We start from the raw sequence: 57,671 nt of genomic DNA on the forward strand, positions 1-57,671 counted from the left end.
ATTAATTATCAATAATTTTTAATTTCAAATAATAAACTCTAGTGAAAATCAAGCAATACAAAAGAATCATTTGATAATTACTGTCAATAAGCTTAAGATTCTCTATGACCGTATAAATCTAGATAACGTTTTTTCTACCTCAGTAAATCTCACTGGAGGCAAATATTTTAATCTGTATAAATAGATATTTCTATCTATGTCAAGCTATGAAGACAAAAGTATAAAAAATGTTGTCTTTCTCAAAATATTTGTTATATTAGTTTACATAAGGCAATAAACCTTAAAAATTAAGTTTGGAGTCCTAACCATGACAAATGCAACCACAACAAAAGTCACTACTCCCATAATTGAAGATCGCAACGCTTGGCGCTGGGGTTTTACCCCGCAAGCAGAAATCTGGAACGGTCGCTTGGCAATGATTGGCTTTTCAGCAGCCGTTTTGGTTGAGCTTTTTTCTGGTCAAGGTTTCCTACATTTTTGGGGCATCCTATAAGTTTTAATATTTAAGATGACCTATAAATAAAAAAACCTGGAGTGCTAATTCACTACCAGGCTTTTTATTTTTTGTCATTTGTCAGTTGCCATTTATCATTTGTTTAAGGATAATGACCAATGACTGATTGACTACCGAATATATTCCTTGAGAACGCTGTTGCGATTTGGATGACGCAATTTGCGAAGTGCTTTTGCCTCAATTTGACGAATCCGTTCGCGGGTGACGTTAAAAATCTGGCCGATTTCCTCAAGGGTTTTCATGCGACCATCATCCAAGCCGTAACGTAGTCTGAGAACATCGCGTTCACGTGGGCTGAGACTGTCGAGGACTTTTTCAAGGTCTTCGCGCAGAAGATTTTTGGAAACTTGGTCTTCTGGTGTCTCACCATCAGATTCAATAAAATCGCCCAATCGAGAATCTTCTTCTTTACCAATAGGCGTTTCTAATGAAATTGGTAACTGAGCAGATTTTGCAATGAACCGCAACTTCTCAATGGTCATTTCCATGCGAGTGGCGATTTCTTCTTCAGTAGGTTTGCGACCCATCTCTTGAGATAGTAACTTGGTGGTTTTCTTAATCCGAGAAATGGTTTCGTAAAGGTGAACTGGAAGACGAATTGTGCGGGATTGGTCTGCGATCGCACGGGTAATTGCTTGACGAATCCACCATGTAGCATAAGTGGAGAACTTATAACCTTTTTCGTGGTCAAACTTTTCAGCGGCACGAATCAAACCGAGACTGCCTTCCTGAATTAAGTCCTGGAACGACAAACCACGATTCATGTATTTCTTAGCAATTGAAACTACAAGACGGAGGTTAGATTGCACCATCTTGTCTTTCGCCCGACGACCAACATGGAGGCGATAACGAAAGGCTGGTAGTGGCAGTTGTACTGCTTCTGCCCATTCACTATCTCGAGGATCGCGATCTAACTGTTCACAAAGTCTTTCGCGTACCCTCTCTAATTCCAGTAAATCGGCTATTTTCCGCGCCAATTCAATTTCTTCGTCTGCCCGCAACAGACGAATTCTACCAATTTCTTGCAAGTAAAGCCGAATTGAATCTTCTGTGTAATGCTTTTTCTTGCTTTGTGTCCGACGACGCGATTTAGCGGCTTTTCCAGACTTTGCGTCGTCCTCATCAGACTGAGGCTCTAAAAATTCCTCGTCACCTTCATCGATGATCAGCAAGTCCTCTTCATCGTCTATTAAGAGTTCTTCTAACTCGAGCTCAGGCTGATTTATTATTTCTAGGTCAGGCTGATATATGCTTTCGAGTACGTTGTTAGCCTGGTTCATGCCGCGTTCCTCATGCTCCTTGCAGAATCAATTACTCAAGATGTGTTTACTGCTCTTTTAAACGAGCCAATTGTCAACCAAAAATAAGCTTATGGCAGATTTGCCAGAGATATTTTCGGACGTTTTACTCCTTTGGTAGGAGGGTTTTTACTTTAGTTTCAGCAATTACTAAAAGTGACTTGCTCACTTTCGTAAATGTTATATGTGTTGCTATCACATATTGCTTTCAACTAGCTGGTCAAATAAGAACTTGCCTTTTTCAAAAAATTTGCCACTCTATACAAATGAGTTCAGACTGTTGGCAGATTTTCCTATAAAGACTCTTCCGATTGTAGCCTGTTTCACAGAAATTGCACTCTTTTTGTGTATTAATCATGAATTCATTAAGCAACTGTTAGCCACTTTCACCAAAAAGACATTAAAAACGGGATTAATACCCTGAAATTTTTTTTCCACTTTTCGGAATTGCAGTGACGTTCTTATGACATTACGAAGTAAGTACGTTTGCTTTTGCCGAATTTCATGTATTTTACACAACATTAATTACTGAGGAAGAGTGCATTTTATGTTAACTCAGACTATTGATCTTAACCTACCCATTTTTACATTTCCTTCATAAATTACGCATTCCTTAGACTCAAGTGGGTCTTGACCTTGGGTAAATACAACAACGGTGGTAGTGCTTGCCTGAAAGCAGTTAACCTTCTGCGTACTAACTACCTTAACTGAGGAGTTAAGGCGGTGAGAGAATCGACCCGATTGGAGATCAATTTAGGTTTCACTAATTCGGCCTTATTCACACGTTAGCGCACTGTGGCGATTTCAGCCCTATGAAAGTTGACAAACTCTTCTTATTATATACAAGGATATTTTAATCAATTCAAAAACATTTTGTCCTGCGAATTCGCCAATATAGTCCTATCTTAGGCAAAAGTACATTAGATACATACGATACAATCGCGATCGCCATGACTATACATGAAGATATTAACAAGTTTTCAGACTTCTGGTGTGTACTTCCCACAGCCATCATACAGAACCCAGAAGATTACTTGATGATTTTAGTTACAAAGCTTTTTTACGTAACTTAATTGTAAATTTAAATACTTTTATTTCGGTGAGTTTCTGTCATCTTATGATGAGAAATCCTCAAAATACTTATTAATTGCTGTTTGATAGACGATATCCAGTTATTTTCTGGGGTCATAACAAACGTGTTTCTAGTTTAGGCGAAATTAATCAGTGAGTCAGAGCAAAGAGTATTGTCTAGACTCAGGCTTCTAACGAAGTTGGTAATTTTGCTAGCGCTAAAACATTAATTTTTTGGAAAAATTGACAATATGCAAGCTATGTGTATTTATCTAACGGAGATTTAGAATTTTTGTAGTTATGTAGTGCCAAAATACTACTAATTGTGTGATAACTTAACCTAAATTTTTTTTAATTGTTAGCGTCTAGTTTAAAGTTAGGGTGGCTTTCAAACCTACACCTAACGAAAAAGAGTTATTTCGGTAAAGCAGAGCAAGGGGCATCACTTCAATGCGACAGATCCCCGAATTCTCAAAGAAGTCGGGGATCTTGTTTTTGACGAATGATTTAGGAATGCTGGTATTAGATATCTAGATCGGTGAAGTTGAGCTTAGAACCATAGGTTTCGATGAATTCTCGTCTGGGTGCGACCCGATCGCCCATTAAAATTGTGAAGATGCGATCGGCTTCGGCGGCATCCTCAATTTCGACTTGCTTCATTTTACGAGTTTCTGGGTTCATAGTGGTGTCCCAGAGTTGTTGGGGCATCATTTCACCCAAACCTTTGAAGCGTTGGATGGTATAGTTGGCGTTAGCCGGAAATTTGGCGATCGCTTGATTTTTTTCGCGATCGCTATAGCAATACTCATGATTACGTCCCCGTTCTACTTTAAATAGTGGGGGACAAGCAATATAAATAAAGCCTTGTTCGATGAGTGCCCGTTGATATCGATAGAAGAATGTTAACAGCAAAGTCCGAATGTGCGCTCCATCTACGTCAGCGTCAGTCATAATGACTATGCGGTGATAGCGCAGTTGAGTGGAATCGAATTCATCACCTTTGACACCTAAACCGAGTGCTGTAATTAACGATTGAACTTCGTTATTTTTATAGATTTTAGCGTCATCAGTTTTTTCAATGTTAAGAATTTTACCACGTAGAGGCAAGATTGCTTGAGTGCGGCGATCGCGTCCTTGTTTGGCACTCCCACCTGCTGAATCCCCTTCCACGATGAATATCTCAGATTCGCTAGGGTCACGAGAACTACAATCAGCCAATTTACCAGGTAATGGCGAAGATTCTAGTACTGATTTGCGCCGAACTAATTCCCGCGCATGACGCGCTGCTTCTGCGGCTTTGAAAGCTTGGATAGCTTTATCTAAAATTGAGTCGGCTATAGCAGGATGAAACTCTAGATACTCAGTGAGGACTTCTCCTACCAAAGAATCAACAATTCCCCGTACTTCAGTATTACCGAGTTTGGTTTTGGTTTGTCCTTCAAATTCTGGATCTGGTACTTTAACGGAAATTACCGCAGTCAAACCTTCTCGGACGTGTTCGCCACTGAGGTTAGTTTCATTCTCTTTAATTTTATTGCGCTTACGTGCGATCGCATTTAATGTCCGAGTTAGAACCGCCTTTAACCCTTCTAAGTGCGTACCACCATCCACCGTGCGAATATTATTAGCAAAACCTAGTACATTATCCGTATAAGCATCAGTACACCATTGCAATGAAACTTCAACCTGTACATTATTGCGTTCCCCCTGTACATAGATAATTTCTTCATGTAGAGGTTGCTTTTCGCGGTTCATGTACGCGATATATTCTTTAATGCCACCCTTGTAATTGTAGGTTTCTACCTTGGGTGCGTCACTTTTTAGTAGTTCCAGACGGTGGTCAGTAAAGGTAATTTTGACACCCGCATTCAAATACGCTAATTCCCGTAGGCGACCTGATAAAGTAATGTAATCAAACTCAATGCTAGTTGTAAAGATTTGGGTATCTGGCTTAAAAGTAACAGAAGTTCCGGTTCTAGCTTCTTTGTAAGCCTTTGTTTGCAGTTCGCTAACTGGGATACCGCGTTCATAGCGTTGGAGATGAACCTTTTTATCTCGCCAAACTGTAACTTCTACAACCTCAGATAGGGCATTAACAACAGAAATACCAACCCCGTGTAATCCTCCAGAAACCTTATAGCCACCGCCGCCAAACTTACCACCAGCGTGTAGTACCGTCATCACGGTTTCCAAAGCTGATTTTCCGGTGCGCGAGTGAGTATCAACGGGAATACCGCGACCATCATCTGTTACAGTCACAGAACCATCAGCGTTGATATCCACCTCTATATGAGTGCAATGACCCGCCAAAGCCTCATCGATTGAATTGTCCACCACCTCGTAAACTAAATGGTGGAGTCCTCGCGGCCCAGTGGTACCGATGTACATTCCTGGTCTTTTGCGGACGGCTTCCAGACCTTCCAGAACTTGAATCTGATCGGCACTGTAACTGCTCGTCATGTAAACTCTCCTGATGCGTGGGGTTAAACTCGCCTAAAAGTAAATAAAAGCAAAAACACTCCAAAATTGTAACACAAAAGCCTTGCTAGCGTCTGTAGGGCATTTTCAAGAGAAGTTTATACTAGGGTTGCACTACCGTGCGATAGGGGCAAAGGAGCAAAGAAAGAAAACTAATGACCAATGACTAATGACTAATGACTAAATTAATTGTGATTTGTGGGGCGACGGCAACGGGTAAGTCGAGTTTGGCTTTGGCTTTGGCGATGCGGTTTGGTTCTGTAATTCTCAGTGCCGATTCTCGTCAAGTTTACCGTGAGTTTGATATTGGGACGGCGAAACCAACTGCGGCTGAACAAAAATCAGTGCCGCACTATCTAATAGATATCTGCGATCCAACAGACACGATGACGGTAGCAGACTATCAGGAACAAACACAAGCCTTAATTGCATCTGTTGATGTTACACCACTTTTGCTAGTTGGTGGTACTGGGTTATATATCCGTTCCATTGTCCAAGGGATGAAAATTCCTAGAGTTGCACCACAAATTGAATTGCGATCGCAGCTTGAATCTCTAGGTCAACCACAACTCTACGCTATGTTACAACAAGTTGATCCAGCTGCGGCACAAAAAATTCATGGCAATGATTCAGTACGGACTTTACGAGCATTAGAGGTATTTTATGTAACCGGATATCCAATTTCAGAACAGCAAGGGGAGAATCCACCGAATTATCCGATTTTGCAAATTGGTTTAGATTGCGATGTTGATAAGTTAGGCGCTCGTATTCAACAGCGAACTAAGCAAATGATAGCAAATGGTTTGGTTAAAGAGGTGGAGAATCTTTGTCAAAAATATGGCGCTGATTTGTCTTTGTTGAATACTTTGGGCTATCAAGAAATTAAGCAATATTTGGCTGGGGACATTTCCTTGGATGAAGCGAAAGAATTAATAGTTTTGCATACGCGACAATTTGCCAAGCGACAACGTACTTGGTTTCGAGCATATCCGCAAATTCAATGGTTTGATGCCGATGATTCTGATTTATTAGAGAAGGTTTGGCTGCGTATAAATGAGTTTATAACTTGTACAAGCTCATAATAATTTTTGGCTTATGCAAACAAAGACGCAAAAAAACTTTGCGTCTTTACAACCATTGTCTTATAGAGTGTCGGGATCTACCCCCATAGCCCGTAGCCTATCTGCTAGTAATTGGGTGCGTTGTCCTGCTTGTTCGGCGCGTTCATCTCCAGTCGATAAAATATTACCATCTTGGTAGCACCAGCGTAACCAAGTATCTTGTCTATCTTCAAATTTACCTTCCCATAGAGTTATACCTAAACCAACTTGTTCTAACCAAGTTTCTGAAGTTTCAAAGTAGCGTGTTCCCCTTAGTTCATAAACATGCAGGATTTTTTCTGATAATTGCTGATTTGGGTCATATACGATGTAATAACTAGCCCGCATGTGTTCATAAATTTTCAGTTTTTTGCCCAGTTCATCACCTTCTTTATTAGAGACAATTTCGAGGACAACTTCGGGAGGTTTGCCAAAACGCCAAACCATATAACAACGATTTTGTTTTTCCCACCATTTTTCAGGAACTTGCACATCTAAGCTGAGAAAAACATCAGGTACAATGGGAGGCTGAAGGTCTGTGTAATAAATACCCACATTAGCTTCAGCTAAAAAAGTCTGGTTTTGTAGAGAACTGTAAAGAGAACTCACTAAAAGGCGTTGATGTTTAGCAGATGCAAAATTGTCCACAGGTGTATCATCTTCAGTGATTAGCTGGTTGGCATCTGGCACATAGTAATCATCATCATTGATTAGAACTTCCTGAACCATGATTTTATCCAGTACTTAAGAGCGTTATTTCTAGGTTAATTGATTAAGGATGAAAGGGTGCGATTACAGATCGTCTACTTGTATTCACAACCTCGTTTCGATTGAATATATGTCAAAATCCACTTTATATCTTAATATAACACCAGAGAAATTATCAGGTAAAAAAGCTTAATGAATAACAACTTAGAACTATTTCAGATAGACAACAAGTGGGGCTACAAAGACCAGAAAAGACTGGAAGTTATAGAACCCAAGTTTGATTATGCTCGTAACTTTTCCGAAGGGCTAGCAGCAGTCAAAATTAATGACAAGTGGGGTTACATCAACCAGACAGGGGGTGAAGTTATCCAATTCTGGTTTGATAAAGCAGATAGCTTTTCTGAAGGGCTAGCACGGGTCAAAGTTGGTTCCAAGTGGGACTATATCGACAAGAACAAGAAGATGGTTATTCCTCTCCAGTTTGATTGGGCTGGAAACTTTGCTGATAGAGTAGCACCTATCCAAGTTGGTGATAAATCTGGCTACATTGACCATTCAGGGGAAATTGTCATTCCCTTGCAGTTTGACAGGGCTTATAGCTTTTCTGATGGGCTGGCAGCAGTCAAAATTAATGACAAATGGGGCTACATCGACAAGAAAGGACGGGTAGTCACCGAACCCCATTTTGATGAAGCAGATAATTTTTCCGAAGGAGTGGCACGGATTAAAGTTGGTTCCAAGTGGGGCTATATCGACAAGAAAGGGCAAGTGTTTATCCAGCCACAGTTTAATGAAGCTGACAGCTTTTCCAATGGTATGGCAAGGGTCAAGGTTGATGAGGATGAACGCTATATTGATGTGATGGGAGATTTTATGTGGTAAGCCTATAAAGGGTGATTTGATGATGGCATCGTTTAACAGTTTCATTCCTCACTTTCACCTAACCAAAATTCATCAGGTAAAGGGTCATTAAAATCATCACTTATCCAAATCTTACCTTGATTTAAACCTAGTACCCGTTTCTGAGGTGGTTGTTGGGGTTGAGCATATTTTTGTACTAAAAACTCTACAAAATCTAGCACCTCTTGTTGCTGTTCGGGTGCTAGGGTTTGCAGCTTTGCAATTAATTTTGAGGTGGAATCTAAAACTTGGTAAGTCATTTCACCCTCTCCTGTTAAATGTGTTACTTTATATTACTTTAATCCCACAATTCACAGAATATCGGATTTTACCATCATTCAACGCACTTGTTAAGAGACATCGCACCTTCCGTACTCAAATTATGCGATCGCTTTTACTCACCCTTGACTGCTATTCTTGCAACAATAGTAATTACAGCTATATTAACCAGCCTGCAACATCTACCTTGAACTTTAAGAAATTATGCTTGCTCAAGATAAAAAACAACGCAACTGGAAACCCATTCTCAAAGCATTTGAGGCTGCCCTTGGCAAAAATGGTGTGGTGCAACGCCGCGAAGAACTCATTACCTATGAATGCGATGGTTTAACTGGCTATCGCCAAAGTCCCGCTGTGGTGGTGTTACCCAGAACTACAGAACAAGTTGCCCAAGTGGTGAAGATATGCAATCAATATTCTATACCCTTCATCGCCCGCGGCTCTGGCACTGGTCTATCTGGTGGTGCTTTACCAGTGAAAGACTCTGTTTTAATTGTCACTTCGTTAATGCGGCAAATCATCAGTATTGACTTGGAAAATCAACGGACAGTTGTACAACCAGGGGTGATTAATAGTTGGGTAACACAAGCCGTTAGTGGTGCTGGATTTTACTACGCACCTGACCCTTCTAGTCAAATTATCTGCTCTATTGGGGGCAACATTGCCGAAAATTCTGGTGGCGTGCATTGTCTCAAATATGGCGTCACCACTAACCATGTTTTGGGATTAAAAATTGTTACGCCGGAAGGGGAAATTATTGATTTAGGCGGAGAAATCCCAGAAATGCCTGGTTATGATTTAACCGGTGTTTTTGTTGGTTCTGAAGGCACTTTAGGGATTGCTACAGAAATTACTTTGCGAATTCTCAAAAGTGCAGAATCAATTTGTGTGCTGTTGGCAGATTTTACTAGCATTGAAGCTGCTGGGGCAACTGTTTCTGACATCATCAGCGCTGGAATTATTCCTGGTGGTATGGAAATGATGGATAACTTCAGCATCAATGCAGTTGAAGATGTTGTTGCAACTAATTGTTATCCTCGCGATGCTACTGCTATTTTACTAATAGAAATTGACGGTTTAGAAGTAGAAGTTGCAGGTAATAAGCAGCGAGTTACTGAAATTTGTAAAAAGAATGGGGCGCGGAATGTCACTTCTGCTACTGACCCAGAAACCCGATTGAAATTATGGAAAGGACGCAAAGCAGCTTTTGCGGCGGCTGGGCATTTAAGCCCTGATTATTATGTACAAGATGGTGTAATTCCTCGGACTCAGTTGCCTTATGTTTTACATGAGATTGAGGCATTAAGTAAACAATACGGTTATCGTGTTGCTAATGTGTTTCATGCTGGCGATGGCAATCTTCATCCGCTAATTCTTTATGATAATTCTGTGTCTGGGGCATTAGAACAAGTAGAAGAAATGGGTGGGAAAATTCTTAAACTTTGCGTCAAAGTTGGTGGTAGTATTTCTGGTGAACATGGCATCGGTGAAGAGAAAAAGTGCTATATGCCACAGATGTTTAGCCAAGTTGATTTAGAAACTATGCAATGGGTACGGCAAGTTTTTAATCCTAAAGGGTTAGCAAATCCTGAAAAGATATTCCCCACACCACGAACTTGTGGTGAAGCTGCAAATGCATCGGCACTCAAACAATTTCAAGGTGTGGAAAGATTTTAATTTTCTGCAAAGGTTTATTTACAGAATCACTGACAGTTGCTCATTGAAATCTTTGAAAAACTCAAGTTTACTTCTGTAACGTGAATTTACTTGATTTCGATGATGCAGCCTACTAATACGCTTGGGTTAAGGATAATTGGTCTTTGAAGACGCGATTTATCGCGTCTCTACATTAACGTGAGTTCGATGAACCTCTCCCTCCCAACCTCCCTTTCCGTTTCGGAGAGGGAGGAGCAACGAAAAATTCAGCTTTTTCCTCCCCTCTCCGTGTCGGAGAGGGGTTGGGGGAGAGGTCAAATAAGACTTGTCGAACTCACGTTACATTAAAGTTTTATTGCTCATTCTGAACTGTATTGTTCAGCCTACAATTACTACCTCACTCTGGCTAAGGTGGCAATTGTCGTTACGCGTAATTAATAAAGATTTTACCAAAGTTCCTAATGTATTTCTTGAAGATTTGACTAGGGATGGGTATTTTGAAAAGATAGAGATTCAGTTATAAACGAAAGAATTTTAATCAAAATATAAAATTTATTTAAACAAAAAAATTAATTAATATACTAGAATTATTGTAGTTTTTAAAATTTAATGGATTGATATGCATTTACCTATCATTATTAGTGCAACACTATTGCTATCTCTGGGTATGAACCTACCAGTCATGTCCGAAACTACCGTAGAGAAAGCACAAGGTCAAAAGAATAATAACTTGAATTCAAGACAATTAAGATTTAATCGCCGTTTGTGGGAACAGGCAAATATTTCTAACTATCGCTATACGTTTAGCAACGGTTGCTTTTGTATCCCAGATGCTAGAGGCCCAGTAGTGATTGAAGTACGTAATGGTCAGACAACTTCAATCATTTCTGTAGCTACAGGTAAAGCAGTTAATCCGCAATTTTTTCAACAATACAAAACAATTCCCAAGCTTTTTAATTACTGATGCCACATTAAAATTTAACTTTTTACAGAGGGCTTGAAATCATACACCCATTTGTGAAAATCATCATTAAGACTCATTTGCCGCTCTTGCGTCTGCCCTGTAGATGACGCTAAGTTAGTGTCGTAGTACCGCATCTCGCCTAAGGCACTACGAGCTTGGATGATTTTCGTGCGCTCGATGCGACACTGTTCATAGCTAGTCAGAGCTGCTTGGAGATTCGCTGAATCAGCAAAACACTCTCGCAGTTGGTATGCATCTTCAAAAGTGGTATTGGCTCCTTGTCCCATAGCAGGTGCCATTGGATGGGCGGCATCGCCTAAGAGTGTGACTCTGCCTTGACTCCAGCGACTTAACGGTGAGCGATCGCAAATCGGCCCTTCCCAAATTTGCTCGGCTGGTGTCGCTTCTACCACCGCTCGAAAGGATTCATCCCAGTCCGCTAATTCATGGAGAATACGAGACTTCACCTCATCGGCACTGTGAGAAAGGGAGTATTCAGGCGAGAATTTTCGACTAATCCAACTGGTATAGCCGCCACCCACATTAAGAAGATACATAAACTGTTTATTGCCTTTGACAAAAACTAGTTCATAGTCATTAAATAGCTCGTGGCGATACTTGATGACGGCACGCCAACACATACTACCGATATAATTAGGCTTACCTTCGCCAAATAAAATTTCTCGGACGACAGAGTTGACGCCATCAGCCCCAATCAGCAAATCTGCATATACTGATTTTTCACCGTCAAAATGAATTTCCACACCGTTTTCATCTTGCTCAAAACCGATGCAGCGATGATTGAGGTGAATGATGTCAGATGGTAATCTTGATGCTAAGACTCGCTGTAGACGATACCACCAAATAGTCAACAATGGTTGTCCGTATTGCTCTAAATATTTAGTTGCGTTAGTTCGGATTGTTTCTCCTTGAATATTCTTTAAAACCGTGTGGTGAACTTCGCATCCTGAACTTTTGAGGGCTTCGACAATTCCCGGCGCGATTGCATCTAGGCAACTCAAGCCATTGGGGGCAAGTCCGAGTCCAGTTCCCGCCGGACGAAATTCTTGAGCTTTTTCGTATAATTGAACGTCTATCCCTTGGCTTCTCAGTGCTATAGCAGCAGCTAAACCACCTGGCCCAGCACCGACAATAGCAACTTTCGCTACTATGGGTTTGGATAATTTATCAGTTAAATTTGTGTTCATATATTACATTAGAAGTCAGAATATCCCATAAATACATCCGCTTCATCCAGCCTCAAGACAGTTGCTTTGCAACCTCATTTTGAGCTAGATCCACAGTCGTTATTTTGACTCTTGGGTACTTTTTTAGTCAATCTTCCTTAAGAATCAACTCGAAATTGGTGTTCTAATGAGTTGTCAACGAATGGTAAACTTGAACCATCAGCAGGAGTCTCAACCTTTGGTCTAGCTCATGGATTAAGCCGTTAGATTCGCCATTATTTAAAGGTGTACGTGCAATAGAGGAATATTACCAAAAATAACTCTAAATTTCCTGGAACACGATAGCCACTAAAGCAGTACTGAGTAATAATTTTTGTTTTGAACTCAGCACTATTTATCTAAAAGGAATGATGTAATTATTATCTGCATAAAATATGGAAGAAAATTCCTTAGCTCCAATAACTTCAAACTCACTGACCCAGGAATTGAAAATATTGGGTTTAGAGGAAGTAGAATTATCTTTGAATATCAATAATGTTTCCTACACCCTGAAGCTAGAACCTCGTGTTACTTTACTGGATGCAATACGCGAAAAGCTGGGTTTGATGGGCACTAAAAAAGCTTGCGATCGCGGTGAATGTGGTGCATGTACTGTATTAGTTGATAATCGGCGAATCAACTCTTGTATGACTCTAGCAATAATGCACATCGGTAGTAGAATTACCACAATTGAGGGATTAGCACAAGATGGCAAACTCCATCCGATGCAAACAGCTTTTATTACCCATGATGCTTTTCAATGTGGCTACTGTACATCGGGTCAAATTGTCTCAGCCGTAGGGATGATATTGGAAGGATTACCAAAATCTGAGGAAGAAATTCGAGAAAAAATGAGTGGAAACCTTTGCCGTTGTGGTGCATATCCAAATATTATCGCGGCGATTCTGGATGTGCTAGAGGAAACAGAAAATGCAGCCATTTAGTTATGCTAAAGTTACCTCAAAAGAAGTAGCGATCGCAACAGTTGAGCAAGACAAAACTGCTGTATTTATTGCAGGTGGCACAGATTTACTCGGATTAATGAAAGATGGTGTCCAAACAGCGAATATATTAATTGATATTAATAGTTTGCCCCTAGCAGATATTCAATTTCAGCCTGATGGAATCCGCATTGGTGCAATCTCTCGCATGAGTGATGTGGCTTTTCATCCCCAAATTCAAGAATTTTATCCAGTAATTAGCCAAGCTTTATTACAAAGTGCTTCACCGCAACTACGAAACATGGCAACAGTGGGCGGTAATTTACTGCAACGAGTCCGCTGTGGTTACTTTCGCGATCCGGTTTTTCCTTGTAATAAACATACTCCCGGTATCGGTTGTTCGGCAATTACAGGTTACAATCGAATGCACGCTATTTTCGGGGCGAGTGAACATTGTATTGCCGTTCATCCCTCAGATTTAGCTGTAGCCTTAACGGCATTAGATGCGGTGATTTGTATCCAAGGGATAGAAAAAAATAGGCGAATTTCAATTCATGATTTTTATCTCTTACCAGGTGAGACGCCACAAAAAGAAACTCTATTACAGCCTGGAGAATTAATTGTTGCCATTGAAGTGGCTAATTCTGCCTATAAATCCCATTATTTAAAAGTTAGAGATCGTGCTTCCTACGAATTTGCTATCGTTTCGGTAGCTGTTGCCTTAGATATAGAACAAAATATCATCAAATCAGCACGCATCGCTTTTGGGGGAGTAGCACCTAAACCTTGGCGTGTATGGGAAGCTGAGGAGTTATTAAAAGGGAAAGCAATTAACGAAGCTATCTTTACAGCCGCAGCCGAAGCAGCCGTCAAAGAAGCGAAACCGCAAACACATAATGAATTCAAAATTGAATTAGTCAAACGCGCTTTGGTACGCGCACTCTCAGTTGTGGCAGAAAAATTATGAATAAAATTATCGGTAAACCACTCGATCGCGTTGATGGTAGGCTGAAAGTTACCGGAGAAGCACCTTACACAGCCGACGTGCCAATAGAGAATTTAACCTATGGAGTGATTTTTCAAAGTACGATCGCTAGCGGTAAAATTATCGAAATAGACACATCCGCCGCCGCAGTCGCCCCTGGTGTGATCGATGTCGTAACTTATCAACAAACCCCATCTTTGGTAAAAATACCCTTCTTTGGCCCTCAACAACCCCAAACAACGGAAAAAGACCATAATATCTACTACGATGGTCAACATTTGGGGATTGTAATTGCCGAAACTTTAGAACAAGCCCAAACTGCTGCCTCTAAGATAAAAATTATCTACACAGAAGCCATTCCGACGCTCACAATGGCACGTGCAGAGATATTTGAACCCGAATCAATATTTTTTGGCATCATGCCGGGTAAAATCACCAGAGGGGACGTTGAATTGGGGAAAGCCCAGGCAGATGTGCTGGTGGAGCAAGTATATACCACACCAATAGAACATCATAATCCCTTAGAACCTTCTGCAACGATCGCAATGTGGGAAAGGGATAATTTGACATTGTATGAAACCACTCAAGGCGTTTCTGCAACCCAAAGAGCGATCGCATCTGTTCTCAATATTCCTCAAGAAAATGTCCGCGTCATCTCCAAATATTTAGGCGGTGGATTTGGTTGTAAGGCGCTGCTGCGATCGCATACAATCTTAGCTGCGATCGCATCTCGTCAAGTAAAACGCCCTGTGAAAGTCGTGCTAACGCGATCACAAATGTACACAGCTTGCGGCCACAGATCGCAAACTCAGCAGCAACTAACATTAGGTGCAACCAGCGAAGGTAAACTAACCCTGATCAATCACATTGGCACATCCTTAACTTCCCTCTTTGATGACTTTGTAGAACCAGTGGGTGCAGCAACAACCATGATGTACGCCTGTCCCAACTTGGAGGTTAAATACCGTTTAGCACGCATCAACGCCGGTACACCAACCTTCATGCGTGGGCCAGGTGAAGCAACCGGAATGTTTGCCCTGGAATCGGCAATGGATGAACTGGCATACACCTTAAATATTGACCCAATAGAACTAAGATTGAGAAATCATGCAGATATCGATCCCTATAAAGAATTACCTTGGTCAAGTAAATCTCTGAAAGAATGTTATCAAAAAGGGGCAGAAATTTTTGGTTGGTTACAACGCAACCCAATTCCCCGTTCCATGCGAGATCGTCATTTTCTGATTGGTTGGGGAATGGCAAGTGCGACATTTCCCACCAATTCGGGAACGGCATCAGTCAAGGTAGAAATTTTTGCGACTGGAAAAGTGCGAGTCCAAAGTGGCACTCAAGATATCGGTAATGGTACTTATACCGTGATGACGCAGGTAGCTGCGGAAGTATTAGGCTTACCAGTGCAGTTTGAACTAGGTGATAGCGATCTTCCAAAAGCCCCAATTACAGGAAACTCAATGACAGTTGCTAGTGTTTCGCCGGCGGTGCATAAAGCTGCGATCGCTGCACGGGATAGAATAATTCAAATGGCGATCGCTGATTCTAATTCTCTGCTTTATGGATCTCAAGCAGAAGATATTACCGTTGAGTCAGGGCAAATATTCTTAAAACAAGATCCATCGAAGCAAGACAGCTATACCGATATTCTGCTTCGCCACGGATTAGAAAGTTTAGAAGTTACAGAGGAATCCTCAGTCAACCCAGAAAGCAAACAATATTCCAAACACTCATTTGGTGCGACATTTGTCGAAGTTGCAGTCGATGAGTTATTGGGAGAAATCAAAATCAGGCGTTGCGTAGGCGTTTATGGTGCTGGACGAATTCTCAACTTTAAGACAGCGCGGAGTCAAGTTATCGGCGGGATTACCTGGGGAATCGGGATGGCGCTGATGGAAAAAACTGTAATGGATGCTAATCAGGGCAGAATAGTTGGTGCTAACCTTTCAGATTACCTGATTCCGGTTCATGCAGATATTCCCAATATGGAAGTGCAATTTGTTGAAGAACACGATGCTTATGTGAATACACTAGGAACCAAAAGCTTAGGGGAACTTCCGATTGTTGGGGTAGCTGCTGCCATATCTAACGCAGTTTATCATGCCACAGGTAAGCGGATTCGTGACTTACCGATTACGCCAGATAAGCTGCTTTGAAAAAAATTATACCAATTTGAATAAAGAATGCGACAGATGGATTCACACAACACAGACACAAAAGGCAATTCTCAATCTAAAATCCAAAATCCAAAATGGTATTACTTCTTGAGTGCCAGAGTTAAACCATCTGCGATCGCAACTAAACTGAGACTAACTCGCTCATCTTGATGCAGCTTTTGATTAAAGGCACGAATTCTTTTAGTTCTATTATCCTGCACTTGGGGGTCAGCAACCCTACCTGACCAGAGGACATTATCGATGGCAATCAATCCCCCCGGACGCACTAATTGCAGCGATCGCTCATAATAACCATCATAGTTACTCTTATCTGCATCAATGAAAGCAAAATCAAAAGTTTCCGCTTCTTCAGTTGCCAGTAGCCGATCCAAAGTCTCCAACGCTGGGGCAATATGCAGTTGAATTTTATCCCTCACTCCAGCTTCCTGCCAATAGCGTCGAGCGATCGTTGTAAACTCCTCACTAATATCACAGGCTACCACCTTACCGTCTCTCGGTAACGCCAATGCCACCACCAAGGAACTATAACCTGTAAATACCCCAATATCCAAAGTTTTCTTCGCTCCCAACAACTGCACCAGTAACGCCAAAAACTGCCCCTGTTCGGGAGCAATTTGCATTCTCCCTATTGGAAACTCGGCTGTTTCCTGTCTTAATTGAGTTAAAATTTCCGGTTCTCGCAGAGAGACTGACAGCAAATAATCATACAGGTGTTGTTCGATTCCTAATGTTTTAGTTGTCATAAAATTGGGCATTGAGAATAGGAGACGAGTCTTTTTTACTCGTAAATGATTTTTTAAAAGCCAAAATTATATTTAAATGCAACTCAGTATGATAAACAAAGCGATGTCTACGACGGGCTGCCCCTACGCTCAGGATATTCTAAATCATGCCAAACCTTAAAGAAGATAATAACGCCCTGCGTGAGGTGTTGATCCAAGCAAAAACCATCGCTATTGTAGGTCACTCTGATAAACGCGATGCCTACGGCAAGGGCTTCGCCCAACGCACCAGTTATAAAATCGCCCAATTCTTGAGGCAAACAGGCTATACAGTCTATGCCATCAACCCTTTAATTAAAGAAATTGACGGTCAAGCCAGTTATGCTGCACTCCAGGAATTACCCGAACCCGTGGATATTATTAACGTGTTTCGCCGTTCTGAGTACTTGCCAGAAATTGTAGATGAAGCAATTTCTATTAATGCGAAAACTGTTTAGACACAACTGGGTATCTGGCATCAACTATCAGCACAAAAAGCTATAGATGCAGGACTCAATGTAGTTATGGATGCTTGTATCAAAATTGAATATTTGCGGCTGAGAGTGGGTTTATTAAGGAATGACTAGTACCGCGAGGCGAAATTAAAAATCCAAAATTAAAAATCCAAAATTAATACAGTGTAAGCATTTCATTAATTTTGAATGGGTGGTTTATTTCCGCCGTGTTGTACTATTTTTATGCGTACAGATAACTCTAACAATCATGTAGATTATAAATTATCATGCAAAAAGCGTAATTTACCGCCGTAGGCATCGCACAAACATTTTATGTGTAGAGATATTGCATACCAAGTCTTTGTTTGAGTTACTTGCTTAAACCCTTCTAAAATAAAAACTATTGTGGGTATTTTATTACTAAAGTTATTTTTATTGTGGGAGGTTATGATGAGCCGTCCAATCATTCTTGGCATTGTCGGCGACAGCGCGGCTGGTAAAACAACACTAACGCGAGGAATCGCTCAAGTACTCGGCCCAGAAAATGTCACGCTCATTTGTACAGATGATTATCACCGTTACGATCGCCAACAACGTGCAGAAATTGGTATTACTGCCCTCCACCCTGACTGCAATTACTTAGATGTTATGCAGCAACACCTATCGTTGCTACGTACAGGACAGCCAATTCTGAAGCCAGTTTACAGCCATAAAACTGGCACATTCGAGGCACCGCAGTATATCAAGCCCAGTAAATTTGTGATCATTGAGGGATTACTCGGTTATTCTACTCGTGCCGCCCGTGACTCTTACGACGTAAAAGTTTACCTTGCACCGCCTGAAGAACTACGCGCTAAATGGAAAATCAAGCGAGACACCCAAAAGCGCGGCTACACTGCTGAACAGGTGCTAGCGGAACTAGAAAAGCGTGAACCAGACTCAGCACAATTTATTCGTCCGCAGCGACAATGGTCTGATATAGTCATTAGTTTTTATCCACCCGCTGAGAATGATGATGAAATCAATGGACATCTAAATGTCCGTCTGGTATTACGTCCGACAATTCCCCACCCAGATTTTACCCAGATTATCAACTCTGGCTATGGTAATTCTGACTCAGCAATCCGCTTGGGGCTAGACAGAGATATGAGTAAACCTGTGGATGTTTTAGAAGTTGATGGTCATGCCACCTTAGAACAGGTGAATAAGTTAGAGCATATTATTTGTTCTGATATGCCCCATTTACGAAGTATTTGCGATCGCGAAAGTAATCCCGAACTGGGTAAAATTGCTGGTACAACTGGAGAAACACTGCAAAGTTATCCTCTAGCACTCACCCAGTTAATAATTACCTACCACATGCTGAAAGCAACTCAAATTTATCAGTAATCAGCGAAGATAAAGGGGTTTAATGGGTTTGTGTAGAGGCAAACCCGCTTGTTGTCAGACTTAGTTAACTTATTTTTAGTGTTTCCTTTGAAAGTTGCAAATGAAATTACCCACACAAACTTACCAAGTTTAAAGATTTTCTCAAATAAAGATGATTTTGAGAGCAAACGAGGGATAACTAAGGATAGTTCTATGTATGGTGCTATTTTCTTAGTTTAATATGACCTATTGCCTCAGAATTGCCGACCTACCTACAAATGAGCGTCCGCGTGAGCGATTAATGACGCATGGAGCCAAAATTTTAGCCACAGCGGAGTTAATTGCAATTCTTCTAGGCACCGGTCAAGGGCCGGGAAAACTATCTGCTGTCGGTTTGGGGCAATATATTCTGAGCGAATTAGGCAAACACCAACGCGATCCTTTAGCAGTTCTGCGAGAAGTTAGCCCCGCAGAGTTGATGCAAATTTCTGGTGTTGGCCCAGCAAAAGCGACAAGTATCTTAGCAGCAATTGAATTAGGTAAACGCGCCTTTCAATCTCGTCCAAACGATCGCACATTAATTGATAGCCCACTTGCTGCTGCTGCTACCCTCAGCCAAGATTTGATGTGGCAGACACAAGAACGTTTTGCAGTGGTGCTGTTAGATGTCAAGAATCGTTTGCTGGGTACGCAAGTAATTACCATTGGCACTGCAACTGAAACCCTCGCCTCTCCCCGTGATATTTTTCGAGAAGTTATTCGTCAAGGCGCAACACGGGCAATAGTTGCCCACAACCATCCTTCTGGAAACCTTGAACCCAGCCAGGAAGATATAGAATTGACGCGTCAGTTATTAGCAGGGGCGCAGCTTTTGGGCATTCCGGTACTAGATCATCTGATTTTGGGCAATGGAAATCATCAGAGTTTACGGGAAATAACAACCTTGTGGGATGAACATCCGCAGGGGGATTAAAATAATTCGTAATTTGTAATTAAAGACTCGTGAGAATTGCAATCCCTAGAAACAATAATCCCCAATACGATTCGGTTAAGGTTTTTTGAGGGTAAATTTTAATTACTCAATGCGGAACTAAGCGCGATCGCTCTTGATAACTCCCATAACAGAAGATTAGCCACTTTAGGCATCAGTTTCTTTTGCAAATATAGTGGTTTTCAATTGCATGGAATACAGGCCTAACCCCCAGCCCCTTCCCTTCAAGGGAAAGGGGAGTAAGATTCAAAGCCTCTCTCCTTTTAGGAGAGAGGTCAAAATGTATTGCATACAAACGAGAATTGCTATAAAACAAAAAACCGGATAAACACCCGGTTTCTGACAACATTAAAATCCTCAGTTTTTTAGGAGCATAGCAGCGCTATGCCCCTATTTATTAGCTGTAAATATTAAACTTTAGCAGCTGCTTTGGTAACAACGTTGAGTTCACCTTTAGCATACTTAGCAGCAAAATCTTCCAAAGAAATTTGCTTAATCTTGCTGGCATTGCCAGCAGTACCAAATTGCTGATAGCGTTCAGCACAAACCTTCTGCATGTATGTAATGGAAGGCTTGAGGAAGTGACGGGGGTCAAACTCCTCTGGTTTTTTAGCCAAAGCTTCACGGACAGCAGCAGTAATAGCCAAACGGTTGTCGGTGTCGATGTTTACTTTACGTACACCACTCTTAATACCTTTTTGGATTTCTTCTACAGGTACACCGTAGGTTTCAGGAATTGCACCACCATACTGGTTAATCAGTGCTAGCAAATCTTCAGGTACAGAAGAAGAACCGTGCATTACCAAGTGGGTGTTAGGCAGACGGCGGTGAATTTCTTCAATGCGGCTGATTGCCAAAATTTCACCTGTCGGCTTGCGGGTAAACTTGTAAGCACCGTGGCTAGTGCCAATGGCAACAGCCAAAGCATCTACTTGGGTTGCTTCTACGAAGTCAACAGCTTCATCGGGGTCGGTTAGCAGTTGAGAGTGGTCGAGTGTACCTTCAAACCCGTGACCATCTTCAGCTTCACCAGCACCAGTTTCTAGAGAACCCAAACAACCGAGTTCACCTTCAACGCTGACACCCAAAGCATGAGCTACATTTACAACTTCGCGGGTAACATTGACGTTGTATTCAAAGCTAGCGGGAGTTTTTGCATCAGCTTCTAAAGAACCATCCATCATCACGCTGGTGAAGTTGTTCTTAATCGCTGAGTAGCAGGTAGCAGGCGCATTCCCATGATCTTGGTGCATGACAATGGGAATGTGAGGATAGGTTTCTACTGCTGCCAAAATCAGATGGCGCAAGAAGTTTTCTCCAGCATAATTACGAGCGCCGCGTGAAGCTTGCAAAATTACGGGGCTATCTGTCTCGACAGCAGCCTTCAGGATTGCCTGAATCTGCTCCAAATTGTTAACGTTGAAAGCTGGGATGCCGTAACCGTTTTCAGCTGCGTGATCCAACAGCAGCCGCAGTGGTACAAGCGCCATAGATAGTCCTCCTAATGTGGTTGTCAGCTAATCGGTCTGAGAGAAGCGTAATCATTACGCTAAATCTTAAGAGTTTTTTCAACTTATAGGAAATTATAACTAGTGTCGTGTGTCTATGTTGAAAAAGTTTACGTCATAGTTAATATAAAAAAGTCCTATACTCGCTCCCTACTGCTGTACTATGTCCTATACACGCTCCCTACTGCTGTACATTTAGCTACCCTATAACTAGTAGCTTTGGTAGCCCAGTATCCCAAATGCTTTTTACTAAAATTATAAATGAGGAGCGATCGCCCCTTTATTTCATCCAATAAATTTCTATATGGGTCGCCCGGGATTCGAACCCGGAACTAATCGGTTAAAAGCCGAGTACTCTACCGTTGAGTTAGCGACCCTTTCGCTGCGTTTCGCAACTTTGCCATCATAGCACAAACATCTGTAGATTTGTAAAGGGATTTAGAAAAAATTTGCCGTTAACCTTATAGATGCTGTATGGCTAGCTCCTGGTGCTAACACAGTCAGGTTATCACCAGTATTGAGAGAGTTACGAGTCGCACTCCAAGGTTCTAAACAGTAGAATTCTTTGCCTTTGACTGTCCAAAATACCAGGTAGCTAGAGAAATCATCATAATCCAAGGTGAGTTTTAACTTCCGGCTGCGATCTATCGCGGTGGCCGATTGACTCGTTAACTGTCCAAAGGCAAAATCAATTTCATCACGGCTAAAGTCAAAATTGCCGTCAAAGGAGTGAATTTCCTTAGTTTGATTGTCTTGATACTGCTGAGAGGGAATTTCAAGCTCTAGCTGAGTTTTATCACCACACAGAAAGTACGGATGGAAACCAGCCGAAAAGGGCATTGGTGTGGATGACAAGTTTTTATACTGCTGGCGGACTTCTAGGGTATTACCTTGAAGTTCGTAGGTGAAAGCCAGTTGAAAATCAAAAGGATAAACAGCCTTGGTTTGCTTATTGCTATTCAGAACAACAGTGAGACTAGCTTGATCTTTAGTTTTTTGTTCTGTTGTTGACCACGGCAATTCACGAGCAAAACCATGTTGTTTGAGAGTATATTTTTGACCGTTATGAGTGTAAGTATTATCTGGTAGATTGCCACAAATAGGAAACAAAATTGGATTCCCACCTCTGACGCTCAACTCAGGATTAGTAAAGCGTTCAGTATCCAGGTAGAAAATTTCTTGCCCTTGAATACGCCAACGAGTTATGATACCACCGCGTTCGGGTACGACTTCCAACTGAGAACCAGCGGCTTCGTCAGAAAGAATATAGGTCTTGTACTGTTGCTGTTGAACTGCAATGCTAAACACAAATTTTAGTCCTGGGATTAGGGATTAGCGATTGGGGATTGGGGATTAACGATTGGGGATTAGGATTAAAATAACTCTTTCCCAGTTCCCAGTCCCCAGTCCCCAATTCCCAAAATTTATTCGTCTTCTGCAAACACGAAACGATATAACTCGCTGGGGTCTGGTTCAGGGCTGCTTTCGGCGAACTTAACTGCCTCGTCGATTACATCCTGAATTTTACGATCAACAGCTTTAATCTCTTGCTCATCCGCCAGACTTTGCTCCAGCAAATAAGCTGCCAACTTCTTAATAGGGTCACGGGCGAACCAAAATTCTTTCTCCGCTTTGCTTCGCATTTCATCTGGATCTGCCAAGGAATGACCTCGGAAGCGGTAGGTAAGTGCTTCAATTAATGTTGGGCCTTCACCTGCACGGGCACGGGCTACAGCTTCTTGAGCCACTGCTCTTACTGCTAGTACATCCATACCATCGACTTCCACGCCCACCATGTTAAACACACTGGCTTTTTTATAAATCTCTGGCTGGGAAGTGGCTCGTTCGTGAGACATACCAATGGCCCACTTATTATTTTCGACCACAAACAGAATTGGCAGTTTCCAGAGGGCTGCCATATTTAACGTCTCGAAAAACTGACCGTTGTTAGCTGCACCGTCGCCAAAAAAGCAAGCTGTAACTTGGTCAGCACTTTCATCTCCTAGCACTTCGCGGCGGTATTTGCTTTGAAAAGCCGCCCCAGCGGCTACAGGAATTCCCTCAGCCACAAAAGCGTAGCCACCAAGCAAGCGATGTTCGGCAGAAAACATGTGCATGGAACCACCGCGCCCTTTGCTGCAACCTGTGGCTTTGCCAAACAATTCTGCCATTACCTCTCTTGCTGGTACACCCGCACTTAGAGCATGTACGTGGTCGCGGTAAGTACTACAAACGTAATCTTCACCTGGTCGCATTGACTGGACAACACCACTGCAAACGGCTTCTTGACCGTTGTACAAATGGACAAAACCAAACATTTTGCCCCTGTAGTACATTTCAGCGCACTTGTCTTCAAACAAGCGTCCTAATACCATGTCCTCATACAACCGTAACCCTTCTTCCTTCGTAATGTGCGTAGTAGCAGGATTAAATGTGGGTAAAGTACGCTCTTGAACCATTATTTTTGAGTATCCCTGTTGTACAACTTAAAGTTACGGTCTTAAAATAAGTTGGTCTGATAACAACTCAGCTTTTAACAGGCTAGCGTTTGCAAGACTCAACAATCAAACTTTATTTATGCACCAAAAAAGGGTCTTAGGGAATAGCTGAAGTTTTAATTTTTGATTTTTAACTTTTCAGCCCATGCCCCGTAAGGATTTGACTCTAACGGCAATATTTACCGCTTTGGGTTTTTCTCTCTCACCGAAACAGTGCTGAGTAAAAAGATTCATAAGTATTACGTCTTACTCAGCACTCCTAAATATTCCCCTTCATAGACTAGCAATCAAGATAGGTTGCTTTCTGCATATCCATTAACAATTTAAAAAAAAGAAGCAAAAGTCCTTGTACCCAAATCGATAATTGTAATTAAAGGTTAATTATGATATGATTTGCTTCTCCTGTTATCAGGGTCAATCCTCAATAGTGGTATTTTTGTTACCCTCTACTGGGAAAGTCCCGAAAAAATCAATTATCAATAGATTCTTGCAACCACAACATTTATGCCGTGATTAAAAGCGGTAGTTGTGGTTTGTGGTATCGAAGGCTGATAATAGTTGTGTTAAACAAAAATACTAAGAAATAAGACAAAAAATTGAGGCTTTCTAGGCGAAAACAAAAAATTAGTACTAGAATGTGACTCAAAATTTCGGGAAGGTACAAAACAAGTTGTTGCAATATACACTTGTAGAGTAAATTCTACACGGCATTATTATGGCACGGTTTTACAGGCCTGGAACGCTCTAGGTGAATTATGTTGATCACGGTGCAGGGGAAGTAGGCTGTGCGAATTCCGCTAGATTACTACCGAATTTTAGGACTACCGTTAGCGGCAAGTGAAGAACAATTGCGGCAGGCATACAGCGATCGCATTGTACAATTGCCACGACGTGAGTATTCTCAGGCAGCAATTTCTTCTCGTAAACAACTCATAGAAGAAGCTTACGTGGTTTTATCAGATCCAAAACAACGCAGTACCTACGATCAGCTTTATCTTGCTCACGCCTATGACCCTGATAACCTTGCTGCTGCCGCAGTAGCACTGGAAAATCGCCCAGAAAGCACCAAACGGGGTAGTGACATCCAAAGTCTAGGTATCGAAATTACCCAAGACGAATTAGTTGGCGCTTTATTAATTTTGCAGGAGTTGGGGGAATACGAACTTGTATTAAAACTAGGTCGTCCGTACCTGGTAAATAAAAATGGTGCTACAAGTGCAAGAAAAAGCAATAATTTAGCAGACGAAGAAATACACGAAAGTGCTGAACATCCCGATGTTGTTCTCACTGTTGCACTTGCTTGTCTAGAATTAGGTCGCGAACAGTGGCAGCAAGGTCACTACGAAAATGCCGCCATATCCTTAGAAACTGGTCAAGAACTGTTAGTACGCGAAGGGTTATTTTCAAGTGTCCAGGCGGAAATTCAGGCGGATCTTTACAAATTGCGGCCATATCGAATTTTAGAGTTGTTGGCACTGCCTCAAGAGAAAACTGCCGAACGCAGCCAAGGTTTAGAATTATTACAAAATCTCTTAGAAGATCGTGGCGGAATTGATGGCACGAACAACGATGACTCTGGTTTAAATATAGATGACTTTCTGCGTTTTATCCAGCAGTTACGCAACCACTTAACAGTCGCAGAACAGCACAAGTTATTTGAAGCCCAAAGCAAACGTAATTCTGCTGTTGCCACTTATTTAGCTGTTTATGCCTTGATAGCACGGGGATTTGCTCAACGGCAACCGGCTTTAATTCGTCAAGCAAGACAAATGCTCATACGTCTGGGTAAGCGCCAAGATGTGCATTTAGAACAGTCGCTATGTGCTTTACTCTTAGGACAAACTGAAGAAGCAACCCGTGTTTTAGAACTTAGTCAAGAGTACGAAGCTTTAGCTTTTATTCGCGAAAAATCTCAAGACTCTCCAGATTTGTTACCAGGGCTGTGTCTATATGCAGAACAGTGGTTGCAACACGAAGTATTTCCCCATTTTCGAGATTTAGCAAACCAGCAAGCTTTTCTAAAAGATTACTTTGCTAACCAACAGGTACAAGCTTATTTAGAAGCACTGCCAACGGATGCAGAAACAACTAATGAATGGGCTGTAATTAACCCCCAATATTTTACCAAGCCGCAGACAAATAATTCGCCTTTCCCTAACAATTCAACTAGGAATTCAGGGAAATTTAATCACAACAGAACACCTGACCTAGATTTGCCAGAAACACCAACAAAAGAGATACCCGAATATTCAAATTTCTCACCACCTATATGGAATTCATCAGAGAGTGTAAAATCAGAGGTTCCTGCTGCTGAACGGACGAGCAGAGGCACTAATCAGCATTTGAATGGTTCAGCTAAAAGTGCTACATCTAATCATAATCAAAAGCGTCGCCGGAGAAAACCGACTCCATCTGCTAGCCGAGTACGTGTACCAGATAATCGCCCTCATTCGCGTCGTCCCCGGCGGCGGCGAACCTTTGCTAACACCATCGAAGGCAAAACACGCCTGGTATGGAGAGTATTTATTTCTTTGGTGAGTCTATTAGTTTTCTGGGTGTTAGCCACAACAACTTTTGGATGGTTAAAAAATCTGTTTTTTCCTACACGAAATGCACCTGTTTCACAGTTGTTTATACAAATAAATGAACCACCAACACTTATTCCCCCTCCAAATAGTAAACCACAACCAACAGATGGCCCTTTAACAGATGCAACGGCAGAAGAAGTTATTCAGAATTGGCTATCTACCAAAGCCGAAGCTTTAGGGCCGAATCATAAGATTAATAATTTAGAGAATATTTTAACTGGTTCAGCTTTGTCTCAATGGCGGCTGATTGCTCAACAAGATAAGACAGACAACCGCTACCGCAAGTACGATCATAGCCTGAAGGTGGAATCTGTAGATAAAATTGAGTTATTTGCAGATCGTGCCGCAGTGGTAGCTACGGTGAAGGAAGCGACACAGTTATATGAAAATGGTCAGTTTCAAAAGTCTTCTAGCGACAATCTGCGAGTTCGGTATGATTTGATTCGAGAACGAGGTAAATGGCATATTCAGAGTGCATCTGTTGTGAATCAGATAATTAGATAAATTGGAATTTTGAAGTTATCTCTATAACTTAGCTCTGCGCTGAACTGTTCCCTTAGAAGGCTTTAATAATTCAGTAATCTGACAAATCAACAATATAACAAGACAAATTTGTATAGGTTGAGAAAGCTAATTCCCAGAAATCGTCGTCCGATTATGCTGATTTCACTGAATTCTGTGGGAATACTTATAAATGGAAGCCTAAATATTCCTCGAAGAGCATTATGTTTGGAAAGATTACAGCAGCATTTAAGAAGTCTAGAAAATTTCTAAAAAGAAGCCTAGAAGAATACATTATATTTAGCTCAGGTGCTAAACAGTTGACTTTGACCAAAAAAATGGTTTTACTTCTCTGTCAACAAGCCGAATCTAGAGTTGACCAATTAAAAAGTCTAAAACCACACTCTGAAGAGGGACTTATTGCAACAATAGAATACAATAAGATTCAAGTACAATTACATTTTACTCCTGAGAAAATAACTCTTAATAAAGATTATCTTGAAGGGGAACTTCGCTTATTGAAACCTCCTGAATTTGATACTGAATCCATTGTTTATCGTTACCTCATTGCAGGTTGGAAAACATTTTTAGGAGGTAAACTTCCCAATGAAGCTTTACCAAAAGAGGTTAGAATTGAAAATGATAAGGTTTACTATACTCTTGCTCGAAATCAATTGCAGCTTTTAGATGACCTTTTCTATAGTCTTGAAAATGGTTCTGCTTTGATTACTAACCTTAAACAAGGAAATTTAACTATTGAAACTTCAGTAGCTTTAAGTTGGAATAATATCAAGCTTCAAAATCTACTTCAACTTCTGAATCTCAAAGTAAAAACAGAGAAATAGTTTTTATTTAAGGCTTTACTCTTTGTCAAAGGAACTTTCTAACACCCCTAATAAACTCTTCAACATCAAATAAGCAGAAGTCCCTCCTGGGTCTGGATGTCCAATACTCCGTTCACCCAGGTAGCTAGCCCGTCCCTTTTTCGCCTGCATTGGTATAGTTTTCTCCAACCCACTTTGGGCTGCTGCTACAGCCTCTTGCATAGCTTCTAGTGTCCCCTTACTTTCTCCTACAGCTTGCCTAAAAGCGGCTACAGCCGGAGATAGCACATCAATCATCGTTTTGTCTCCTAGTTGCGCTTTGCCGCGTTGTAGCACACCGTCTAAGCCTGCTTGGAGTAATCCTAAAATATCTTGTTCTGTTAATTCTTGCTTACCAACTACTGCTGTACTGGCTCGTAAAAACCAGGTGCCATAAAGAGGGCCACTAGCACCGCCAATGGAAGAGATTAAGGTCATACTCACAGCTTTGAGAATGCTGCTGATGTCTTTGTCTGTAAGAGTTGGTAACTGAGCGCTTACCTTTTTGAAACCGCGATCCATATTGATCCCGTGGTCAGCATCTCCGATCGCAGCATCTAATTCTGTCAAATATGATTTATTCTGCTCTATCTCGGTTGCATAAGCTTGCAACCATTGTAATATCTGCGTCTGACTCAACATATTAAAATAATTCGTAATTCATAATTAGTTAAATTCCCCAGCGCCAACTTGTTGTTTTTACTGGTGCGTCCCATAGCCGGATCATCTCATCATCTAATTTCAGCAGGGTAATGGAACAACCTTGCATTTCTAGAGATGTGATGTAAGGGCCTATCAAGTTTCGCACAATTTGCAATCCTTGCTGTTCGCAGATTTGGGCGAGTTTGCGGTAAACAAGATACAGTTCGGAAATCGGGGTTCCACCCATACTATTGACGAAAGCTAACAAGCGATCGCCTTTGGTAAATGGGAGATTTGTTAGTTCTATATCTATCCATTCTTCTTTGTCTTCATCCCACTCGCGGAGTATGCGGCTGTATGCTGCATCTTCAAGGAGCGATCGCGTCAAAATTTCGGTAATTTCGTCTACTGGTTTGATGGATGTACGCTCTGTTCCTGGCTCACCGTGAATACCGATACCTAATTCGATTTCGCGATCGCTCAATTCAAATGTCGGTGTTCCATTAGCGGGCACTGTACAGGATGTTAGAGCAATTCCCATACTCCGCCCATTCAGATTGACTCGGCGGCATAAATTTGCTATTTGTGGCAAATCATACCCAGCCTCAGCCGCCGCGCCACAAATTTTTTCCGCCAGGATTGTTGTTCCTACGCCCCGCCGTCCTTGGGTATAGAGGCTATCTTTCACTGCTACATCATCATCAATCAAAATATTTAGCACCCGAATGCCTTCACCACGGGCTAATTCTGTTGCGATATCAAAATTCATCACATCGCCACTGTAATTTTTGACGATATAAAGGATACCTGAACCTCCATCTACAAGCTTTGCTGCTTCTAGCATTTGGTCGGGAGTTGGTGAAGTGAAAACCTCCCCAGGACAAGCTGCATCCAGCATTCCTTTGCCGACGAAGCCAGCGTGCATTGGTTCATGTCCACTGCCACCACCAGAAATAATTGCTACTTTACCCTGTATTGGTGCATCGGCTCGATAGACAAAAGTCGGATCGTAGTTCAGTTTAATTAAATCGGAATGAGCCGCCGCCATACCTTCTAGACTTTCCCGCACAAAGTCTTCCGGCTTGTTGATCAGCTTTTTCATAATCCGTGTTTGGTTAAAAGGGTGCTAAAACCCAGGTTATAGCGCTTCTGGTTTGTATGCAATATAGTTTGACCTCTCTCCAAATCTCTCTCCTAAAAAGAGAGAAACTTTGACTTTTCCGGTCTTTCGCGTCGGGAAGGGGATTAGGTTTTTCTAGATGGCGTAAAAAGTCAGTTATTTTTTAATGTCAATCCAAAGATTCGATTAACTCAATACACTTGTGCATTTGCTGGCGTATTGGTTTCTCTATCGGTATGAAACCTTCGTCCATGACCTGGTAGCACCCATTCAAAAGAGTAATTAGCCAAATTACGCATTGATTTAATCTGTCCTGACCAAGAATACCAGCAGAAACCGTGGAATGCAGCCAGTTGATGCAAGCTTTCTGACCAAGCGAGATGATCGCCAGTGAACAGAAACTTATTTTTATAGAGTAGGACTGTTTGTCCTTTGATGTGATCGGGAACTGGGATAATTAATAAATCTGGAGTCAAGGCAAATGGTTCAGAACCAGTTAGCTGTATTTCTACATTGCGAGTATCCGCAGTAATATCATCAGTGTGGAGGATGCGATCGCACTGAAAATGCTCGGCAAATTTTTGATGATCTGCCATATCATCCTTATGAGTTAGGTACTTTCGTTATGCCTGACGTTAAATTTATAGATTTACACCAAGTATACACAGATGATCTTCTATGAGTTCCTGCCCTAAATGCATTGGGTATGGCAAAATGATATTTCCCATAGACCAAGCAGGTGAACATCTTAAATAGTAAGGTACTCGACATAGTGCTTTTAAAGCTTCTTCTGTCTGAAAATCTGGGTGTACAAAGAATGGCACTATCTCCACCATCTGTTGATGTTTGAATGGAATGTTAGCACCGTATTTATCCTCTTGGAAGCCAAGTTTATAAAGTTCGGGTATTGGCATTTCATCTTGTGCCTTCTGTGTTTTTGGTAGCCTTCCCACAGAGAAGTAATGTAGTAGTTCTGGTGCTGACTTATCGTAAAAACCGCTCAGATGTTGGAAATCTCGTGCTGGACAGTCTTCGTTCCAAGCTTCTCGATTGGTAATGTACTGTGGTGTTTCTTTACCAGTGCGAATCCGAATTACTGCTAATAAGTTCTGTAGTTGTTTGTTGTCACGCTTATACTCGCAACTGTTACCAGGAACGTGGCAGAAGTCGAGAACGTTGTGTTTTGCCAGAAGGTTCTCATTTTGCAACTGGGGCCAGATTTTGCCATCATTGTCTTCGCCGCGTCCATTACGCCACCCTTCAGCTTCAATTAGAACAATAGTTGGTCGGTCTAAATGTTTGGTTAGTACGCGTGCAACAAACTGTACTAATTGTGTACCGTTCAACTTGATTTTACTTTGAAGGCGCTTTTTATTTTCTTGGCGATCGCGACGTGCCTCAGCAAAAATTTTTCCGACAGCAATTCCCGCCTGCGTGTAAGGAATCCAATCATTAGCATCGGGAAGTAGTACATCTACCGCACCCGTTGCACGCAGACGAACCGCAAGAGCATAGTGAACATCACCTTGATATTGGGTAGTTTTGTGACGATAAAAGGCAATTACATCTAAGTCTTGGGCAATTTCTTTCGGTATCTTTGCTGAACCATAAACTTGAGAAGGTAGTCCGTATAGCGCCCCAATTTGACGCAATGTTCCATCGAGTACAGCATTCATCACACGCCCTTTTACTGGTTTGCTGTAAGATGGTGATTTGTCTTCATCATCTTCTGTATCATTTGATTTTGCTGTAACCGTCTGTATCATTTGCGAATTAATTCCTTCCCTGACACAAGCTTCACGAATAGCTCCTTTGATATTCTGTTGGGGGAGAACTCCCTTTGTTTTGATTCGGCCAATTTCGATAATTGCTAAACAGTGGGGATTAGTCTCAAAATTTATCAGAGGAATAGCAAGTTGCTTAAAAAAGCTACGCCACAACTCTCGCTTTTTTTGATGCTGCTCGCGTATCTGCTCATCAAATTTGCTACCATCTTTAGGTCTAAAACCATTTGTATTAAATTTCTCTAAAAGCTTGGCATTATCAATCAAAATTTTTGAAAATGTAATGTGTGCTGGAAAATCTTCATTTTCATTGAGAAGGAATACATCGCGTAATTTCTGGTAAACCACTTCATAAGTATCTTGTTTTCGATAAATGAGAAAAATATGCATTGGCTGACCCTGCAATGCTCGGCAAATAGTATCAGCAACAATTCGTTGATAAAATTCGCGTCCTTTACGAGGTCTAGAAATAAATTCGTAATCGCGCATAGCTAATGGTACTTTCTGACGAGATGGCGTAGGAATATCAGATTGCATTGGATTATCTGGTATCAAAACGCCGTTGAGCGGTTCCAGTACCCGTGCAATGATATCGCCTCGTTCTAGAAAACTAAATCCCGTTTTGATACTGTGTCCTCGTCTACGTTTCTCATGCTCGTACCTATACCCCTCAACATGAATTAGATAATATTCGTCTCTATCACCCCAGTTAGTTGAGTTGTTTAAATTACCCAATGTCGCAGGATTGTTAAGAATATTTTCTGGCTGTTCTAGAGCGCGTGCCTTGAAGGATGCAAGCAGTTCCGGCAGTTGCAATCTCCACAAATTCTCTGTTTCTTTGCCGTTGTTTTCAATGACCAGACGTACTAGGGTAGAATCTACCTCGTAATCGGATAAACGTGCCTTGTTCATACCCATGAGAACAGAGAAGTCACGGCCATAATTGCCATCTAATAAGGGTTCATGAGGATATCGCTGGCAACTTAAATGTAAGAAAATCCACGGCTCTAAATTGCCGTTGTTATTGAGCCGTCCTGCTTGCGTCTCAACATTAAAGTCTAGGCGATAAGCAAAATAACCTTCTCTTTCCTTGCCATTTTTATCCGTGTAATTTGCCTTAAACGGTTTACTAACTAGGTAAAGTCCAACCTTACTCGAACCACCTCCCTGTACTTTCCGCCATTGAATTTCCTGCTCTGTTTTTCCAGAGCGAATTATGCACTTCTTACCATGCAACATGGTTGCGAGAAGACTGGGAATAGCTTGAAATCCCAATCCTTTCTCTGCGTTGATATCGCGCACAAGTGTTTCCGGCTTAATACGTTGCCACTTCCAATCAGGCGGCATTACAGCTATTCTTTCGAGGAAGCGATCGCACACGCTATTCACTTCATCTGTTTTACCTTTATCACGATATTGCTTTGTCCACTCCTGCGCCCAAATTCTCACTAATGCATGTATTTGCTGGGGTGTGGGAGTCTTCAATGGGTTCTCTGGTGTTCCCACAGCTAATGCTTGATATAAAGAAAGCTGGCTTTCCTCGTCAAAACTATGAAACTCAAAACCGTATGTGAGCGTAGATGCACAGGCAAGCAGAGCATTATTTAACTGGCGATAAGGCCACCTAACCTCCCTGTTGTTGCCACGATACAAGACTTGTTTTATATCGTGGCAAAAGTCTGCAACCACCTGAACAAAAGGAAATGACAGTACAGCAATATCTAGATTGGCAAAGGCATCTGTCACCAAGTTCATCCGGGCAGGTAGCAAAATATTTGCTGGTGTAATTTTACTAGTCATACTCTTTATCTATCTCTTGCGTCTATTTCCCAGTTAAAGCCATCGATATCAGCCAAAGCATCTGCTATTGATTGGTATAAAGCTCGACTGATAACATCTTCACTAACATAGTCACAAAGCAAATCAATGATTGCTGCTAGCAAGCTGGTACGTGGTGTATCAGGCTGTTGCTCTTTGGCATAGTTTGGTGCCCAAGCAGCATCAACAAAATAAGCGTGAAAGGGAACACCTCCACGCAAAAGACGACCTACGGCTTGAACTATTACGCCCGCAGTAGTTGCGGCTAAATCTTGGCGCGGAAAGGCACGTAACTCTTCATTTGCACGCAGTGTTTTGTAGTAAGAACGATGTTCTACCGATCGCCAGTAACGTGCAGCCAACCGACGCACGGCTTCCGCACGTCCTAAAATTCCGTCTCCTTCCCAAGCAACGAAATTCGCATCTTCCATCCAATCCAAAGCACGACGGTTGATTTCTTGAGCGATCGCTTGAGTATCATGTGGATGAGGATAGGGACGGGTGAGAAAGTAAACCGCACCAAAAGCAGCTTTGCCATTTGCATTCAAAATGTTGAATCCGCGCCCCATAGCACTTATCGGTGCAGCCAGAATTTTGCCGCCAGTACGCGCGAAAGTTTCGATGTCAGCACGGTTGAAAGCGCCAACTTCCATCCTGGATTGATAGTCGATGTCATCATCAGTAATAGTTTCGGTGCGATCGCGCTGCAAATGGTAGACTTGCTCACGCATACCCCACCAACATTGACGGATTTCGTCTGCTACCCATCGTGCCTGGTCATAGGAGTTGACGAGTAACAGTAGGCGTTCCCTATCCTGCCAAAAATCTGGATTGCTCTCGCCAAGCTGTTTCAATTCCTCAAGCTCCTGTCCTAAATCACCGCTACCGTTGTTGCCAATCAACGCTTGTGCCATCTCTTTAAACATTCCCATTTTCTGGCGTTCAGGTGTTCCAGAAATACGGATAGGTTCACCTTTGCGGTTCGGTTGAGGCAGGAACTTGAAGTGGCTTTGAGCGATCGCTTCTGTGGCGCTCGGCTCTGGCATCAAAATACCCTGGGGATTGCCAACATGAAACTGTGTGGAATCTCGTAGATAAGATGTTCCTGATAGTGCCAGGATGTTAGGGCCGCGTTGACCATCCAAGTCTGTGAGCAAACGATGAAAGTTCAAAACGTAGTAACGACCAATATTCGTATAGGCAAACAAAGATAAAGCATTTTCGCTGCTGTTCTCAGACTGGTTGTGATTGTCATCCTTGCGGGAATAGTAAGTACCAAACTGCCGCCCTGTTGGTGGTAAGGGTAAAATATTTAACATTGCTGTGGGCATACGGCGATGTGGCGGCTCCTCATCTAGAATGGGTGGTCGATGATGCCATTCGTAAAAAACAATGCGTGTGTGTCGATCTAAAAGGGTGATGGTAAGCGCAAACTGTAAACGATAAGCTAGGGTTTCGAGGGTGTCTACTGGATCTGTTTGTTCGTCATTTTTTGAGGAGTTTCGCCGCTTTTTCTTAGCTGTCTGCTGTGAATTTTGACGTTTTTCTAGTTCTGCTCGCAGTTGCACTAATAGTTTTCCTGTATCGGGAAAAAAATCAACTATCCAGGCTTGGCAAGCACGATAAATACTGTCATCGGTAGCACTTTCGCCAATACTATTAATCTGTTGAATCAAAAGTGCCAGTCTATTAACTTTAGGATTGGATCAAGGCTGCCCAAGTAATGGATCGTCGTCGAGTAATGCGTCAAAATATTGCATTATGTCCTGTACACGTTGGTTATTAGCTTTAATTTCTTGCTCAGTAACATCAGGATGATCTAACTCTTCAAGCCCAGCAAGGCGACGAGCAAATTTGTAGAGGAGAGAATTAGGTGTGAAATAACCACGTTCTATCCATTTACGTAAAAACTCGTGTCCTAAATGTTTATCTAATAGGGTTAATGTTGCTGTGACTACACTTTGTACATGACGTTCTGCGGTTGTCCATCGCTGCATCAATGGTGGGCTGACACGGTTAAACCTCATGTAATCTTCAGTTTTCACCCCAATGTCATCAAAAACACCACCATTTGTCAATAAAACTTTCTCAGCATATACGTCATCAAACCACTTAATCACTGTGTCTACTTCATCGAATACGACAATATCGGAATGTTGATAAACGAGTTCCCCTATCTTGATCGGACGTAATTCTAGATGACGTGGCAAACCAGCCATTGCCATTGCACCTGGAGTGGTAATCCAAACACGGGCAGCAGGCATATCACGATATACCTGCTGTGATGGGCAGGTGGCAAAAAACGGACACAAGTGAGACACACCAGGGTAATTGTTTTGTTTTTTACGCTCACTTTCACTTTTTGGTGCTTCTTTCAAAGAGTGACATGGCTCGTTTCCAGGCTTGAGTGGCTTGCCGTGCAAACGGTCGAAGATGTCGCTAGACTGTAGCAATCCTTGTAAAGCACAAGCTGTCCCCAAAAAGCGATCGCCCCAGTGTGGTTGTCCGCGTTGCCAGTGTTCCTGAAAGTCTTTCGAGGCATAGAAACTTTTTAGGTGCGCGTCTCGTTTACTGCGCCCTAGTAACGGTACTGCAACAGGTTCATCGTTTTCTGGATCGTCACAGAACCACCAATTAATTTGATTTGCTAACCGAATTGCCGACTGTACATCACTGACAACCAATGTGATGCGGCGATCAAGGTGATTTCGCAAAACATCGACGGCAAGCAACGTTGACAGGGTAGACTTTCCAGAGGCAACCTGTCCCGCAAGATGTACAAAACCATCCAACTCTAGTGGTTCTGTATTCCGCTCACTAAGCGTACCGTCTTCCTGAATTTTATGAAAGTTGATTTTGCGAAAACGGCTTACCCAGTGTCCCTTTTGTGTTTCATGCCAACCATATCGGCGTGCGAGTAACTGTTCGCGGCGATCGAGGAACTCTGCATTTGATTCTAAATCTGGAATTCGCAATGAAAAAGGCTCACGAGAGCGTGGTCTGGGAAACCAAGATTGTTGTCGTGCTGTACTTAAATGTTCTGGTGTGAACTGTACTTGCATTGTGACTGTTTCTTTTTCTGTCTTAGCCTGGAATTGGTATCCGACTCCTGCCTCTGCGTGTTCAACCCTGCGTTGGCGAAAATCCAAATCCGCACTCAGAGAGTTTTCGTATACATTTTGGTTGACTTGATCCCTAAGATGTTTCGCAGCATGAATAATCTGAGAATCTAAATCCTGGATATCAAAATCATAGTTACGTCTATTTTGCGGAATATTGCGGACGTAGAAACGTAATGCCCCCAACCATGCAAAACGTGCAGAAAACGGAATAATTTGCCGAGCGTTAGCAACTGCACGCCGTTGCACCTCATCTAAGTTTTGTAAACATGGGTGTCGCAAAGGCGTACCACTGAGTATTGCCCAAACTGCTGTTACTGGTTCATCATCGATTTCTAAACGTTCCATCAAGGCAAAGCCAAGTTCTACCTGAAGTAATAATTGGGCTTGCTCTCGATTTAGCTCAGAGTTATCTTTCAATTCTTTTACACGCTCTGTAAAAATAGCAGGTGGCTCAAATAATGTCATTTGACTCATAATGCTATTTCCCTTTACTCAAATGCATTATCTTGGTGCTGACTCGTTCTTCAAAAACTGTATCACTGAAAAGATGGGTGCTTTTTGGCAATCCTGTTGCTTCTTCACGCAGAATTTCGATGTAATCTTGGCGCTGATGCAGACGATGGCTAGGAATAACATAAAAACTTTCGTCGTAGCGCAAATAGCCTTCTCCGAATATCGGCTTCAGTTGCAAAGCCAAATCATACGGATTTCGGTAGTCTTTGATATCTACAGCCCACACTGAGCCATCACCAAAACGTAATTGTAAGTCGTAACGGTCAATACCAGGCCACAGTTGAACTTCGCAAAGATGTTCTGGCTGTTGTTTATGCAGCTTTTTTAAAGCCTCAAACAGATGTATCTCTGGGATTCCAGGCAAACAGACACGCCAGTGAATACCAAACTTGAGGCGACGCAGACCTTGCTTCCAAGAAATGCGCCGGACATGGGACAAGTTTTTACGATGGTCATTGCAAACGCTTGGCTTAATGCCACGTAGATGTCCATGTTTTTTAATTAAAGGGCCGCAGCGATCGCAGCACCAATAAGATTCATTTTCCTTACAGTCTTCGTACAGTTCGCCGACATCATCAATAGAGACATAACGTGTTTGAGAAAAGGTGTTACGAAGCTGCTCTAGAGTAGTGTAAGAATTCGTAATCAAAAATTGACGCAGCAAAACATATTCCTGTTGAGCGCGTTCAGCATCCTTTTCGTTAGCTTGTTGCAGCTTGTCCAGCAACCTCAAAAACTGAAAGTTCTCCAATGCAATTTGTTGTACTTTCACAGAAGCGAACTCAGGAAGTTGCGCTCGTTTAAGCAACTGTTCGTAAAAATACTGGCTTGCTTCCTCACTTAGCGCTCTATCGTATATCAAGCCATATTCTGAGTCAAACTCCTTCGGGATTACCAGTGGGTACCATGTTTGCAAAGGTTTTTCTAAAAGAGCCAAAAAACCTTCTAAAGTACGTGGATAAGGAATAGCTGTCATCTTCAATGCCAGAGTATTGGAGGCACGGTGTAAGAAATCAGGGTATGGGTATTTAGGGAGTTGGTATTGAGTATCTGGACGGAAAAACTCTGCTAAACCAACAATCAACAAATCAAATATGATTATTTCACTGTTATCCAAGAAGTACCTCCTTTGTATAAAGCAACCTTTAGATATTTTGTTTCTTTAGTGAAACGTGTCATTTTAAAAATACATAACAACTATAGCTGATGTGAGACAATAAAGGAACACGTTTCATAAATGAAACAGTAAGTACGTATGGGATACAACTTAGACACAGCTTTATTGGGTGCAATGGTGAAGACGAAGCGAGGGAGCAAGGGTCTGCGAGACACAGCTAAAGAAATAGGTAATATTAGTTCTTCTACACTTTCACGAGTAGAAAATGGCAAAATGCCAGATATGGAAACGTTTTTATTACTTTGCAATTGGCTGCAAGCGTCACCATCTGAACTATTTAAGAAAACAGAAGAATCCGAAGCCTCTTTTGACTTCAATACATTAGAGACAATAGAAATTCAATTGCGAGCATCTAAAAAACTCGATCCAGCGATCGCCAATGCACTAGCAGAATTAGTCAAAGCAGCGTATCGCGATAATTCTCAACAAAGCGACAACCAACACCCGGATAAAAAAAAATTATGACACTAACAGAGAACTTACCAACTAAGTTTAGGCAAAGGTGTGAAGGGATTGCCACCGAGCAACGTAGTTTATTAAATTTACGGGCATTTGACCCATTACCAGCAGATGTGCTGGCGGCTCAACTGAATGCAAAAATTTTGATGCCTGAACAGATTCTCAGCTTAGACTCTTGTGTAGTAGTGGTATTGCTCGATAGCGACCAATGGTCAGCAGGAATTATTAATCAAAACCCACTCTGGATTGTTAACAATCCACGCCATACTCCCGCACGACGCGAGTCGAACCTAATGCACGAGTTTGGACACCTGCTATTAAGACATAAAATTGTCCACTTTGATCCAAATACTGGGCTTCCTCTGCGCCGACAGACCGATGAAGATGAAGCGACTTATTTAGGTGGGTGTTTCCAGATTCCCCGGCGGGGTCTACTCTGGGCTGTTCAATGTCAAATGACACAGACGGAAATAGCAGTACATTTTAATGCAAGTGAAGAAATGGTACAATTCCGTAGCAACGTCACTGGAGTAAATATTTAGATAAATGTTATATAAAAAATTTTGCGACTTCTGATGTAAACAACTAAAAAAGTTGTACCCTTTGCGCGGCTACAAGCATTATTATATCGTTAGCTACTGAGAAGTTTTGAAAAAATAAAGTTCTACAATTTCATCATGCTACCATCCAAAAACAAATAAAAATGTTGTACAATTTTGCAAACGACTTCCCTGTAAGGATTTGGGAATATTTGCTCCAAGATTTAGTGGCGATGCCTACGGCGGGCTGCGCCTACGCATTCCAAGTACAAAGCTGAATCAACAGCTTGAGTTTCGAGGGATGCGTCCTCTCATTTCCTGGTATCCAGGCAATTGTACTATATCCCTGACCAATGGTAATCGGTTTATTTCCCGCTATAGATGTGCCACTATGTTCGTAAGTTCTTTCTTGTAATTTAACTGCATCTGGTCGTGACCATGACAAAAATCACAGCCACACTTGACTATACAACTGCGTTAATAACTTGTCCAAGGACATTCTGACCGGATTTTTCTAAAATTTCACAAGCAACAGCAGCCTGAACAGAATCAACTACCCCAGGACGAACTACCAACAAAACGCCATCAGTCATTTGGCCCAAAGTGGCTGCATCAGCTGCAACATTTAATGAAGGAGCGTCAATAATTACAAAATCATAGTTATTAGCAAAACTTTGAATCAAAGAAGCCATCCGTTTGGAATCAAGCAGAGATGCCGGGCAGGGAGGTACTGCTCCAGTAGTCAGCACATATAAATTATTCATAACCATTTTGACAACGGTGCTGATTTGGGGTTTTTCCAGAATCAGATTACTCAGACCTTGATTATTAGTTAATTCCCAAATTTGATGTTGAACTGGGTGATGGAAATCTCCATCTACCAGTAAAACTTGATGCTCCATCTGTGCCATTACTATTGCTAAATTAGCTGCTACTGTTGATTTACCTTCTTTAGGCACAGAACTAGTCACAACAATAACTTTTAACTCTTTATCACCACATTTAAACTTTAAATTTGTCCGCAAGATCCGGTAAGCTTCACTAATTGAGGAGTGAGAAGTATCTTGCACAACAGATTTTGAGGTAGATAAGTCTCGCTTTTGATCCTTGAAATTAAATTTTCGAGGCTTGCTAAAGGCAGGAATTACGCCTAATAAAGTTAATCCGATTAATTCTTTTGCTTCATCAACAGTCTTAATAGATTTATCTCTTACCTCCAAAATATATATAGTTGCTAAAGCAGCTATAACAGCTAGTAAACCTGAACTCAAATACGAAAGCATATTAGAAGAAATCGGCTGGTCAGGAATTCGAGCTTCAGCTATCAAACTGGCATTACCGACGTTCTGATTTTCTGCAATTTGGCTCTCTTGCAATTTTTGCAACAAAAGTGAATATGTAGATTGTGATGCTTGTACTTTGCGTTCTAGCTGGCGCTGTTGTTGCTCTAATCTGGGCAAAGTTTTCAGTCTTTCTTTGTAAACTGCTTGTAATTTCGATAAAGTTGCAGCTTGGCTAACTAAACCCATACGAGTTGACTCCAATCCGATTAGGTTTGCAGTAAGTTGTTGTTCCAACGCTCCAATCTGGAAATTACCATTCAATTGTGCTTTATTTGCCCCTAAAACTTCTATTTTTCGCTGTTGTATTATCTTTTTTAAAGCTTCTAACTTATTTTGTAAGGTAATAATTTCAGGATGTGATTCCCGCAAAATAGTTCGCCTAGTTGCAAGTTGAGACTCTAACTGCTGGACTTCTTTGAAAATATCCTGCAACCCAGAAGATTGACTCAGGGAAGTCTGAACTAATGCCTGTTTTGAATCCATATTCAACTGCTTACGAATATCTTGAGACTGGGCATTGACATTGGCAATTTGAGATTGAACCTGGCTAGATTGCTTTTGTAAGTCTGTAATTAAATCTAGTGATTTAGTTGTTTCTTCTTGCAGGGAAACAACTTTATTCTTATCTTGAAACTTTGCTAGTTCACCTTCTGCTCTTCTGACAATTAATTCTGCATTTGGCAACTCTTTTTGAAGGAATTTGCGGGCTGCTGCTGCTTCTTTTCTTCGAGAAGACACGTTGTATTCTAAATAGATATTCATTACCGTATTAACTACATTAGCAGATTTTTTAGGATCTCTATCCTTGTAGGAAACTTCTAAAATATCAGATCCCTTAATATCTTTAACGGTTAATTTTTTTAGGAATTCTTTTGGTTTTAAAGCCTCCTTTTGATCGTTTGTCAAAACAAGCCTATCTATAGTTTTTTGCACAAGGGGTTCAGACTTAATAATTTCTGCTTCTGTATTTAGAGGATTAGTTTTCTGATCCTGTGTTACTGTTTCTAACTTCCCTATCCCCTCTCCTACTCCCGTCAAGGAGGAGATAGTATTTGTTCTTTGAAATAGTAGCTTTCCTTCTGCCTCATAAGCAGGTTTTTTTAAAGATGAAATCAGTACAAAAAACAGAAAAGTTGGGATAAGAACAGCTAAACTTGGTCTCCAACGACGCTTCAGTATTTGCCAATATTTATCAAATGTTAAAGACGATGTTTCGGATTCCATAAATTAATTTTTTTATTAGTAGAGATATATACAATCGAATACTAAAATGTTGCCAAAGCTTATCAGATTAAAGATGTCTTGCTAGATGAGTAGTTCGATTGCTATGGTAAACTGTGCCGATCGCATCAATTACCCGCTCCAAATCCTCATCTGTCAGGTTAGAACCAGATGGTAAGCAAAGACCTTGTGTAAATAACTCTTCTGCTACAAAGCCGCCAATACATTCACAATCAGCAAACACAGGCTGTAGATGCAAGGGCTTCCAAACTGGACGCGCTTCAATTTGTTGGTTAGCAAGTGCTAAACGTACTTGTTCTCGATCTACACCAAAGGCTTTTGGATCTATCGTTAGACAAGTCAACCAGCGAGTAGCATGTCCAAAATCTGCTTCTGGCATGAATTCTATTCCTGGCAGATTGCCTAAAGCTTGCTGATAAACCTCAAAGTTGCGTCGCCTAGCTGCTACGCGATCGCTCAAAACCCACAACTGACCTCGACCAATACCCGCTAAAACGTTGCTCAGACGATAGTTATAGCCAATTTCTGAGTGCTGGTAATGGGGAGCCGGATCGCGGGCTTGGGTTGCCAAAAACTTGGCTTTTGCTACCAGTTCTGGTTTGTCGGAAACTAACATTCCACCGCCTGAAGTGGTGATGATTTTATTGCCGTTAAAAGAATAAATCCCAATGCGTCCAAAGGTTCCAGGGGAACGCCCTTTGTAGGTAGCACCTAATGCTTCGGCTGCGTCTTCAATTAAAGGAACCTCATAGCGATCGCAAGCTTGCAAAATTGGTTCGATATCGGCACTTTGACCGTATAGATGCACCAGTACAACCGCTTTGGGTAGTTTGCCAATGCGATCGCGCGCTGCTAATGCAGCTACTAACAACTCAGGATTCATGTTCCAAGAAGTGCGATCGCTATCGATAAATACTGGTTTGGCTCCTAGATACGTAATTGGGTTGGCGCTAGCAGCAAACGTCAAAGTAGAGCAAAAAACATCATCCCCATACCCAATGCCAACTAATTGCAAAGCCAAATGTAGAGCTGCGGTACCAGAACTGACAGCAGCAGCATTACTAGCCCCAGTTCTTTCACAAAATTCTTGCTCGAAAGCGTCTATATGGGGCCCAACAGGGGCGATCCAGTTAGTTTCAAAGGCTTCTTTGACAAATTCAAGTTCGCGATCGCCCATATGAGGAGTTGAGAGAAGAATTGGTTTATCCATTTAATTAAATTCTCGTGATAGAGGAACGATAAGCAGGAAAAAAATTCAAATCCAGTAAATGTTGTGGTTCGACGTTTAAAAATCTTGCTTTTTTATCAACTAAATGAAAATAGCTTTGTTGAGAAATTATCCATTGCATCGTTAAAAAAGAATGACTTTGTTTTGAAAAACTAGCTTTAAAATTATAAATACTATTTTTTTGACTGCCAAGACCACCACCCAAGTGTAAAATTTTATTGCCACGCTCTCTTGCCCAAAATCTTATATAGTCAATTTCTAAAGAACTGGGTGATAGTTTAACGAATTCAGTTTTAGTACCACCGAAAAGAGCTTGAACAATGCCACAATACTCACTATATAAACCCATTGATGCTATTGTATCTTCAAACTCTACAATACATAGATATAAACTATTTCCCAACTTTTTGTTCAATTGTATGCAGTAATCATAATCAAATTCAAAATACGTTTTTAAAGCTCCAACTCGTTGCATTGTTTCTTCATAAATTTTTATAAATTCCTCAATATAATAATTATTAAAATTGATTACTCTACTAGTTAAACCAAATCTTTTGCATTTATTAATTTTATTTCGTCTATCTGCTTTGGTTTGATTCCATATTTGTGCATCAGTTAGTGATAAATCCACAGAAATAGTTTGTCCATGTACTTGAAAAATATTTTCTTTAAATAGTTCTGGCAACTTATGGTTAATAAATGGATGCAAACGAAAAAAAGCTGAACATACATGCTTTGATTTCAAAATTTGCTGCATTTCAGCCATTGCAAAAGCAACAAATTCTGGTGCATGAGTCACAGCATCACTTATTAATATTCCTGAATAACCATATGGTGAAATAATATCAAAAATGTCCGTTTCAAATGAGGTATTAGGTATGATATCATTACAATTTCGTAATATATAAGGGGCAAAGAGTAAATTATCACCTTGCTGGATTAAAATTGCTTCTGGAAATCCTTTAGACCGTTTTGCTTCTAGCTCAAAATATCCAGGTAGATGATAAATGTCATGAGGGATTTTTGCCAGCACTTTCCACCACAAATCATTATCTGTTCCGATAATTTTCATATATCTTCTATCACATACCAATCATAATTACACTTGATACTGTATAAAAGTCCTGTTTGATTTTGGAACATTCAACCTGACTATAAGCTTGCTATCAAAAGGTTTATTTTTCAACGTAATTGGGTTAGCGCTAGCAGCAAATATCAGGGTAGAGCAAAAAACATCATTCTCATACCCAACGCCAACTAATTATAAAGCTAAATGCAGCGCTGTCCCCAGTTATTTCACAAATTTCTGGCTCGAAAGCATCTATATAAATAAGAACCAACGGAGGCGATTTAGTTAGTGTTAAAGGCTTCTTTGACGAATTCTAGTTTGCGATCGCCCATGTGAGGAGTTGACAAGAGTATTTGTTTAGACATTATTCTCTTAATAACGACTGAATATTTACTAATCGCTCACATTTTGAACTGATGACACCCTTGTTAACTTTTAGCCAACGTGAATCAGATTTTTCTCCATTTGCCCAAGCTATTAAAGCTGCCGGGAGATTGCCTCCTGCTTGATGCGAAAATGGATATCCACCACCAAAGCGTGGGTTCATTTCTATTACATAGTAACCTTCTATACCCACAATAACGTCACAGTCAAGGTTGCCTATATGACCAAGTTTCTGACCGATTTTCTCACCCAGCTTTTTAAGTTGGTTATCTTCGACTGTAATCGCCCGATCCGTCTCTCCAGCTCGCATCCCCAGCTTACGCTTTACAAAAGTGGTGACGTAACAACCATCTAAGTCATTTATGATATCAAGACCGTATTCTTGACCGTAAATTCGCTCTTGAATGAGGATACATTTTTCTGGTTCAGATGCACTTACCTCTGCTAAGAACGTCCTAGCCAGAAGTTTCTTTACAAATCGATAAGCTAACTCCAATTCCTCATCATCTTCGGGGTATTCAATACCAATAGATGCACTTCCCCAACGAGGTTTAACTACTAAAGGGAAAGTAATTTCGCCTTGGTCAAGAGCTTGACGAGCTTCTTCCTGCAAAAAGTAGGTTTTTGGTGCTGGAATGCCATTTGTTTTTAAGAATTCAAATGTTGCCCATTTGTCAAAACAAGTATCGATAATTTCGGGAGACGAAATGACTGGTAAAGTTCCTACTTTGAGGAAGCGATCGCGTTGTCTTGCCAAGAAGGGTAGTTCTAAATCATTCAGCGGGATTAGCAGACGAACCTGTTTTTGTTGGCAGATGTCGAGCAGCTGATCGAAGTAGTCGCTATGATTTACAGGTGGTAACAAAAAACTTTCATCTGCTTCCTGTAGTGCCGGAGCGTCTAGACTAGCATCCCCAGCAAATACCAGTCCACGATTTTGGAGTGCCTCTTGGAAGAACTTAATTAAGTAGTTGCGGCGTCCAGCACAAGTCAACAACACATTCATGTTTTTATTCCTGAGAAATAATTTGAGGCCATAATATTCAACAGACCACCTGTATGCCAAAAGAGTACTTTGGAATTCTTTGCAATCTCACCCGTGTGAACCAAATCCAATAGAGCAGCGAAGGCTTTACCGGTATAAGTAGGATCGAGAATTAGCCCTTCCATTGCAGCTGCGGTACTAATGGCTGAGAGTACAGTAGTCCCTGCTTGCTCATAGCCTTCCCCAACCCAGTCATCCCGAAAATCAATGGTCTCAGTTCGGCTCGGCAAACCGAGATGCGATCGCAATTCTCGACATGACTCCTCGACAATATCTTTTCCGCGTGGGTTGTGTCTGGCAACTGAGATACCTAGTACCTTCGTTTGCCAGCCTAATCGTTCCAATCCAACAATTAAACCCGCTTGAGTTGTTCCCGTACCACTAGCCAAAATCACCCAGTCAGCTTGCCATCCATCTGGTTGGCACTGCTCTTTAAGTTCGTCAACAGCTTCCACAAAAGCCATTGCTCCAGTTACAGAGTGTCCTCCGCCAGGAATTTCACAGGGAGTTAACCCCTGAGATCGAAATGCATCCATAGCAGATTGCATTGCTGATGCTATCTCATCAGGTTGGACTATCTCAATTTCTGCGCCAGCTAAGAGTATTAAAAGTAAGTTGCCTTTGGGGTTAGCGACTTCTTTTTTGTCGCCGTGTAAAATCAATTTGCACCGCCAGCCTCTTTGTGCCGCCGCCAACGCAGTCACGCGGCCGTGGTTTGATTGTATACCGCCTGTGGTAACCAGAGCATTACAGCCTTGATTTTCGGCTGACTGCAAAATCTTAATGATTTTCCGGGCTTTGTTGCCACCACCCGTCATCGGGAAGAGGTCATCGCGCATGGTTCGCAGATCAATGTTCAAATGTTGGCCAATCAGAAACAGCCTTTGTAGAGGTGAAAACACCCCTTGCATTGTTTTCACCTGCGTTGACTCCTATGTCTAGAGAGTTCCATCTGTTTTTGACGGTACTTATCGAAATCTTCGAGTTGGGTTGCTGCATCAACGTCGCTGCGTGCAATTACCTTCCAAATAGTCATTAGTAAGATGTAAATATCTAAAACTAATGACTGTTGCTCAACATACTCGATATCCAGTTGAAAACGTTTTTCCCACGAAAGTTTATTTCGTCCCTTAACCTGCGCTAAACCTGTGATACCAGGGAGAACACAATGACGCTTTTGTTCTTGCTCTGAATAATAAGGTAAATATTTGATCAGCAGTGGTCGAGGGCCTACGAAAGACATATCTCCTCGGAGAACGCTCCATAACTGGGGTAGTTCATCCAGGCTCGTCTTACGTAAAAACTTGCCCAAGGTTGTCAGACGTTCGCTATCAGGTAGTAACTCACCATCCGCGCCGCGATCATTTGTCATGGTGCGAAATTTATAGCAGGTAAAAATCTGACCATCTTTACCTGGACGCTGTTGGGAAAAAACAATCGGGTTGCCCATGTGGACGTAGATAGCGATCGCCACTATCAGCAACACAGGAGATATAATCAGTAGGGCGATCGCAGCCACCAATATATCTAAGACAGACTTTATCACTATACGTTGGCTCATTTTGGATAGGTGAGAGGTAATTATGTTTTACACAGGTGAGAATCTAGCTGATAAAGAGATTCAGGTATTTACATTAGATTTTCCCTCGGTAATCAGCAGCGATCCTTTTCCAAAAAACGAAGTAGTTAATCCTAGTACTTTCGCCGTAAAATTTGGTGGATAGTAGGGTACGACAGAAGTTCCTATGTACGAGGTAGAAATATAAGTGGGAGTTAAATGTAAACGGCGGTAAAGCTCCTTGATAGAAGCTAGATTAAAGCCATTAATGACATGAGGAGGACGCAAATGTCCGTAGAGTCCCGTTTTTTGATAGTCCCTCGCCAAAGTGTTCCGCAGCAAAGCTGTCAAACTGTCTTGATTCGGATTATCCAGCAGCAAAAATCCATCAGGCTTGAGAACTTGGAGGCAAGAACTGAGAAAACCAACAAAATCAGGAATATTGCTCAAAACATTTTTGATTTGCACGACATCAAAAGTAAACGGTGCAAACTTTTCGACATCATCCACAACTTCGCCGTAAACGCTAGCTAGCTTTGCAGCTGAAGAATCAATTTCTACACCAGCAACTCTGCCAAATCCAATCGACTTCGCCGTCCACAGATACTCGCCGTTGGCACAGCCAACATCTAAAAAAGCGCAATTTTGTAAAGAGCGATCACTGAGCCTGCGGGAAATTCTCTGTTGTAAGCCTTTAATATAAAGAGGCTTCATCTGCTCAAAGGAACTTCTCAGATGTCGGTTATAGCCATAATTATCATAAGAAGCCGCCGCTTCTGGTCTAGCCAAATCGTTGCGGTCTACCCAGGTAAAAGTACATTCTCCACAGCGCCAGACTTTGAAAAAAGTTCCAACTGTCGTGCGTTGCAGAATGTTATTAGAGCAGCACAAAGGACAATTTAAGGTAGCGTTAGCCATGAAATTTTAACCTTGTTAAATCTGACAAAAAGATGCAACTGTATAGAGATCCTCATGGAGCTTCAAAATCTGTCGCAGATCGTAAGCAGAAATATGCTCTCGCCCACGCTTTCCCATCATGTGAGCCTCTTGGGGATGTTCCAACACCCAGTCCATAGCTTCCATAAGCTTGTTGATATTTCCCGTTTCGACGAGAAGGCCATAGCCTCCTTCTAGCAATTCCTGAGTGCCTCGGATTCTCGTGCCAATCACAGGAATTTCTAAAGACAAAGACTCCATGACACTTCTAGGTAGACCCTCTTGTTCTGAAGCCAGTATTGTCGCTACTGAAGCTCGCATCAGTGTTGGAATATCGTCCCGCCTACCTAAAAAATGAACTTGATTTTTCACTCCCATATCTGCTGCCAATAGCTGCATTTTTTTGAGAAGTGGACCACGACCAGCAAAAGCTAAATGCACTTTAGGTCGAGATAGCTTTGCAAATGCTTGGATCACATCCCGATGATGTTTGCGGGGAATAAACTCGGCCACTGACAGCAATAGTGGATTTTCTGGAGATAATCCCAATTCCTCACGTACCCGAACTACTTCTCCTTCAGGAACCTCTTGGGGACTGTAATGGTCAAGATTTACACCAATTCCAGGCATATAGCGAACTCGTTCGGATGGCAAAATATGGTATTGCTTTGCTGCTAACTCATCCTCACGATTAATCACAACTAGGTAGTCTGTCCACAATCCAGCCAATTTCTCCAAGCCTAGAAAGACAATATTTTTTAAGAGTTGCCCACCACGATGAAAGTGAAAACCGTGTGCAGTATATATCACCTTGCACTTTCTTTGCTTGCTCAAATCCTTGAGGGCATATCGAGTCACAAAAGCAGCTACTGGCGTATGTACGTGAACGAGATCGTATTTTTCTTGCGCCATTAACTCTTGAATAATTAACGGAGCCGCCAGCAAGTTCTTGGGATCTAGAGGGTTACGCGACCATTCCACTTCCCAGACAAGATCAAAAGCTTGCTTGCACTCATTACAATTTGAAACTCCCTGAGCCATTGCATCCACTTGCCAACCTTGAGCACGAAAATGATAGGCAAAAGGAAGCAAAAAAGCGCGGAGAGTTGATGAAATAGTAGTGACAATTAAAAGGCGTTTCATAGTCGTTGGTTGATCCACGCTTCGGTTTTCTCTCGGACGTAAAGATAGAATTCAATTCGCTGCTCTCGGAGTACTTCATCTCTGTACTCTTTAGCTTTCTCTAAGTTGCGAGCAGACATCTGAGTCATACGTTCTGGATTAGTAACTACCTCTCGAATTTTGTTAGCTAAAGCATCCACATCACCAGGTAATACCATATCTTCAGGAGGTAGTAGTTCAGGAATGCCACCGACTGTAGAACCGATGCATGGTAATGCCCGCGCCATCGCCTCTACCATTGCTCTTGGTAAGCCTTCTTGGTACGAGGGTAGAACAAATAGATCAGCTTGATCCAATGCCGCGGTTACAGTTTTCCCAGCCGACAACTGACCACGGAAACAGACTCGCTCCCCTAAGCCCAATGCTACTGCTTGTGCCTCTAGTTCTTTTCTGTGCTTACCATCACCAACCATAGTCAATTTCAGGTCTATCCCCGCTTGCACACAGCTAGCTACAGCATTGATCAGTATGTTAGGAGCTTTATAGAGTTGAGCCAAGGTGCCTACAAAGATCAGATTTAAAGTCCTCGCCTCCTGACCAAATCGACGGGGAGTCAAAACTAAGAAATCCTCTGAAATATCTACGTCTGATATTCCTACTGAATAGTGAGAACAAGGGTATCTAGCCTGTAAAGCTTGTTTGGTGACATAGGCTGCTGCACAAGCTCCAGCACACTGACTCCGCAATCGCTGGGGAAAAAACCAACGGAAAAATGATCGTAAAGGATGTCTAACGGAGCCAGGAGCAAAGACATCGTAGGGATCGGCAACCACTTCTACAGCATAGGGATGATGCACAGCACGCAACTTAGGTTCGATACAAGAGGCAATTTGAGAACCTACTCTCAAAATCACTGCATCTGTTGCTCCGACAGCATCTTGTGCAACACGCTTTACCTGGGGCGATCGCAGCAAATATTGCATCGGACCAATGTAGTAGGGTACAGCAGCAAAGAAAACGCGATCGCCATCAGCCTGCTTCCAATTAGAGGTTACAGATCCAACTTGACAAACGCGAGCTACAACACATACATGATCGAAGACTTCTAAATAACGCTGCCAGAATGCATAGGGAAAAGTTGTTTGTGTCCACACTTTGCCATCGGGTGTGCTGCTAAAACGATGTTCAAGAGCAATGACTAGTTTCATATTATACCTAAACTTAAGTATGTATCTAAGTATTCGGTTTGACCATATTTATTTCTCTATCGCTAACAGCGAACAAAATTAGACCAGGAAAAACGCCGTTTTTAACTATAAAAAAAATAATAATATCAAGATCATTCATCAAACATAAAAAGCAAAGATTTATTAACAAGGGTAATATTAGCAGCCGACTATCTGGGAATTTCCAGCTAAATACATAGCAGCGTACTACTCTTGTAATAATTCCTGGAACAATAAAAAAAAATGGTATAGAAAATGGTCCAAAATTAAGCATTGATTCACCGGCTAGACCGTATACTTTTGAACTTATCCAATCATTAGGATCGTATTGTTCTGGCAAAAGTCCAGATTCTGCTCTTATGCCGTCCAAATATTTATCAGGTGGTTTTTTGGGCCAAATAGACTTAGGAACGAGAATAGATACATCTGCAAAATAGGTTCTACCCCAAGCAAATTCATAATCACTGTTGTAACGCATTATTCTATAAAGCAAAAAAGCCTGAATACTTGCTCTTCCAAGGTCATCCAATACTACACTTTCCCATGTTCTACCAGTATTTTCTTGGAAGTTTATACGTTCTTCTTGAGAACCTATTATAGCTATCTCAATTCCCTTCAAACCTGCTTCTTTGAAGAAACTATACAGATAAAGGAAGAAAAATATCACGACTAGGGCAGAGACAATTCCTTTTTTTGAAATTGGTCGAATCCAAAAGTGGATAATACCTAATGCCCAGAACAAACCCCACAGTGTATTGCTACGATTACCGCGCAAACCCCCAAATAGGATCTGTAGTATAAAAAAGATAACTAAAGCTATTAGCAATACAGGCCAACTTCTCAAATTCTTATGTTTTTGGCTATAGATAGCAAACCCTATCATGGCTAAAACTGGGAAGCTTTCTGAGAACATGAAAAGAAAGCCCATGCCAGCAAATTGACTGCCTGCGTTTTTTGTACTTAAGTCCGTAGCAGCACTAATATAGTTTTCCAAGCCTCCGAAGCTTTGGTAAATTGAAATTTGTAAGACAGCAGAGAAAATCAGAGCAAAGCAAATAATTGGTAGAGTTCTCTTTTGATTAATCTTCCAACTTTTTGAGTTTTTTGGCTCTCTTTCTGAGAGATACAAACTATTTCCTCTGGCAAAGCGGTACACCAAAATACCCAATAGATTGAAAATTGCCATACACCCTAGCCAGGGTCTCCAATCTGATGGAGGAACATACCAGGGTTCCAGCCAATAATCCAGACTAACATTGAGCAAGGGAGCTAAGAAAAAGAAATGGAAACCAAATAAACCAAGTAAACCAATGGGATCAAAGGTATTTAGACGACCTCGTAGCCAATTAATAGCATCAGTACCTATTAAAATCCCACTCAGTGCGACTGGTAGCAAGAACCAGTGTATAAGCTGTTCTGATATTTGGAGGAGTACTAATATTATCAATAAGCAGATAAAAAAGGAAATAATTATGCTGTCCGAAGAAGTGTCTTTAGAGGAGATTTTTTGATAATTCATAACTGGTTTCTGATAATCTTACTCGAGATAGAAAAAATTTTGATTGAAATAATATTAGAAGACATTAATACAAAATTAGTTATTTTAACAAATACATTCATAATTATATATACCAAAATATAAATTACAAATTACTGATATTGACCACGCCATCAACGTTTGGTCCAAGCATATATTTGTTGCTATTTGGAAGATTATCTAGATGCAGTATAACTGTTTTCAAAGATTTATGTTTATCATTATTTTTAGGTTTAATTATTATTGATTTTGAAGAGGCACCAACCGGAATTGTTATACTATTTGAAATAGCTTCATAGTCTTTTCCATTCTCAGCAGTTCCACCAAATACATATTTTAATGTTAAAGCTTTGCTCACATCACCAGTCCGAGTAATTAAGAATTCCCCAATGGCACTTGCTCCAGTAGCATATAACTTTTTCACTATAATGTTCACAATTGAAGGATTACTATAAGCAAACTTCAGTTTAATATGATAACTCCCATCTTTCTTGCTAGGAAAAAATTTAAAAAAAGCCTCTTCAAGTTTAGTGACTAAATTTCCCCGAATATATAAATTTTCAAAAACTATTCCATCAATATTTCTTTGCTTGTCATAACCTTCAAAAACTGAAAATTCTCCACCTGGCTGGTCAATCATCATATTATAAATGTGAACGTCTCTGATATAACCTAGTTTAATAGTAGAGGAATCTGGTTCCCATTTGCCTACCATAATACGCCACTGGAATAAAGAGGCAGACTTATCAGTTTCTGCTACACTAAGTATTTGTTCAACACGAATATTTTTGAAGTAAATATCCTCAAAATTTGCTCCCGTGATTGGCCAAAATCCAGACATTTCATTTGCCAATACAATATCAATATTCTCGTAGGTAATATGCCTGATGAAATTTTGCTTTACTTCTGTGCCGATCTTAAAGCCGTTGCCACCATAAAAAACAGAATTTTTGATATTTATATATTCGGTATTTTCTATCCAACCATTCTTGTCACCCTTAAGAGCTGTAGCATCATCTGTGCCTTTATAAAGCACGTTATCAATGACAATATTCCTTGAAGACCAGCAATCAAAGCCATCTGTATTCAGAAAATTTGAATCAGCTAAAATCTTAACATTATAGATTTTCAACCCCTCTGAATATTTCATCCAAATGTTAGCCACAGCCGGATCTCTCAAAATAATTCCCTCTATGAGAATATTACTTGTATTTACCGCCTCAATTAAGCTATACCATCCTCGCTTGGGACGCCAATGAGAGCCATTACCATTGATAGTTCCACGTCCTGTTAGTTTCACATTCCTGACATTGTTCATTACAATAAGCCCTCTCCCATAAGATGGGTTGATATCCTTAGTGGCTTCAATGACTGATCCCCCTGCTAAATATAAGGTGATATTACTCCTCAAGTTGATTTGCTTTGTTTTGTATACACCCGGAGGGAAATAGAGAACGCCAGATGTAATGGCAACATCATTGATCGCTCGCTGAATTTTTAATGTGTTATCTTCTCTGCCTGTATTATCAACACTATACTGCATGATATTTCTGACATTTGCATCTCCAAGTTGTGGGGGATGCTCTTCAATTGAATCTGCCAAAATAAATAATTTCTCATTTAATAAATTAACTTTGTGAAGAATGAGTTTCCTTGGTGTAGTTAGCAAGAAGGAAATACTATTTCTATTTTTTTTTGATTTAATATTGTAACTCTTAGGACTAAGTGTGTAGTTGTTAATATTCTCTTTGGCAATAATTTCTATATAAGCTTGTCCTACGAATGAGAAGTGCACATAGCTCAAAGAATTATATTTCTCTACAAATAATGGATTGCCATTAACAGTGACTAAGTAAGTATCACTTGCATGGGCAGAAGCAGAGTATGGATAAGTGATGATCATGCTCTCGTTACTGGAGAGTGAAGAATTGAAACCAGCTATTATAGGTGCAATAAACGAGCAGATAATCACTAGAAAAATGAGTATGACTTTTTTCTGAAGAGTGTAGAGTGAGAATGCTATTTCTTTAATCATCTGTTATTGTTCTGAATTATTATCTTTCACAAAGTAGGTTAACTAACCTCTGAAGAACTCATAGTAGGTAGCTTATGTATGGCATGTACCATCAAGCACCCACTAATGATAGCTCTGACAACGGTTGCAATGAGCAACGATATTGCCGCTCCTTTGAGTCCATAGATAGGTACTAACCAAAAACAAGCGATCGTCGATGTACTAGTAACCGTAATAAACAGAGGTACTTGCACTCGTAAGTGACGAGCTGCAATTAAGCCGTAACATAAGAAGGAAGCAACATATTCAACCATCATTGTTACCATGATCCACACAAATATCTCTACATATTCCACATAGTCGGCAGTATAGAGTAACCTAAGAATTTCTTTTCCAGCCACTCCGGCAATACCAATGCCGATTACTCCGATGAGTACACCAATGCCAATCAGCTTCAGAAGTAAATTGATGAACGCATTTTTTTTACCATCTGTGTAGTATTGGGAAAGTCTGGGACTGGCAGATTGTCCGAGCGCTGCTTCTACCGTTTGTCCTGCATACATAAGGTATGCGATCGCAGCAAAAATTCCTAATTCGCGCTCTCCTAAATAGTGTTCAATAAAGTAGCGAGGAATGTTGGTATTAAGAGAAATCAGCATCATTACTATTCCCATAGGAAGAGCCAGTTGAATTAGCTGGGTTAATGTTTTGCCATACCACCGAGGTTGCATAATCCGCAGCCAGTTGGATGAACTGATTGTGGTGTTGAAAAATTGCTGTTGCAGTATCCCAACCGCATTACCCAAATCGTAAAATATTAAGACGATTATCCAGGCGATCAACATGCCTACGGTTGCCGACAATACGCTCCTTGATAAACTTACACAGACACCTGCCAATAACAATGCTAGGGCACCCCGTAACATTGATGAAATGGCAATGCGATCCATCTGTTCTGATTTTTGTAGCAATCCATTGCAGACATCACTTATAGATTCCACTGCTTTTGCAAGCCCTACAAACAGGATAATGAGTGCTGTGTTTGGGGGATAATTAACACCTAGTACAATAATGATAATGAATATGAGTGCTAAAATAGTTGACAAAATGCGAAGTCCTAAATAATCATGAAATTGAAATTGACACTTCGCATCTGTAGCTTGAATCACCCGTAATTGCAGATTAGTAAACATCATCACGGGTGCTGTTACAGCTAATCCCAACGTAAATTGGCCAATCATTTCTGGATTACCTAATTTTGCCAGCAACACCAACATTCCCCATTGGCAAACTGCATAGACAGCATTACCAATGAATGTCCAGGAAAAGTTACGACGTAGTGTTAAGGGCTTATTTACTTGCATATACCTTTAATGGCAGTTGATTTGGTAAGTATTTTGTTCTGTATCCTGGTACAATTTGCTCAAGCAAAAACATAATAGAATTTCCATCATTCTTATCTGCTGCTTTACACAAAGCCTCTAAAATAACATTTATATTGTCAGGAATAATCCGACTAGCATTTTTCACAACTAACAATTTGTCGTGTTGGGTTGGTTCGTACTCCTCTCCTTCAATAAACAACTCCTCAAATAACTTTTCCCCAGGTCGTAGTCCTGTAAAGGTAATTTTAATGTCTTTATCAACTTCATATCCTGAAAGACGAATGAGTTCTTTTGCTAAGTCAACAATTTTTACTGGCTTGCCCATATTTAGCATTAACACTTCGCCACTACGACCCAGCACCACTGCTTGTAAAACTAGTTGTACCGCTTCCGGTATGGTCATAAAGTAACGGCAGATATCAGGATGGGTAACTTTGACTGGGCCACCTGCTGCAATTTGTTTTTTGAAGGTGGGAACTACGCTACCCCGACTTCCTAAAACATTACCAAAACGCACTGCAACATAATGCTTACCGCTTTGTCTTGCGGCTTGCAACACCAACATTTCTGCAACTCTTTTACTGGCTCCCATTACATTAGTGGGATTAACTGCCTTATCTGTGGAAATCATCACAAAATGTGGAACATCGTACCGCAGAGCCATTTCCAACAAATTTTTTGTCCCAATCACATTGTTGGTGATGGCTTCTGGGGAATTTAATTCCATCAGGGGGACATGCTTGTGGGCAGCAGCATGAAAAATCACATGGGGTTGGAATTGCTCAAAAACATGATTTATTCGTTCTTCAAAGCGAATATCAGCGATTAAGCCCAATATACAAGGAGTATATTGTTGTGCATTGCCATCCTCTTTCATGGCTTCCACAATTTTCTCTAGTTCTTGTTGGATATTGAATACGGAGTTTTCTCCGTGCCCCAGTAGCATAATTTCTGCTGGACGGCACTGGCAAATTTGACGACAAAGCTCACTACCAATTGACCCGCCTGCACCTGTAATTAATACTTTCTTACCTTTAAGAAATTGGGCAACTATTTGAATGTCTGTCTGCACAGGTTCGCGTCTGAGTAAGTCCTCAATACGTACATCGCGAATGCTGTCTATTCGCACAGGACTATTGAGGATTTCGTGTATTCCCGGTAGAGTACTAGTCTGAATTCCATTTGCTTGACAAATATCAACAATTTCCCGAATGACTTGCCCTGCAACACTTGGCATGGCAATTATTACTTTATGAATTTGCAGACATTTCACTACGTCAGTTATGTAATTGCGATCGCCTAGTACAGGAATACCACGAATGTTTACATTGAACTTTTGTGGATCATCGTCAATGAAAGCTACAGGATAAAAACCTAACTGCGGATTTATCTGCATTTCTTGTACTAACGAAACCCCTGCACTACCAGCACCAACTATTAATACCCGCTCCTGTGAATTCAAGACTGTTTGTTTATGACTAGTTCTTTCCACTGCCCTAATGCTGAAACGCAGCCCACCAATCAAAACAAAGGAAAGCAAACCATCAATAAATGGTAATGATTGTGGCAGTTTCTCCATAGAGAAATGAGGTATGGTGTGTAAAGCCAAAAACAAAAACTCTTGAATGATAACCGCACACAATATCAGTATTGTGATATGTATAAGATCCTCAATACTGGCGTAGCGCCAGTAACGCCTATAAAAACTAAAACTCCACAATAAAGTTAATTTGACTACTGAAAATAGCATTGTTGCAATTACTAGCTCTAACACGTATTTATTGATGGTCAGAGCGTCATCCAAACGTAGAATCAGAGCTAATAAAGGTGTGATTGAAAATAAAATAAGATCGCAAAAGAAAAAATGCCTATTTCTCAGATGTAGTAATTTTATCAGGAATGTGCTGCCAAGCTTTTGTGCTAACGAGTGCAAAGCAAAAAGAAAGAAGTTCATCTGGGTAAAAGTGTTTAAAATCTCAAGTTTTTACGAATCTTCGTTAATAGAATTTGTTAGTTTTATTTAATGTGCATTAAGGAAGTTGTCGTTTCTAAAAAGGTGAAAGACAGCATAAAATACCACCTAGTAAATCTTTACCTGGTGTGAGTAATACAGGACGATGACAGTTGTTCTACTTCGGGAGACTTCAAGTAGAGTAACTAACTCCAGAAGGCAGGAATCACATTATAAATTGCTTGACTTTGTTTTCCATGACAAGTGTTGAACCATACATGATATTGCCCACACAAGGAACGCTTATTGCAGTGCTGGCTCCCCAAATCAGAGATTTGGAGTGGGGCTTAAACTTTTACTCATAATGGCCGTAGTAACTATGCTGAAGGCAGTCTGCCTTCTGTTCTTTGCATAGCGGCCTTTATTGTTAAATTAGAGGATAATATTGAACCTGTTCCTCACTCTAACTTTTGTTTCCGAACTAGCGGAAGTTTTCTAGAATAATGCCAAGTTGCTAAACTGAAAATCAAGTTGTTAGAATGATATTAAGTTGTTAGTATTAGGCTATTGTGAGGTCTTAATATTCACCTCTCATAATGGGAATGCAGCTTGAAT

The 57,671-nt window shown here is 41.1% G+C and carries 44 protein-coding genes, 1 tRNA gene and 2 pseudogenes; 15 read left to right on the forward strand and 32 right to left on the reverse strand.

Going from position 1 to position 57,671, the window contains the following annotated elements; translation table 11 throughout:
• Positions 1–307 precede the first annotated feature (307 nt).
• Complete coding sequence (locus HWQ39_RS17795) at positions 308–493, forward strand: chlorophyll a/b-binding protein (RefSeq protein ID WP_292847724.1); 186 nt, start codon at positions 308–310, stop codon at positions 491–493.
• Between the two features lie 131 nt (positions 494–624).
• On the opposite strand, the gene rpoD is transcribed toward HWQ39_RS17795, so the two are convergent.
• Together rpoD and gyrB are read right to left on the reverse strand one after the other, a co-directional pair.
• Entirely contained in the window at positions 625–1,794 is a 1,170-nt protein-coding gene (rpoD, locus tag HWQ39_RS17800; RefSeq protein ID WP_069073375.1) for an RNA polymerase sigma factor RpoD, read from the reverse strand.
• A 1,611-nt stretch (positions 1,795–3,405) separates the two neighbouring features.
• Complete coding sequence (gyrB, locus tag HWQ39_RS17805) at positions 3,406–5,343, reverse strand: DNA topoisomerase (ATP-hydrolyzing) subunit B (RefSeq protein ID WP_292847727.1); 1,938 nt, start codon at positions 5,341–5,343, stop codon at positions 3,406–3,408.
• Positions 5,344–5,537: 194 nt separating this feature from the next.
• Here gyrB and miaA point away from each other — a divergent pair, with 194 nt between their 5' ends.
• Positions 5,538–6,443: a tRNA (adenosine(37)-N6)-dimethylallyltransferase MiaA gene (miaA, locus tag HWQ39_RS17810; protein ID WP_292847730.1), complete on the forward strand. Its 906-nt coding sequence runs from the start codon at positions 5,538–5,540 to the stop codon at positions 6,441–6,443.
• Positions 6,444–6,503: 60 nt separating this feature from the next.
• On the opposite strand, the gene HWQ39_RS17815 is transcribed toward miaA, so the two are convergent.
• The gene (locus HWQ39_RS17815; RefSeq protein WP_292847733.1) at positions 6,504–7,190 is read right to left on the reverse strand and encodes a Uma2 family endonuclease; all 687 of its coding nucleotides are present in this window, start codon (positions 7,188–7,190) and stop codon (positions 6,504–6,506) included.
• Positions 7,191–7,361: 171 nt separating this feature from the next.
• On the opposite strand from HWQ39_RS17815, the gene HWQ39_RS17820 reads away from it, so the two are divergent.
• On the forward strand, positions 7,362–8,051 hold the full coding sequence (locus tag HWQ39_RS17820) for a WG repeat-containing protein (protein WP_292847736.1): 690 nt from the start codon (positions 7,362–7,364) through the stop codon (positions 8,049–8,051).
• Positions 8,052–8,092: 41 nt separating this feature from the next.
• Here the strand turns inward: HWQ39_RS17820 and HWQ39_RS17825 are convergent, their stop codons facing one another.
• Positions 8,093–8,329 (reverse strand): DUF2281 domain-containing protein, encoded by a 237-nt coding sequence (locus tag HWQ39_RS17825; protein WP_292847739.1) that lies wholly within the window; start codon positions 8,327–8,329, stop codon positions 8,093–8,095.
• Between the two features lie 223 nt (positions 8,330–8,552).
• Between HWQ39_RS17825 and glcD the strand changes: the two genes are divergently transcribed.
• Positions 8,553–10,025 (forward strand): glycolate oxidase subunit GlcD, encoded by a 1,473-nt coding sequence (gene glcD / locus HWQ39_RS17830; protein ID WP_292847742.1) that lies wholly within the window; start codon positions 8,553–8,555, stop codon positions 10,023–10,025.
• Positions 10,026–10,623: 598 nt separating this feature from the next.
• On the forward strand, positions 10,624–10,968 hold the full coding sequence (locus HWQ39_RS17835) for a DUF6174 domain-containing protein (RefSeq protein WP_292847745.1): 345 nt from the start codon (positions 10,624–10,626) through the stop codon (positions 10,966–10,968).
• Between the two features lie 14 nt (positions 10,969–10,982).
• Here HWQ39_RS17835 and HWQ39_RS17840 read toward each other — a convergent pair whose 3' ends face one another.
• On the reverse strand, positions 10,983–12,176 hold the full coding sequence (locus HWQ39_RS17840; RefSeq protein WP_292847748.1) for an FAD-dependent monooxygenase: 1,194 nt from the start codon (positions 12,174–12,176) through the stop codon (positions 10,983–10,985).
• Between the two features lie 413 nt (positions 12,177–12,589).
• Between HWQ39_RS17840 and HWQ39_RS17845 the strand changes: the two genes are divergently transcribed.
• The 3 genes from HWQ39_RS17845 to HWQ39_RS17855 are packed head-to-tail and all read left to right on the forward strand — an operon-like array spanning position 12,590 to position 16,288.
• A complete protein-coding gene (locus HWQ39_RS17845; RefSeq protein ID WP_292847751.1) occupies positions 12,590–13,138 on the forward strand; it encodes a (2Fe-2S)-binding protein in 549 nt (182 codons plus the stop codon).
• The gene (locus tag HWQ39_RS17850) at positions 13,125–14,102 is read left to right on the forward strand and encodes a xanthine dehydrogenase family protein subunit M (RefSeq protein WP_292847754.1); all 978 of its coding nucleotides are present in this window, start codon (positions 13,125–13,127) and stop codon (positions 14,100–14,102) included. The genes HWQ39_RS17845 and HWQ39_RS17850 overlap by 14 nt, the downstream gene beginning before the upstream one ends.
• Entirely contained in the window at positions 14,099–16,288 is a 2,190-nt protein-coding gene (locus HWQ39_RS17855; protein ID WP_292847757.1) for a xanthine dehydrogenase family protein molybdopterin-binding subunit, read from the forward strand. Before HWQ39_RS17850 ends, HWQ39_RS17855 begins: the two co-directional genes overlap by 4 nt.
• A gap of 101 nt (positions 16,289–16,389) precedes the next feature.
• On the opposite strand, the gene HWQ39_RS17860 is transcribed toward HWQ39_RS17855, so the two are convergent.
• Positions 16,390–17,052, reverse strand: a complete 663-nt coding sequence (locus tag HWQ39_RS17860) for a class I SAM-dependent methyltransferase (protein ID WP_292847760.1) — start codon at positions 17,050–17,052, stop codon at positions 16,390–16,392.
• 146 nt (positions 17,053–17,198) lie between these two features.
• On the opposite strand from HWQ39_RS17860, the gene HWQ39_RS17865 reads away from it, so the two are divergent.
• The 3 genes from HWQ39_RS17865 to radC all read left to right on the forward strand — a co-directional run bounded on the left by HWQ39_RS17865 (position 17,199) and on the right by radC (position 19,866).
• Positions 17,199–17,528, forward strand: coding sequence for a CoA-binding protein (locus HWQ39_RS17865; RefSeq protein WP_366932282.1), 330 nt, complete (start codon positions 17,199–17,201; stop codon positions 17,526–17,528).
• A 447-nt stretch (positions 17,529–17,975) separates the two neighbouring features.
• Complete coding sequence (locus HWQ39_RS17870; protein ID WP_292847850.1) at positions 17,976–18,914, forward strand: phosphoribulokinase; 939 nt, start codon at positions 17,976–17,978, stop codon at positions 18,912–18,914.
• Positions 18,915–19,134: 220 nt separating this feature from the next.
• On the forward strand, positions 19,135–19,866 hold the full coding sequence (radC, locus tag HWQ39_RS17875) for a DNA repair protein RadC (RefSeq protein ID WP_292847763.1): 732 nt from the start codon (positions 19,135–19,137) through the stop codon (positions 19,864–19,866).
• A 428-nt stretch (positions 19,867–20,294) separates the two neighbouring features.
• Here the strand turns inward: radC and fba are convergent, their stop codons facing one another.
• The 4 genes from fba to pdhA form a co-directional block, all read right to left on the reverse strand.
• A complete protein-coding gene (gene fba, locus HWQ39_RS17880; protein WP_100898838.1) occupies positions 20,295–21,374 on the reverse strand; it encodes a class II fructose-bisphosphate aldolase in 1,080 nt (359 codons plus the stop codon).
• A gap of 323 nt (positions 21,375–21,697) precedes the next feature.
• Positions 21,698–21,769, reverse strand: a tRNA-Lys gene (locus HWQ39_RS17885).
• A 61-nt stretch (positions 21,770–21,830) separates the two neighbouring features.
• Entirely contained in the window at positions 21,831–22,700 is an 870-nt protein-coding gene (locus HWQ39_RS17890) for an aldose epimerase (protein WP_292847767.1), read from the reverse strand.
• Positions 22,701–22,816: 116 nt separating this feature from the next.
• Positions 22,817–23,851 carry a pyruvate dehydrogenase (acetyl-transferring) E1 component subunit alpha gene (gene pdhA, locus HWQ39_RS17895; protein ID WP_292847769.1) on the reverse strand — a complete coding sequence of 345 codons (1,035 nt, stop codon included), beginning with the start codon at positions 23,849–23,851 and terminating at the stop codon, positions 22,817–22,819.
• Between the two features lie 824 nt (positions 23,852–24,675).
• Here pdhA and HWQ39_RS17900 point away from each other — a divergent pair.
• Together HWQ39_RS17900 and HWQ39_RS17905 are read left to right on the forward strand one after the other, a co-directional pair.
• A complete protein-coding gene (locus tag HWQ39_RS17900) occupies positions 24,676–26,982 on the forward strand; it encodes an IMS domain-containing protein (protein ID WP_292847772.1) in 2,307 nt (768 codons plus the stop codon).
• 221 nt (positions 26,983–27,203) lie between these two features.
• Entirely contained in the window at positions 27,204–27,824 is a 621-nt protein-coding gene (locus tag HWQ39_RS17905; RefSeq protein WP_292847775.1) for a hypothetical protein, read from the forward strand.
• A gap of 15 nt (positions 27,825–27,839) precedes the next feature.
• On the opposite strand, the gene dhaL is transcribed toward HWQ39_RS17905, so the two are convergent.
• The 7 genes and pseudogenes from dhaL to HWQ39_RS17940 all read right to left on the reverse strand — a co-directional run bounded on the left by dhaL (position 27,840) and on the right by HWQ39_RS17940 (position 37,958).
• Entirely contained in the window at positions 27,840–28,484 is a 645-nt protein-coding gene (gene dhaL / locus HWQ39_RS17910; RefSeq protein ID WP_292847778.1) for a dihydroxyacetone kinase subunit DhaL, read from the reverse strand.
• A 28-nt stretch (positions 28,485–28,512) separates the two neighbouring features.
• Positions 28,513–29,586 (reverse strand): dihydroxyacetone kinase subunit DhaK, encoded by a 1,074-nt coding sequence (gene dhaK, locus HWQ39_RS17915; RefSeq protein WP_292847781.1) that lies wholly within the window; start codon positions 29,584–29,586, stop codon positions 28,513–28,515.
• Between the two features lie 187 nt (positions 29,587–29,773).
• Positions 29,774–30,221, reverse strand: a pseudogene (locus HWQ39_RS17920) (MBL fold metallo-hydrolase); the annotation flags it as partial.
• A gap of 24 nt (positions 30,222–30,245) precedes the next feature.
• Positions 30,246–33,188, reverse strand: a complete 2,943-nt coding sequence (locus tag HWQ39_RS17925; RefSeq protein WP_292847784.1) for an RNaseH domain-containing protein — start codon at positions 33,186–33,188, stop codon at positions 30,246–30,248.
• 5 nt (positions 33,189–33,193) lie between these two features.
• Positions 33,194–34,882, reverse strand: coding sequence for a hypothetical protein (locus HWQ39_RS17930; protein WP_292847787.1), 1,689 nt, complete (start codon positions 34,880–34,882; stop codon positions 33,194–33,196).
• Between the two features lie 30 nt (positions 34,883–34,912).
• Positions 34,913–36,802, reverse strand: coding sequence for a hypothetical protein (locus tag HWQ39_RS17935; protein ID WP_292847790.1), 1,890 nt, complete (start codon positions 36,800–36,802; stop codon positions 34,913–34,915).
• 4 nt (positions 36,803–36,806) lie between these two features.
• Positions 36,807–37,958 carry a hypothetical protein gene (locus HWQ39_RS17940; protein ID WP_292847793.1) on the reverse strand — a complete coding sequence of 384 codons (1,152 nt, stop codon included), beginning with the start codon at positions 37,956–37,958 and terminating at the stop codon, positions 36,807–36,809.
• 138 nt (positions 37,959–38,096) lie between these two features.
• Here HWQ39_RS17940 and HWQ39_RS17945 point away from each other — a divergent pair, with 138 nt between their 5' ends.
• Both HWQ39_RS17945 and HWQ39_RS17950 read left to right on the forward strand, forming a co-directional pair.
• A complete protein-coding gene (locus tag HWQ39_RS17945) occupies positions 38,097–38,483 on the forward strand; it encodes a helix-turn-helix transcriptional regulator (protein ID WP_292847796.1) in 387 nt (128 codons plus the stop codon).
• Positions 38,480–39,019 carry an ImmA/IrrE family metallo-endopeptidase gene (locus tag HWQ39_RS17950; protein ID WP_292847799.1) on the forward strand — a complete coding sequence of 180 codons (540 nt, stop codon included), beginning with the start codon at positions 38,480–38,482 and terminating at the stop codon, positions 39,017–39,019. The genes HWQ39_RS17945 and HWQ39_RS17950 overlap by 4 nt, the downstream gene beginning before the upstream one ends.
• A gap of 250 nt (positions 39,020–39,269) precedes the next feature.
• Here HWQ39_RS17950 and HWQ39_RS17955 read toward each other — a convergent pair whose 3' ends face one another.
• The 15 genes and pseudogenes from HWQ39_RS17955 to HWQ39_RS18025 all read right to left on the reverse strand — a co-directional run bounded on the left by HWQ39_RS17955 (position 39,270) and on the right by HWQ39_RS18025 (position 57,059).
• Positions 39,270–39,461 carry a hypothetical protein gene (locus tag HWQ39_RS17955; protein ID WP_292847802.1) on the reverse strand — a complete coding sequence of 64 codons (192 nt, stop codon included), beginning with the start codon at positions 39,459–39,461 and terminating at the stop codon, positions 39,270–39,272.
• 19 nt (positions 39,462–39,480) lie between these two features.
• On the reverse strand, positions 39,481–41,583 hold the full coding sequence (locus tag HWQ39_RS17960) for a polysaccharide biosynthesis tyrosine autokinase (protein WP_292847805.1): 2,103 nt from the start codon (positions 41,581–41,583) through the stop codon (positions 39,481–39,483).
• A gap of 67 nt (positions 41,584–41,650) precedes the next feature.
• Positions 41,651–42,811, reverse strand: a complete 1,161-nt coding sequence (locus HWQ39_RS17965; RefSeq protein WP_292847808.1) for a DegT/DnrJ/EryC1/StrS family aminotransferase — start codon at positions 42,809–42,811, stop codon at positions 41,651–41,653.
• Between the two features lie 4 nt (positions 42,812–42,815).
• Positions 42,816–43,901 carry a FemAB family protein gene (locus tag HWQ39_RS17970; protein ID WP_292847811.1) on the reverse strand — a complete coding sequence of 362 codons (1,086 nt, stop codon included), beginning with the start codon at positions 43,899–43,901 and terminating at the stop codon, positions 42,816–42,818.
• A gap of 117 nt (positions 43,902–44,018) precedes the next feature.
• Positions 44,019–44,263, reverse strand: a pseudogene (locus HWQ39_RS17975) (pyridoxal phosphate-dependent aminotransferase); the annotation flags it as partial.
• A complete protein-coding gene (locus HWQ39_RS17980; protein ID WP_292847814.1) occupies positions 44,263–45,288 on the reverse strand; it encodes an ATP-grasp domain-containing protein in 1,026 nt (341 codons plus the stop codon). The pseudogene HWQ39_RS17975 and the gene HWQ39_RS17980, both read right to left, overlap by 1 nt.
• On the reverse strand, positions 45,285–46,238 hold the full coding sequence (locus tag HWQ39_RS17985; RefSeq protein ID WP_292847853.1) for a 1-aminocyclopropane-1-carboxylate deaminase/D-cysteine desulfhydrase: 954 nt from the start codon (positions 46,236–46,238) through the stop codon (positions 45,285–45,287). Before HWQ39_RS17985 ends, HWQ39_RS17980 begins: the two co-directional genes overlap by 4 nt.
• Positions 46,239–46,243: 5 nt before the next feature.
• The gene (locus tag HWQ39_RS17990) at positions 46,244–46,888 is read right to left on the reverse strand and encodes a sugar transferase (RefSeq protein WP_292847817.1); all 645 of its coding nucleotides are present in this window, start codon (positions 46,886–46,888) and stop codon (positions 46,244–46,246) included.
• Between the two features lie 60 nt (positions 46,889–46,948).
• The gene (locus HWQ39_RS17995) at positions 46,949–47,803 is read right to left on the reverse strand and encodes a class I SAM-dependent methyltransferase (protein ID WP_292847820.1); all 855 of its coding nucleotides are present in this window, start codon (positions 47,801–47,803) and stop codon (positions 46,949–46,951) included.
• Between the two features lie 15 nt (positions 47,804–47,818).
• Positions 47,819–48,964: a glycosyltransferase gene (locus tag HWQ39_RS18000; protein WP_292847822.1), complete on the reverse strand. Its 1,146-nt coding sequence runs from the start codon at positions 48,962–48,964 to the stop codon at positions 47,819–47,821.
• Positions 48,961–50,151 (reverse strand): glycosyltransferase family 4 protein, encoded by a 1,191-nt coding sequence (locus HWQ39_RS18005; protein ID WP_292847824.1) that lies wholly within the window; start codon positions 50,149–50,151, stop codon positions 48,961–48,963. The genes HWQ39_RS18000 and HWQ39_RS18005 overlap by 4 nt, the downstream gene beginning before the upstream one ends.
• Positions 50,152–50,176: 25 nt before the next feature.
• Positions 50,177–51,688: a hypothetical protein gene (locus HWQ39_RS18010; protein WP_292847826.1), complete on the reverse strand. Its 1,512-nt coding sequence runs from the start codon at positions 51,686–51,688 to the stop codon at positions 50,177–50,179.
• Positions 51,689–51,812: 124 nt separating this feature from the next.
• Positions 51,813–53,741: a glycosyl hydrolase family 28 protein gene (locus HWQ39_RS18015; RefSeq protein ID WP_292847829.1), complete on the reverse strand. Its 1,929-nt coding sequence runs from the start codon at positions 53,739–53,741 to the stop codon at positions 51,813–51,815.
• Positions 53,742–53,779: 38 nt separating this feature from the next.
• On the reverse strand, positions 53,780–55,084 hold the full coding sequence (locus HWQ39_RS18020; protein WP_292847832.1) for an oligosaccharide flippase family protein: 1,305 nt from the start codon (positions 55,082–55,084) through the stop codon (positions 53,780–53,782).
• Positions 55,071–57,059 (reverse strand): nucleoside-diphosphate sugar epimerase/dehydratase, encoded by a 1,989-nt coding sequence (locus HWQ39_RS18025; protein WP_292847835.1) that lies wholly within the window; start codon positions 57,057–57,059, stop codon positions 55,071–55,073. The genes HWQ39_RS18020 and HWQ39_RS18025 overlap by 14 nt, the downstream gene beginning before the upstream one ends.
• Positions 57,060–57,671: the final 612 nt, after the last annotated feature.

The sequence above is a fragment of the Nostoc sp. NMS8 genome, from assembly GCF_017115045.1.
Taxonomy (GTDB): Bacteria; Cyanobacteriota; Cyanobacteriia; order Cyanobacteriales; family Nostocaceae; genus Nostoc.

Bases quoted from the DNA above. Each gene is read 5' to 3' on its own strand.
- HWQ39_RS17795 (WP_292847724.1), top strand. From the start codon at position 308: ATGACAAATGCAACCACAACAAAAGTCACTACTCCCATAATTGAAGAT.
- rpoD (WP_069073375.1), bottom strand. From the start codon at position 1,794: ATGAACCAGGCTAACAACGTACTCGAAAGCATATATCAGCCTGACCTA.
- gyrB (WP_292847727.1), bottom strand. From the start codon at position 5,343: ATGACGAGCAGTTACAGTGCCGATCAGATTCAAGTTCTGGAAGGTCTG.
- miaA (WP_292847730.1), top strand. From the start codon at position 5,538: ATGACTAAATTAATTGTGATTTGTGGGGCGACGGCAACGGGTAAGTCG.
- HWQ39_RS17815 (WP_292847733.1), bottom strand. From the start codon at position 7,190: ATGGTTCAGGAAGTTCTAATCAATGATGATGATTACTATGTGCCAGAT.
- HWQ39_RS17820 (WP_292847736.1), top strand. From the start codon at position 7,362: ATGAATAACAACTTAGAACTATTTCAGATAGACAACAAGTGGGGCTAC.
- HWQ39_RS17825 (WP_292847739.1), bottom strand. From the start codon at position 8,329: ATGACTTACCAAGTTTTAGATTCCACCTCAAAATTAATTGCAAAGCTG.
- glcD (WP_292847742.1), top strand. From the start codon at position 8,553: ATGCTTGCTCAAGATAAAAAACAACGCAACTGGAAACCCATTCTCAAA.
- HWQ39_RS17835 (WP_292847745.1), top strand. From the start codon at position 10,624: ATGCATTTACCTATCATTATTAGTGCAACACTATTGCTATCTCTGGGT.
- HWQ39_RS17840 (WP_292847748.1), bottom strand. From the start codon at position 12,176: ATGAACACAAATTTAACTGATAAATTATCCAAACCCATAGTAGCGAAA.
- HWQ39_RS17845 (WP_292847751.1), top strand. From the start codon at position 12,590: ATGGAAGAAAATTCCTTAGCTCCAATAACTTCAAACTCACTGACCCAG.
- HWQ39_RS17850 (WP_292847754.1), top strand. From the start codon at position 13,125: ATGCAGCCATTTAGTTATGCTAAAGTTACCTCAAAAGAAGTAGCGATC.
- HWQ39_RS17855 (WP_292847757.1), top strand. From the start codon at position 14,099: ATGAATAAAATTATCGGTAAACCACTCGATCGCGTTGATGGTAGGCTG.
- HWQ39_RS17860 (WP_292847760.1), bottom strand. From the start codon at position 17,052: ATGACAACTAAAACATTAGGAATCGAACAACACCTGTATGATTATTTG.
- HWQ39_RS17865 (WP_366932282.1), top strand. From the start codon at position 17,199: ATGCCAAACCTTAAAGAAGATAATAACGCCCTGCGTGAGGTGTTGATC.
- HWQ39_RS17870 (WP_292847850.1), top strand. From the start codon at position 17,976: ATGAGCCGTCCAATCATTCTTGGCATTGTCGGCGACAGCGCGGCTGGT.
- radC (WP_292847763.1), top strand. From the start codon at position 19,135: ATGACCTATTGCCTCAGAATTGCCGACCTACCTACAAATGAGCGTCCG.
- fba (WP_100898838.1), bottom strand. From the start codon at position 21,374: ATGGCGCTTGTACCACTGCGGCTGCTGTTGGATCACGCAGCTGAAAAC.
- pdhA (WP_292847769.1), bottom strand. From the start codon at position 23,851: ATGGTTCAAGAGCGTACTTTACCCACATTTAATCCTGCTACTACGCAC.
- HWQ39_RS17905 (WP_292847775.1), top strand. From the start codon at position 27,204: ATGTTTGGAAAGATTACAGCAGCATTTAAGAAGTCTAGAAAATTTCTA.
- dhaL (WP_292847778.1), bottom strand. From the start codon at position 28,484: ATGTTGAGTCAGACGCAGATATTACAATGGTTGCAAGCTTATGCAACC.
- dhaK (WP_292847781.1), bottom strand. From the start codon at position 29,586: ATGAAAAAGCTGATCAACAAGCCGGAAGACTTTGTGCGGGAAAGTCTA.
- HWQ39_RS17925 (WP_292847784.1), bottom strand. From the start codon at position 33,188: ATGACTAGTAAAATTACACCAGCAAATATTTTGCTACCTGCCCGGATG.
- HWQ39_RS17935 (WP_292847790.1), bottom strand. From the start codon at position 36,802: ATGAGTCAAATGACATTATTTGAGCCACCTGCTATTTTTACAGAGCGT.
- HWQ39_RS17945 (WP_292847796.1), top strand. From the start codon at position 38,097: ATGGGATACAACTTAGACACAGCTTTATTGGGTGCAATGGTGAAGACG.
- HWQ39_RS17950 (WP_292847799.1), top strand. From the start codon at position 38,480: ATGACACTAACAGAGAACTTACCAACTAAGTTTAGGCAAAGGTGTGAA.
- HWQ39_RS17960 (WP_292847805.1), bottom strand. From the start codon at position 41,583: ATGGAATCCGAAACATCGTCTTTAACATTTGATAAATATTGGCAAATA.
- HWQ39_RS17965 (WP_292847808.1), bottom strand. From the start codon at position 42,811: ATGGATAAACCAATTCTTCTCTCAACTCCTCATATGGGCGATCGCGAA.
- HWQ39_RS17970 (WP_292847811.1), bottom strand. From the start codon at position 43,901: ATGAAAATTATCGGAACAGATAATGATTTGTGGTGGAAAGTGCTGGCA.
- HWQ39_RS17980 (WP_292847814.1), bottom strand. From the start codon at position 45,288: ATGAATGTGTTGTTGACTTGTGCTGGACGCCGCAACTACTTAATTAAG.
- HWQ39_RS17985 (WP_292847853.1), bottom strand. From the start codon at position 46,238: ATGCAAGGGGTGTTTTCACCTCTACAAAGGCTGTTTCTGATTGGCCAA.
- HWQ39_RS17990 (WP_292847817.1), bottom strand. From the start codon at position 46,888: ATGAGCCAACGTATAGTGATAAAGTCTGTCTTAGATATATTGGTGGCT.
- HWQ39_RS17995 (WP_292847820.1), bottom strand. From the start codon at position 47,803: ATGGCTAACGCTACCTTAAATTGTCCTTTGTGCTGCTCTAATAACATT.
- HWQ39_RS18000 (WP_292847822.1), bottom strand. From the start codon at position 48,964: ATGAAACGCCTTTTAATTGTCACTACTATTTCATCAACTCTCCGCGCT.
- HWQ39_RS18005 (WP_292847824.1), bottom strand. From the start codon at position 50,151: ATGAAACTAGTCATTGCTCTTGAACATCGTTTTAGCAGCACACCCGAT.
- HWQ39_RS18010 (WP_292847826.1), bottom strand. From the start codon at position 51,688: ATGAATTATCAAAAAATCTCCTCTAAAGACACTTCTTCGGACAGCATA.
- HWQ39_RS18015 (WP_292847829.1), bottom strand. From the start codon at position 53,741: ATGATTAAAGAAATAGCATTCTCACTCTACACTCTTCAGAAAAAAGTC.
- HWQ39_RS18020 (WP_292847832.1), bottom strand. From the start codon at position 55,084: ATGCAAGTAAATAAGCCCTTAACACTACGTCGTAACTTTTCCTGGACA.
- HWQ39_RS18025 (WP_292847835.1), bottom strand. From the start codon at position 57,059: ATGAACTTCTTTCTTTTTGCTTTGCACTCGTTAGCACAAAAGCTTGGC.